Below are 57,380 nucleotides of genomic sequence, written 5' to 3' on the forward strand. Positions count from 1 at the left end.
GGATAGGGCTCGGTATGGCCGGGCATGTTCGCATTATAATGCGCGACGAAACGCTCGACGAGATCAGGAACCTCCTCTGATGTCAGCGGGTGGCCCTGAAGTCTGCAGGCGCGTTCGATCATCACACGAGCACCCTGGCCGACGAGATGGGTGAGGTCGTCATAGGTGACAGGCTCGAGGTTCAGCGCTGATATCGTATAGTTCAGGCTTTCGACCAGATCGACATGGGTGTCGAGCAGCGTGCCGTCGAGATCGAAGACGACGAGTGCCTTATTCTCGGAAGGAGCTTGGCCGGCATTTTCGGGAGCAGGGGTCACGGTAGTGCCTCTTTGCGGGGTAAGATCTTCAGGGAGTAGGCGATGAACTGACGAAAAGCAACGCCGGGACATCAGACAGAAAAGTCGCAGCCGAAACGCGTGGCTTTCAATCGCAGGACGATGATTTTGGCTTTCGTTTGCAATACGAGCCGTGTAAACAGCACATCCAACGCAACATCAGGAGCTGGCGGCGCATGGATGCCCGCGAAATGAAGATCAAGGCCGCCGAGGCCGCGCTTGTCCACGTCGAATACGGCATGCGCCTCGGAATCGGGACGGGAAGCACGGCGGAGGAATTCGTCCGTGTGCTCGCCGAGAAGGTGGCAGCCGGTTTCAAGGTCGAGGGCGTTCCGACGTCCGAGCGCACGGCGCGGCTCTGCGTCGAGCTCGGCGTTCCCCTGAAATCGCTGGACGAACTGCCGCAATTGGATCTCACCATCGACGGTGCCGATGAGGTCGATCCGGCGCTTCGGCTCATCAAGGGCGGCGGCGGTGCGCTGCTGCGAGAAAAGATCGTCGCTGCGGCCTCGACACGGATGATCGTCATTGCCGACGAAAGCAAGTTGGTCGATACGCTCGGCGCCTTCGCGCTGCCGATCGAAGTCAATCCATTCGGCCTCGTTTCGACGCGCATCGCGATCGAAAGAACCGCCTCGCGCCTTGGTCTCTCGGGCGAATTAACGCTGCGTCAGTCCGGTGACGGAGAGTTTACCACTGACGGAGGCCATCACATCATCGATGCATCTTTTGGCCGCATTCCTGATGCAGAGGCGCTTTCGAGGGAACTGAATTCCATACCCGGTGTCGTGGAGCACGGGCTTTTCATCAACATGGCGGCGCTTGCGATCATTGCCGGTCCTGCGGGTGCCCGCACGCTGCAGGCAAACAGATAACAGGAGCATAGAAACTCATGATGAATATTGCAGGTCTTGGCCGTCTTGCCGCTGCGACCATCGTTCTTTCCGGGCTTGCCTTCGGCTCTGCCGCAAGAGCGCAGGAAGCTTCCGAAGAGCAGCTCAAGGCTGCCCGTGCGGCCATGGACGCCATCGGCGCAACCACCCAGTACGACAATATCCTGCCGGGTCTGGCCGAGCGTCTGAAGGCCGGCCTCATCCAGGACTCGCCGAACTACCAGGATGTCATCACTGCGACCGTCGACAAGCAGGCGCTGGCTCTGGCACCGCGCCGCGCCGACCTCGAAAAGGAGGCAGCTCTGACCTATGCCAAGGCCTTCACGGTCGACGAGCTGAAGGCGATCGCCGATTTCTACAACTCCGACATCGGCAAGAAGCTGCTGCGCGACGGCCCGGTTGCCTCGCGCGAAACCGCCAAGGCTGCCGATATCTGGGCGCAGGGCATTTCCCGCGACCTCGAAAAGCAGAGCAATGCCGAGCTTTCCAAGATCATCAAGGCTCCGCCACCGGCAACCGAAAGCCCGGTTGCACCGGCTCCGGCAGCAGCGCCGGCTGCCCCCGCTGCTCCGGCACCTGCCAAGAAGTAAGACCATCCTTCATTTCGACAAAAGCCCGGCTTCGTCCGGGCTTTTGTTTTTGTGGCGCTGCCCTTATCTGTTCGTTCTCACGCAATTCCGGACGCAGAACCGCTGCGCACTTCTGCTGGAATTGCTCTATATGTTGAAAACCCATCCAGCGATTCCCTCCGGAGATCATCATGCCTTCCTACGACTACGACCTCTTCGTCATCGGCGGCGGTTCGGGGGGCGTGCGCGGCGCGCGCGTTGCGGCCTCGCTCGGCAAGAAGGTGGCAATCGCCGAGGAATATCGTTACGGCGGCACCTGCGTGATCCGCGGCTGCGTGCCGAAGAAGCTCTTCGTCTATGCCTCGCAGTTCCACGAACATTTCGAGGATGCGGCCGGTTTCGGCTGGACGGTCGGCGAAAGCTCGTTCGACTGGAAGAAGCTGGTGGCCGCCAAGGACAATGAGATCGCGCGGCTCGAAGGGCTCTACAAGAAGGGGCTTGCCGGCGCCAATGCCGAGATCCTTGAAACCCGCGCCGAACTTGTCGATGCCCATACGGTCAAGCTCCTGAAGACCGGCGAGACGGTGACGGCCAAAACTATCGTGATTGCGACCGGCGGCAGGCCGAACCCGCATCAGGCACTGCCCGGCCACGAACTCTGCATCTCCTCCAATGAGGCCTTCCATCTGGAAGAGCTGCCGAAATCCATCCTGATTGCCGGCGGCGGCTATATCGCCGTCGAATTCGCCAATATCTTTCACGGGCTCGGTGTCGAGACGACGCTGATTTACCGCGGCACCGAAATCCTTTCGCGCTTCGACGAAGACCTGCGTCGCGGCCTGCACGAAGCCATGGTTGCCAAGGGCATCCGCATCCTCTGCCAGGATGTAATGGAGAAGGTGACAAAAGGCGAAAATGGCCTCGTCATCGAGACGATGAAAGGCGAGACGCTCAATGCCGGTATCGTTATGCTGGCGCTCGGCCGCGATCCGAATACGAAAGGGCTGGGGCTGGAAAAGGCAGGTATTGCGGTGAACGAGCGCGGCGCCGTCATCGTCGACGATTACTCGCGCACAAATGTCGAGAACATCTATGCACTCGGAGATGTCACCGACCGGGTACAGCTGACGCCGGTCGCGATCCACGAGGCTATGTGTTTCATCGAGACCGAGTACAAGAACAATCCGACCAAACCGGATTACGACCTGATTCCGACCGCCGTCTTCTCACAGCCGGAGATCGGCACGGTCGGCCTTTCCGAGGAAGAGGCGGGCAAGCGTTACCAGGAGCTGGAAGTCTATCGTGCCCAGTTCCGGCCGCTGAAGGCCACATTGTCCGGCCGGGCGGAAAAGATGATGATGAAACTGATCGTCGATGCAGCAAGCCGCAAGGTCGTCGGCGCCCATATTCTCGGCCACGATGCCGGCGAGATGGCACAGATCCTCGGCATCACGCTGAAGGCCGGCTGCACCAAGGACGATTTCGACCGCACCATGGCGCTGCATCCGACGGCCGCCGAAGAGCTGGTGACCATGTATGCGCCGAGCTACAGGATCAAGGACGGCGCGCGAGTATAAAGCCCGCGCCGCCGATAGTCGGTCAGGTCAGCCGGTCAGGCGCGGCGCGCGGACGACCTTGAGGAAAAGGGCGTTCATCGCGTCAGTGATGCCGTCGGTCGGACTTACCTCGAAATAGAATCCGGGAGAGGCGCAGGCCGACATGCGGGTCGGGATCTTGGCCTGGAACGGCTTGATCCACCTATTATACCAGTCATTGCTCGGCAGCGGCAGGTAGGTGGTGTAAAGCACGGCGATCTTGATTCCCCGGTCCTTGAGCTTCTGGCAGAAGGTGACGTCGATCGGTTCCTGGCAGCGCTGGCCGGTAACTGGTTCGGTACAGGTCGTCGCCTTGTAGCTGTCGCCGACACCGTCGGAGACGAAGAAGACGATTTTCTGCGCGTCGGCGGAACTCGTTCCCGAGCCGACGGAGGTGATCTTGTTGTTGAGCAGGGTCAGTGCATTGTCGAAGCTCGTCTGGGTGTCGTCGTTATAGCCCTGCTTGGGGATGGTCATCAGGTCCAGGACATATTCGCTGTCGCCGGGCTGCGGGTTCAACGTCTTTTGGGAAACCTTGTTGCCCACCTTGTCGAGATCGCTCGTCAACGACACAACCTCGGTCAGTCCCGCCGTTTCCGCCGCCACGCCGAAAGTATAGACGGCCATGCGGAACTGGTTGTCCGTATCGGCCTTGGCCGTCTTGGTCAGCGCCTGCGTCGCCTGTCGCACCACGTCGATGCGCATGGTGACGTTGTTCTTCTTGGCAAGCGTATAATAGTCCTTGCCCTTGTTGGCGCCGCTTTCGTGGCAGGCGAAGGCGCATGAGGGGTTCGATTTGTTGTTCGCGGTGAGATTGACCATCTTGGTGACATCGGCGGGCGTGGCGCCGACGCCCATCGAAGGCGTGTTGTCGAGCAGGATGTAGAAGTCCATGAAGGAGGCGGTCTGGTATTCCGCCGTCGCGGTGCCGCTGATATCGACGCTGTCCTTGCCGAAGATACGCATGAACGAGGTCGGCATCGTTGCCTTGAAGGTCACCTGCGAATGCAGTTTGTTGGCGGTCTTGGTGACGTCTATGCTGGTGTCGACGTTGAGTTCGGCAAGTTCCGGGGACATCTGTCCGAAGAAGATGTCGTGCGCCTCGGTCTGGCCGACGGCAACGGTGCCGTCCTGCAGCATGCTTGTCGCGGCCGCGGCGGCGCTCGATTTCTGGGAGACGGCGCCGACCGCCGCGGCGTCGGCCGCCGCGTAAAGCTCACTGCGGAGACTCAAGGCATGGGAAAAATCGATCGCAAGGCCCGCCGCTCCGACCAGCGGCACGACCATAAGTGCCGTCATGATGCCAAAATTGCCAGATCGGTCCGACAGGAAAGCGGACGGAAGGATACCCATGCTCAACCCCTACATTATTAGGGTACGCTTTACATGGGAAATCTAAAGCAGATGGAAAATAGCATGGTATATATCGCCTTAATGCCAGTTTTGAGGCGCTACTAGGCAAGGGGAGCCGAAAGGTTTATAAGCCGCCGCATTCTTTAACGGGCAGGCATCCGGGGTAAACCGGATGGGGAAGCAGATGACTGACATGGCACAGAATTGGACCCCGAGCAGCTGGCGGAACAAGCCAATCCAGCAGGTTCCGGAATATCCGGACGCGGCCGCGCTGGCGGCAACGGAAGCCACGCTCGCCAGCTATCCGCCGCTCGTTTTTGCCGGTGAAGCCCGCCGCCTGAAGAGTGCGCTTGCCAATGTGGCCGAAGGCAATGCCTTCCTGCTGCAGGGCGGCGACTGCGCCGAAAGCTTCCTTGAGCACGGCGCCGACAATATCAGAGACTTCTTCCGCGCCTTCCTGCAGATGGCTGTCGTGCTGACCTTCGGCGCCCAGCTTCCGGTCGTCAAGGTCGGCCGCATTGCCGGTCAGTTCGCCAAGCCGCGCTCGGCGCCGATGGAAACGCAGAACGGCGTGTCGCTGCCGAGCTATCGCGGCGATATCGTCAACGGTATCGAATTTACGCCGGAAGCCCGCATTCCGAACCCGGAGCGCCAGCTCGACGCATACCGGCAGTCGGCCGCGACGCTGAACCTTTTGCGCGCCTTCGCGATGGGCGGCTATGCCAACCTCGACAACGTGCACAAGTGGATGCTCGGCTTCGTCAAGGACAGCCCGCAAGGCGAGCGCTACCGCAAGCTTGCCGACCGTATCAGCGAAACCATGGATTTCATGAAGGCGATCGGCATCACCTCGGACAACAATCCGAGCCTGCGCGAGACCGATTTCTTCACCAGCCACGAAGCGCTGCTGCTCGGCTACGAAGAGGCGATGACGCGCGTCGACTCCATATCCGGCGACTGGTACGCAACCTCGGGCCACATGCTGTGGATCGGCGACCGCACGCGCCAGCTCGACCACGCGCATGTGGAATATTTCCGCGGCATCAAGAACCCGATTGGGCTGAAGTGCGGCCCGTCGCTGCAGCCCGACAACCTGATCGAGCTGATCGACGTGCTGAACCCGGCCAACGAAGCCGGCCGCCTGACGCTGATCTGCCGCTTCGGCCATGACAAGGTGGCCGACAGCCTGCCGAAGCTCATCCGCGCCGTCGAGCGCGAGGGCAAGAAGGTCGTCTGGTCCTGCGATCCGATGCACGGCAACACGATCACGCTCAACAACTACAAGACGCGCCCCTTCGAGCGTATCCTCTCGGAAGTCGAAAGCTTCTTCCAGATCCATCGCGCCGAGGGCACGCATCCGGGCGGCATCCATATCGAGATGACCGGCAAGGACGTCACCGAATGCACCGGCGGTGCCCGCGCCGTCACCGCCGAAGACCTGCAGGACCGCTACCACACCCATTGCGACCCGCGCCTCAACGCCGACCAGGCGCTGGAACTGGCCTTCCTGCTGGCTGAGCGCATGAAGGGCGGCCGGGATGAGAAGCGGATGGCTGCGAACGCCTGAGGCGGGTGAGTAGCGAATAGTGAATAGTGGGTAGCGAATAGAGTTGAAAGCCCGGCCGCGCCGGGCTTTCTTGTGTGTAAAGGCACTCGCTCCGACCTCCCTCATCTCTGTGCTTGTCACAGAGATCCAGCCTGCCCAAGTCCTTGGGCAGAAAAGACTCTATTCATTGGGGCGAATAATTCATTCACTTCGGTCGTGCGGATGTGGAGAACGGCGTCATCCGCCTGTCGGTCGGCAGGAAGAAGCATGTCCTGTTGCAGCCGGAACTGTGATGCCGTCAGGGCGGGCTCCATCCGTCATCGCCGATGGTGTGAGGAACAGAGCCCGCTCACCGATGCTACAGGGAATGACGCTGACGGAAATGGTGCTGCAGGAAAGACTGGGCCTTGAGGAAGCTCCATGTGCGCGGGGCACCCGGCAGGAAATCGTCGTCATTCAGGATGTCGCTCAGCGGTGACGCGAAGAGTTCGGCGGCCTCGTTGCGATCTGGCGCGTGATGGGCGCCGTCCAGGATCTCGGCGGCGCTGGAGCGGCTTTCGGTCAGCAGGAAGAGTTCCGGATGGCAGAAGACCGGATCATAGGCGAGGCCAATTGCGAAGGACTCCGACCGGTCGAGATCAGTGACGGCGATTTCCTCGGCGAGCTCACGGGCGGCTTCCTCGAAGAGATCGGTCTCTTCGTCGGCCGCGGGCTCGGCATAACCGCCGACAAGATAGAGGGCGCCGGGGTTCTGCTCGGCGGTGAGGCTTCGTTTGGTGACAATCACCTGTTGGTCCGCAGTGACCAGAACGACAGTGAGCCCAAGCGGGTCGGCGCGCTCGGCCTGCGGGTGCTCCTCGACAAAGCCGGCATGGCGGGTGACCACGTAAGCGGAAAAGCATGTGCTGTTTGCGGTGATGGTCAGCCGGCCATTCTCGATGCCATAGGCAGCCATGCGCAGGAGCCGGCCGTCAAAGGCGGCGGGGTGTCTGGCAAGGAAGCGATCCCAGCCGGATTTCCGTTCTGCCTCGACTATTTCGGAAAGCTCGAATTCTCCCGCAAGTCGGCAATGAATTTGGTCGACGGGGATGCTGAATGCTTCGTCCGCTGGCATCATCAGTGCATTGCCTTTCTCAGCAATTCGATGGTCTCGGTCACGGATGGTCCCTGGACCGAGGGCGGTTCGGCCCGCTCGCAGAATTCCCGCCAGATGAAGAAGGTCAGTTCCGCGCCGTCGGTCGGAGTTTCGCCGGGGCCTTCGGCAAAGGTCTGGAGCAGACGGTAGCGCTCGTCCTGCCAGAACAGCGCCTCCACCCAGTCATAGACGGGGATGATATGAAAATGGATCGGGTAACCCGGAGCGTGACCGTATCGGCCGATATAGACGCGTCTTGCGCCGAGCACCGTGCCAAGGGCTTTCTGCGCTTTCGCCAGGAGCGGGCCGAGTTCGATCAGCGCTTCGGATGATAATTCGGAGAGGTCATTGGTAAAGCTTCGGGAACTGACCATGAGATAGCCGGGCAGGGCGGAATTGATGCGATGGTTCACGAGCCAGCCGGTCGTCTCGCATACATGGAATTGCTCGGGAATTTCCAAGGACAGCTCCTCCATCGCACGCGAGGCAGCCGCGCGGATTCGCACAGTGGCTGAAGATGACGTGCTTCGGCAAGGGCAAGGGAGGTGACATTCACCTGCTGTCGGGGCAGATTGCGGGCGTATCGAAGGGAAATGTTTTTGACTGATATTGCATGCGCCATCTTCTGGCGGGAGGGCCGCGTTCTGCTGGTCAGGCGGGCGGGCCACAAAGAGCGCTTTCCCGATTGCTGAGATCTCGTCGGCGGCCATGTCGAGCCGGGCGAAAGCGCCGAGGCAGCCATGCTGCGCGAGGCGAAAGAGGAGATCGGGCTGACGCCATTGCGATTTCGCAAAGTCGCTGAACACCCGGAGCAGGACACCGTCTTTCATCTCTTTCTGGTGAGCGAATGGCAGGGTGGAGAGCCCGTTCTGCTTGGCGACGAACATACGGCGATGCGGTGGGTTACGCCTGATGAGGCCGCGTCACTGGACGATATGGGGCACCCGCAGTGGTGCGCGATATTCAGCGAGCTTCAGGAATAATCTCTGCTTGGTGATACGCATCGACACCCAGCCATCGACCGGACACAATACATATTAATGTAACTATGTTTTAAACGCGAACCGGATACGCCCATGAACCCGGTCCGCATTTCCTTACATGCTCGTTGCGAGGTTCCAGTTATAGACGCAGCGATCGAGGCCGATGGCGATCTCCAGCACGAGGACGTCTTGTTCCACCGCCGGGTGCGGTCATGACGGGAGATGGGCGCGCTATCGGAACTCATGGCAGATTTCGCAAACGCAGGGCGGACGCTTGTCAAACGGGCCATTCGCGTTGCGTCAGGCGTCGGTCCATGTATCCTGGCAGCATGAGCGACCTGGATCTGGACCATATCCTTAGAGAACTTGCAGCCCGCGAGCCGATCTTCCACCGGCGGGAATTCGGTACGTCGCGGGCCGATCTAGAGCGGATGACCGACGACAATTTCTGGGAAATCGGTGCGAGCGGGAAGGTCTATCAGCGCGGCTATGCGATCGAAACATCGCTTGCGCGCTACGAGAACGGGCCGGAGCCGCATGAGTGGCCCTGCCGGGATTTCACCATCACGATGCTGACAGATAGGCTCTTCCTTCTTTCCTACATACTCGAAGAGCCGCAACGCGTAACGCGCCATTCGACGATCTGGCGCCGGGCAGACGATGGCTGGAAGGTCGTCTTCCATCAGGGCACGCCAACGGTGTGACCTGATACATCACGCCTTCTACTGCACCAACACCGACTGCTGGCAGCGCACGTCCGTGACCCGCACATCGGCTTCGCCGATCTTGATGCCGAGCAAGGTCAGGATGTTGAAGAGCAGTTCGTCGAGCGGCTTGGTGAGGCCGGTCAGCGTATCGGCGACGGCGCCCTGGATGATCGATTTCGGCAGGCCGATGCCGAGGCCGAGGATGGTGACCTGGACATCGGTATTGCCGAGCAGGGTGGCGACGGTCGAGGTCAGCGTGTCCCTGGTCGAGACGTTCTTGATGGTCTTGGCAGCGATATCCTGCGGCTGGAAGGTCAACCGGGTCCTGGTCTGATTGGTGACGTTGACCTCGGCGAGCGCGGAGACGCTGAGCAGCGGCGCATCGATGATCTTGGCACGGGAAACACGCGGCTTGCTGCCGAAATTGGCAAAGGCGTTGGTATCGACATCGCCGAGATCGAGTTCGGCGACACCGGGCACGACATCGATGCCGACGTTGGCGTTTTGGGCGTTAGCACCAAGGCAGGAAACACTCGCGAGCCTGGCTTCCGCATAGGCGACTTCGACATAGAGCGGCACGCGCAGCTTGATGCCTGCAATCGAGCTGATGCCGAGAACGTTCACTTCGATTGCGAGCCGCACCTGGGCGGTGCGCACGACGGCGCCCGTGGTGCCGACCCTGTTGGAGGCCATTTCCTTCGGCGGCTCGCCGATCGCAAGCGTCAGTTTCGTGGCGGCAAGGCCGGGCACCGCGGCATTCAGATTGACGGCAACCTGCTTCTGCTGGTTGGCGGCGATTGCGGCAGCCGAGAGGACATCCATCACGCTGGCATCGACGGAAAGATGCGAGCCGCTGCCGACGAGCCTTTCGCCCGTCGGGCCGAGGTTCAAAAGGTCTTCCAGCTTCAGCTTGACCTGCTTGGTGCCGAGTGCCTTCTCGATCGTGTCGAGCGACTTCGTCACCGTTGATGTCAGGCCGCTGGTCTTCTTCAGCGTGGTGAGGAGGCGGGGATAGGAGATCTCCGTCGCCAACACGTCGTCATAGCTGCCGGCGGTGAGTTTGAGATCGGTCGCCAGAGTATCCAGGAAGGAGAGCAGCTCGACGTTGGCAGCCGCAAGTGCGGTATAATCGCCGACCTTGAGGGAAAGCGTGGTGCCGAGCAGGCTTCCGAGCAATGCGTTCAGCACGCCGTCATTGAGGCTTGCAAGGCGCGAGCCGACAGAGAAGGCGACAAGCTTCGAGGCGGAGGCCGTGCCTGTTGCATTCAGGGTCGGCGCGGCAGCGAAGACAGCGGCAAACGTCAGCTCGGCCTTCTGGCTGAGCTCCACTTTCGCCGCATCGTAAGGTTGAGTTCCAGGGGAGAAACGGCTGCCAAGCGCCGTGGCTGTATCGGCGAGATAGGTGCCGGGCACGAGGTTTGCGACCGCATCGAATGTCTTGAGGTCGGCTTCCGAAAGCTGGCTTGTTCCCTGTTTCGTTTCATAGCCGTTTGCGGTTTTGACGGCGACGTTCAAACCATTCTGGCTGAAGTTGTTCACGAGGTTCTCAGCCGCATGATTGATATCGGAGGCGGCGACGATGGCGCCGAGATCGCTCAGTTCCTGAAGGCGGCGCTGCTGCAGCGTCATCATGCCGTAGTCGATGCCAAGACCGAGCGTATAGAGAATGAGTGGCGCGCAGAGGGCTGCGGTGATGGCAATATTGCCTCGCGCATCGACCGCGAAGCGGGCCAGCGTGACACGAAATTTCCGCATGTCAGATGCCTCCCATCCGGATCGTGGCGAAACGACGGATCACGTGGTCGGGCAAGGGAAATGTGTAGAGATTCCAGATGGGAAGATTGGAGGCGTCATAGGCAGCGGAGACAGTGAACTGATTGGCATTGGCCGGATCGGTGGTGACGTTGACCTGCAGCTTCGAAAGGTCGAGCAGCGGGTGGTCGATTGTCGATCGGGAGATGAAGTCGTTGACGAGCTGCGTGCGTTCCTGGCTGGTAAGGCCTGCGACAGCCGTACGCGCGGCATCCGCGGTCAGCTGCTGGACGGAGTGCGCTGCGCTGAGGTAGATGCCATAGGCGATCATCGTCAGCACGATCAGGAGGAAGAGCGGTGCGACGATCGCAAATTCAATGGCGGCGGCGCCCGTGATATTGGCGTAGAAACGACGATACGGCTGCATTTTTTACCTCGCTTGCTGCCGAGCCCTGTTCTCGAACAGTCGTTGAGATCGTAAATCAGTATTTCTTAATTTTGATTTATCTAATAAACGTATTGGCTGTATTTGTGAGAAATGATGCCGCACTCAACGTGTTGATATGAGTCGGGAAAGACATTCTTGATCTGGCCTCCGACTGATGGTGTTGCGCATCTTCCAAAGCATCAGTTTTCCTGAAGCCTTTAATCAGCGCTTTGGATTTGACTGGCGGGTGTACCGGCGTCACTCTCCTGACCGCTTCAGGGGGAACAGGAATGAGCGAAGATCATGTGGGCGGATGCCTGTGCGGCGCTGTGCGGTTTACAGCAAGCGAGAAGCCCGATGTCGTGGTCGGCTGCCATTGTTCGCAGTGCCGGCGGCAGACGGGGCTCTATTATGCTTCGGCCGACGTGCCGGTTTCGGCTGTCTCCATCACTGGTGAGGAAAACCTGCGCTGGTTTCAGTCGAGCGACGAGGTGAGGCGAGGTTTCTGCTCGCAATGCGGCTCGGCGCTGTTCTGGCAGCGGCTCGGCGGCCCTGCCATTTCCATCATGGCCGGGTCCTTCGATGAGCCGAGCGGCTTAAGCTTCGGCCATCATATCTTCTGCGCCGACAAGGGCGATTTCTATGAGATCACCGACGGGCTGCCGCAATATGCGGGACGTGCTTAAGCCTTCACGAAGCGGTAGGCGCTGTCCTTGCGTTCGGCATAACCAACGCCTGGATAGGACCAGTGATAACCGAGCAGCTTGATCTTCTCCGACGCCGCGCGGTCGAGCAGCATGCGGCGGTTTTTCAGCGCCGTCTCTGGGTCGGTGTCGAAGCCGAAATGCCAGCCCGGGTGTTCGAAGAAGATCACGTCATTGGTGCAGGCGTCGCCAGTGATAAGAAGATCGCCGTCGCCGGCGAGCTCGAAAGAGATGTGCCCAGGTGTATGGCCCGCAGTTTCGACGACGAGCATTCCAGGCAGGATTTCCTGGCCCGGCTTGACGAGGGTGAGCCGGTCTTTCACCGCGAAGAGATCGCGCTGCGCGCCGCGGGCGAAATCGTGCAGGGCGGCGGGCATATGGGCCTCATAATCCTTGTCGGTCCAGAAGTTCCATTCGGTCTCGCTGACGAAATACTCGGCATTCGGATAGTGCAGCTTGCCGTCATCAGTGGTCGTCGCGCCCGAATGATCGGGATGGGCATGGGTGAAGATGACTTTGGTGATTGCTTCGGGTTCGATGCCTGACGCCTTCAGGTTGGCGGCGAGCTTGCCGGCACTTGCCTGGAAATTCGTGCCCGAGCCGTTATCGATGAGGATCAGATCGCTGCCGTGGCGAATGAGCGGGATATTGGCCTGCACTGGCGCGCCGGCCGCATCGCCGCCGAGCCGCGCCAGGATCGGCTGGCGCTCTCTTGGGGTGGCGTCGGGCAGCAGGATTTCGGCGGGCAGGGTGATGAAACCGTCGCTGACAACCGTGATGTCGAAGGCGCCATGCGTGAAGCGATGGAAATCCGCCGCATAGGCGCCCCGAAGCAGGGCAAGGGCGGCCGCACCCGAGAGGGCGCCGGCCAGCAGTTCGCGGCGCGTGGCCGACAGGCTGAGATTATCCCGGTTGGTCATCTGCGCTTCTCCTCTCGGACATCACCACGAAGAGACAATAGCAGTACAGCGACAGGATTTCGCCAATAAAATTCAGTATTATCAATGATTTACATTGATTTTCAGATATTTACGGCTGGTATCAGCGGCCAATGCCCGACAGCCATTCCCTGACGACGGCGCGACCGGCCTCCTTCAGCGCTGGGCCGAACCTTGCGGCATCCTCACGCAGCCTAATGATATCGATCTTGGCGACCGCCAGTTCCGCGGCATGGCCGACCAGCCAGCGTTCGAAGCGCTCGTCGCATTCGGCTTCCGGGTGGAACTGGAAAGCGAGGACATGATTGCCGATCGTATAGGCCTGCTGCTCGACGATATCAGTCGTTGCAAGATTGGTGGCTCCATCAGGCAGGTCGTAAGTATCACCGTGCCAGTGGAGCACGGTGACGCCGCCGAGATGACGAAGCGGGCTCTCCATGCCGGCTGAAGTGAGCGTGATCTGCTTGAAACCGATCTCCTTCACGCCCGAGGGGAAGACGTGGCCGCCGGAGACGGCGGCAATGAGCTGCGCGCCGAGGCAGATACCGAGAACAGGCTTTTGCGCTTCGAGCCGCTCGGCAATGAAGGCCTTTTCGGCAGTGAGGAAGGGGTAGGTCTCGTCCTCGTAGACGCCGATCGGGCCGCCGAGGACGACGAGCAGATCGGGCTCCAGCGGATCGGCGGAGAGGAAATCGCTGTCGCCGACAGTGGAATAGGTAATCGTATAGCCGGCTTGTTCAAGCACCTCGCCGAAGGTTCCGAGATCCTCGAAATGCACGTGTCTGAGAACGAGGGCCTTGGCGGACATGATACGCTTTTCTCCCGTGATTGCATGGCGGCGATCTTATCCGGGCCGTCACCTCTGACACCGCATATCGGAATGAAAAAGGCGCGCCGCAAGGGCGCGCCTTCCATCGTCTTCGACAGGAGACTCAGCCCTTGATGAAGGCCAGCAGATCCGGGTTGATAACGTCCGGATGCGTCGTGCACATGCCGTGCGGCAGGCCGGCATAGGTCTTCAGCGTGCCGTTCTTCAGCAGCTTGGCGGAGAGCGGCGCGGAGTCTGCATAGGGGACGATCTGGTCGTCGTCGCCATGCATGACGAGAACGGGTACGGTGATCGTCTTGAGGTCTTCGGTGAAGTCCGTTTCCGAGAAGGCCTTGATGCAATCGTAATGGGCCTTGGCGCCGCCCATCATGCCCTGACGCCACCAGTTTTCGATGACACCCTGGCTGACCTTGGCGCCCGGACGGTTGAAGCCGTAGAAGGGGCTGGTCGGGATATCCAGGAAGAATTGGGCGCGGTTGGCGACGAGCGCTGCACGGAAACCATCGAAGACTTCGAGCGGCAGGCCGCCGGGATTCTTCTCCGACTTGACCATGACAGGCGGCACGGCGCCGATGATCACGGCCTTGGCGACGCGGCCTTCCTTGGCGCGAGCGACATAGTGGACGACTTCGCCGCCGCCGGTCGAGTGGCCGATATGGACGGCATTCTTGAGATCGAGCGCGTCCGTCAGTGCGGCAACGTCGGCCGCATAAGTGTCCATCTCGTTGCCGTCGAAGGTCTGGCTGGAGCGGCCGTGGCCACGGCGGTCATGGGCGATGACGCGGAACCCCTTGTCCAGGAAGAACATCATCTGATTGTCCCAGTCGTCCGCGCTGAGCGGCCAGCCATGATGGAAGACGATCGGCTGGGCATCCTTCGGACCCCAATCCTTGTAGAAGATTTCAGTTCCGTCCGTGGTCTTGATGAAAGGCATGGTCTGGCTCCGATTTTCTGATGATACTGGATTGGTTGCAGCGAGCGCGGCTTTCGGCACGGCCAGCGCCGCGATAACGGCGCCGCCTACCAGAAGAACGTCCCGCCGTGTGGCATCCGCCGTCAGTGCAATGCTGTGTTCGGTCATATTGCCTCCATGCGGGTTCTCCGCGCCTCTTTGACGAGGACAAGCTGACTCAGTTCCGGCAGTGACGCGAGTTAACCGTCGTAAATTGATGCAAAGCAAGAATGACGGCAATGCGCCATAAGACGTACGAACCTCATGAAGACAGTATGTTATCCGCAAGTTTTTTCTTTTCGAATTCGCGGAAGCTGCCATGCGCCAGCGGAGCGAGCGTCACCGCCAGATAGGCGAGGCCGGTCAGCAGCAGTGCGGCGGAAAGGCCCCAGGCATCGATCAACGCGCCGCCGGCAAGTCCACCGAAGGGGATGAGCACCCAGCAGAGGGCGGCATTGAGCGATGTGACGCGGCCCATCAATGGCTTTGGTATGCGCTCGAAGAGCACGGCCGAGAGGATGGGATTGAGGAAGCCGGAGGCGAAACCGCCGATGGCGAGCGTTGCGAAGATGAGGGCCAGCGGCGATTCCACCGCAAAGACCAGAAAGCGCGGAAAGCCCGTCAGCAGGAAGGCGACCGTATAGACGAGAAGGCGCGGCATCCGCTCGCCGATCATGGCGGCAATCGCCGCGCCGAGGATCGACGCGCCGGAGAAGACGGCGAACAGGGTTCCGAGCAAAGCGGGACCGTGACCTGAATCTCGAGTCCAGACAGGAATCAGGACCGAGAAGAAAGCCTGATCAAGCAGATTGGTGGTTGCTACCATCAGCACGATCGCGACCAGCACCGCATCGCGGCGCAGAAAGCGCCAGCCTTCCGACAGCTCCCGGCCATAGGCGGCTATGCCGGTCGCTTCGGCTTTCGGAGCGCGCCGCAATATGGGGATGCCGGCCGCGACGATCAGGGCGGCGCCGGCGAAGGTGAGGGCGTTGACGGCAAGCGCCTGGCTCGGCCCGATAAGGGCAATGAGAGCACCGGCGCCTGCCGCCCCCGCGGTCGATGCCAGGCGTTCGATGGCGCCGACGACGCCAGTCACACGCTCCAGCGGCACGGAGGCCAGTTCGGCGATGTCGGGGACCATGGATTGCTTGGCGGCATCCGATGGGCCGCGCAGCACGCCCATGGCGAAGACGATCGGCAGCAGGATCGGAATGGTAAGCAGGTCGAGGAGATGCAGGACCGGCACGAGGCCGACTGTTATCACCGAGACGCTGTCGCAGATGACGGCGATGCGTTTGGGGCCGAGGCGGTCGATCAGGGGGCCGCCGAGCGCCTTGGCGACGACATAAGGCAGCATCTCCACCATGGCGACGAGGCCGGTCAGCACCGGGCTGCCGGTCGTGCTCAGCACCAGCCAGGGAATGGCGACGCCCGACAGCCGCGTGCCTGAGATGGAGAGCGTTTCGGCAATAGCGAGCGCGATGAAGGGGCTGCGGCTCATGGCTCGCTCTCTTCGTCGCCGTGCGGCACGCGGCCTGGATAGGGGAAGGCGTGCAGCATGACCATGAAGGGTACGACATCGGGCGGCAGGGGCTCGCCAAGAGGCGGGGCCTCGCTCATCGCCTCCATGACGATATCGTTCAGGCGTTTCGTCAGTGCTTCGGCCTGTCCCGATGTCAGCGGAATGATGATGTCGCTTGCGGTGCTGGCCTTGCGCCATTCGAGCGGCAGCTCGGCATATTCCTCGACTGCCTTCTGCATCTGGTCGACCTGCAGGGAAAGGATCGCCTGCGTGAAGGCGACATCCATGTCGAAAGCCGCGCCATCGCTCTCGGCCGGCGGCACCGAGGTGACTTCGTGACTCGCGCGCCACCAGCGATCGCGGCGGGATGGTCCGGGCGCATCCTCGACGAAGCCGTACTGAGCGAGCTGGCGGAGATGATAGCTCGTCGCGCCGCTGTTGAGGCCGAGGCGTGTCGCAAGCTGCGTCGCCGTGGCCGGGCCGTCGATCCGGAGCATGCCGAGCATGCGCAGGCGCACCGGATGGGCGAGCGCCTTGAGGGCAGTGACATCGGGGACGACGCGGCTGACGTTGCGGGATGTCGCTGACGTTGATGTAGGGATGGGCGTTTTCATAAAAGCAGTTTACGACTGCAAATGATTCTTTGCAAATATTCCTTTGCAATTTACCGCTATATCTCCAACATGATCTTCAGTCTGTCGGCGTCAGGGCCTTGCGGCGTTCCAGCACGACTTCGAGCAGCGCATGAGCAGCGAGAAGCGGCGAAGCTTCGTTGTCGCCGAGGATCAGCGGGCCGGCGGCAGCGCCTTCGGGGGCTATGTCCAGATACCGGCCGGGGATCACGGCGACGGGTTTACCCGATCTCAGGAAGGCGCTGAGGGTGTGGCCAACGCCGTTGTCGGCCCTCCAGAGCGCACCGGAAAAGCCGATGCAGAAGGCGGCGTCGAAATCCTCTGTTACGATCTGGTCGAGGCGAAGTGTATCGGCGAGATCGTCGCGCGCCGCCCGATCGGCGAGGAAGCGGCGGGTGGACGGTTCCGGATGCGTGGTCTGACGCAGCTCATTCGTCAGGTCGGGGAAGCCGCCTAATGGTGAAGCGAGCACCACCTCCGCCGGCGCATCCTTGAAGAGGTAATAGGCCGGCGCGATGCTGATGATCCTGACCTCGCCGTCAGCCCCATTCGTGGCAAGAACGATCAGAAAACGGATGGGCAGTTGACCGTCCATTGGCATCCTCCTCTTGCTTGCGATCATGCATGGAGGCAGGGAAGCGGACGAGTTGAGAGTTGTAAATCAGTGTAAAGGGCGGCTCAGCCGGCAGCACCCGAGAGGTGGGCCGGCGGATGGCCTACAGCATCGGCCCGAAAATCGGAATCGATTTTCGGGCCGATGCGTCGATTCAAAGAGCTAGGGCTTCGAGATCGACGCGGATGCGCCGCTCCCAGCCGCCAGCGCCATCCTGCCTTGCGGCTTCGAGCGCTGCCTCAAGGATGGCTGAAGCCGCGTCCAGTGCTTCCGGGCCTTGTCTCCTTGTGGTGATATGCGCCTTGACCCGCAGCAGCTCGGGAAGGCACCAGCGTTCGCCTGACGCGTCGCAGTGAGCAAGCGCTGCATCGATGACACCATCGGCTTCCGCATGTTGGCCGAGGCCGGAAAGCGCCTGCGCCTCCACCGACTGGAAGAAGGTGCGGAAGAGGTTGAAGCCGGCATGCTGCAAAATGTCCATGGCCGGGCGCAGCTTTGCGAGGCAGGGCCTGTATTCGCCGGCCCGCAGATGCAGCTCAGCCTCGAATCCATCGGCATAAGTGTGCCAGACGTCGAGCGACAGCGCCTTGGTATGGTCGCGCAGCAGGCGGATAGCGGCGGCCGCTTCGGCGTCGTTGCCCGATAGAAGTGCGAGCGGGCAGACGGCTTCGGCCATCAGATTGCTGATCGAGTGATTGTGGCCGATGTCGCGGGCGTAACGCATGGTCTCCTCGACCTCGCAGAGGGCGGCGCCCTCGTCGCCCAGCACCCAGAGGCAGCGAGCGACGATGATGCGCGCCGTCACGCGCTGGTCGAACTGGAACCGCACGGAATGACGCGCCTGCGGCACATGCTCGTATTCCGAAAGCATCACCCAAAGCTGGTCTCGGGCCTCGGCATGGCGGCCGAGCCAGTGCAGGGTGGCGGCCTTCATGCGCTTGCCGATGATGCCATCGGTCGGATCGGAGGAGGAGGGTGCGAGCGCCGCAAAGCGCTCCGCCAGTTCCATTCCCTGGCGCGGTTCGGCCCGGTTCACCAGATCGACCCAGAGCGCCCAGATGGCGCGAAGCTGATAGTCGACATCGCCGAGCTCTTCGGCGATCCGCCAGGCGGTCGTCCAGGCGGCCACGCCTTGTTCGGATGCATTGGTGGCGCGAAGCTGCGGCCAGCCGAGCGCGGCGTAGAGCTTCATGCGGCTTTTCTCGTCCAGGCCAGGACGGGCGTCGAGAAAGGCGATGGCATGGGTGAGTGCGGCCAGGCATTCGTCGAGCAGCGACAGGTGGAAGAAGAGCGGCAAAGCGGCGACCGTCAGCCGCACGCCGAGCAGGGCATCGCCTGAAGCCCCGAAGGCCCAGTCGAGCGCGACGCGCAGACCCGGCACCTGCTGGGCGAAATCCTCGGGCCATTCCTCCGGCGGGGCGGAGTAGAGATCCTGTTCGGCACTTTCCAGCGCGGCGCAGAGATAGGCGGAGAAGCGCGCCATGACGTCGGGCAGCTCATCCGAAGCAACCAATTTCTCGCCGGCATAGAGGCGCGTGGTGTCCAGCAGGCGATAGAGCGTTTCGTCTGAAGCCATCTCGACCACGACCAGCGACTTGGCGACGAGCGCGGCCAGCAGATCCCCGGGTTCCGTGCCGGAAAGAACCGCGGCTGCGGCCTCGCCGGTGAAGCGGCCGCGGAAGGCGGAGAGTTCGCGCAGCGCCTGCTGCTCCTCCAGCGGCAGGATGAGGTAGCTCCAGTCGAGCGTGGCGCGCAGCGTCTGGTGGCGGGGCAAGGCCGTGCGCCGGCCGCGGGTCAGCACGCGGAAGCAATCCGACAGCGAGCGGGAGAGGGCGGCCACTCCCATCGCCTCCAGGCGGCCGGCGGCAAGCTCTATCGCCAGCGCGATACCGTCGAGCCTCGTGCAGATGTCGACGACATCTGCGGCATCCTCGTCCGTCAGTTCGTAACCGCCGAGGCAGGCGTCGGCGCGCTCGACGAAAAGCTGCACGGCGGGCGAGAGCAGCGCGGCCTGTGCGGTCACGGCACTATCAGGCAGATCGAGCGGCAGAAGGCGGTGCACGCGCTCGCCCTCGGCGCGCAGCGGCTCGCGGCTGGTGGCAAGGATATGCAGATCGGGCGCTTCCGCCAGCACGTCCTCGGCAAGCTTGGCGATATCGGCTACCACGTGTTCGCAGCTGTCGAGCACGAGCAGCAGATTGCGCGGCTGCAGATGGATGGCGATTTCGCGTGATATATCGTCGCTTCGCGAGAGGATGCCGAGCGCGGACGCCACGACCGTCGGCACGAGATTTCCGGTCGCGACTTCCGAAAGGTCGATCCAGACGATCTCACTGTCGAATTCGGTTTGCGCGATCACGGCGCGGGCGACGGTGGATTTGCCGATGCCGCCGGGGCCGGCAATGGTTACGAGGCGCCCCTTGGCAAGCTGGCTTGTTACCGCCGCTATCGTCTGCTCGCGGCCGAAGATGCGGGCAGGCAGGCGCTCGGGGCGGAATCTCCGGAGTGTCGGTTGAGCGGCGGGTACCACACCATTGCTGCGGCGATTGACAGGGGCGATGAACGTATAGCCGCGGCCCGGCACATTGGCGATGAATTGCGGCTCGCGCTTGACATCGCCGAGCGCCTTGCGCAGCGCCGAGACATGGACGCGCAGATTGGCCTCGTCCACGAACGTGTCCGGCCAGACCTGCTTGATAATCTCGGCATTGGTCTTCAACTCGGCGGGATGGTTCAGCAGAAACAGCAGGATATCGATGGCGCGGCTACCGAGCGGGACAGTGGCACCCTCCCGCATCAGGCTGCGCCTGGCGGGCACGATCGAAAAGGTGCCGAACTGAAGCTCTTCTTCCAAGCATGCTCCCCTGCGCGATGTCGGCAGGTTGAGCCAATTGCCGGCGCGCTGTCAAATGAAACGGTATGACGGACACGGAATTGCGACAGGATTTCAGTCGTTTAAGGCTTCGCTATTTTAGCGGCATCAAGCTTGTCCGCGCTCTGCAAGGATGGCGTTCAGCCGGGAGACATCCTCACGCAACGCTGTCAGTTCCGTCAGCACCCGCATATCGATCTTCTGATGCAGCGACAGAACCTCCAACTCGGCCTTCAGATTCACCTCATAATCCTTGGCGGCTTCGAAACGGTCGCGCTCGGCCTGGCGGTTCTGCGACATCATGATGATCGGCGCCTGGATGGCGGCAAGCATGGAGAGGATCAGGTTCAGGAAGACGAAGGGGTAGGGATCGAAGGCCCTGCTCAGCAGAATGACCGTGTTGATCAGGGTCCAGATGACGAGAAAACCCAGAAAGGCCAGGATGAAGGACCAGGAGCCGCCGACGCGCGCGATACTGTCAGCCAGCCGCTCGCCGAAGGAGGCTTCGGCGGAAAAGGCGGCATTGACGTCGGTGGAGATGATCTTGCGCTCATGGGTCCTGGCGAGCACGCGCTTTTCGATATCACCCAGCTCGTCGGCCGGCTTGCCGAAATGCAGGTGGGCGAAATTTGGAAAATTAGTCATGGCATTGTCCCGGGAATGGATCGAATTGGCGCGCAGTATTCCGTCGTTGCTGCAAATTGCAATGCGTATCGGCGTCGCGCAAGCCAAACTGAATGAGGGGCAGAGGGATAGGCTGCCCTTCATCAAATTTTCGCCGCAGATGGCTACAGCTTTTGAAGCGGCTTATTGCGGTGCACGCAGGGGCGGATTAAATGAATGACATGACACAGGAAAACGCTCTCTCCCATACGTTCAACATCGCCATCGCCCAGCTGAACCCTACGGTGGGCGATGTCGCCGGAAACCTTGCCAAGGTGCGCGAGGCGCGTGCCGATGCGGCGCGACAGGGCGCGCATATCCTCATGATGACCGAGCTTTTCATCTCCGGTTACCCACCGGAAGACCTGGTGCTGAAGCCGGCCTTCATCCAGGCTTGCTGGAGGGCGGTGGAAAGCCTTGCGGCTGATACCGCTGATGGCGGGCCGGGCATCGTCATCGGTTTTCCGCGCCAGGACGAGACGGGGCGCTACAATTCCATCGCCGTGCTCGATGGCGGCAAGGTCATTGCCATCAGAGACAAGATCGACTTGCCGAACTATGGCGAGTTCGACGAGAAGCGCGTCTTCGACCAGGGTGCCATGCCCGGACCTGTGAATTTCCGCGGCGTGCGCATCGGCATTCCGATCTGCGAAGATATCTGGGGCGACCTCGGCGTCTGCGAGACGCTTGCCGAAAGCGGCGCGGAAATCCTGCTCGTGCCGAACGGCTCGCCCTATTATCGCGGCAAGGTCGATATCCGCCATCAGGTGGTGCTGAAGCAGGTCATCGAAACCGGCCTTCCCATGGTCTATGCCGCCCAACTCGGCGGCCAGGACGAGCTCGTCTTCGACGGCGCAAGCTTTGCCTTCAATGCCGACAAGTCGCTCGCCTTCCAGCTCAGCCAGTTCGAAGCCGCGCTTGCCGTCACGACCTGGAAACGCACCGAAAATGGCTGGCGCTGCGCCGAAGGGCCGATGGCCCGCATTCCGGAAAGCGAAGAAGCCGATTACCGCGCCTGCCTGCTCGGTTTCCGCGACTATGTGAACAAGAACGGCTTCAAGAATGTCGTGCTCGGCCTATCGGGCGGCATCGATTCGGCGATCTGCGCGGCGATTGCCGTCGACGCGCTCGGCGAAGAGCGGGTGCGCACGGTCATGCTGCCGTACCACTATACGTCCGAAGACTCGCTGAAAGATGCGGCCGATTGCGCCAAGGCGCTCGGCTGCCGCTACGACATCGTGCCGATCGAGGCGCCGGTAACGGGGTTTTCCTCAGCACTGTCGAACCTCTTCGAGGGCACGAACAGCGGCATTACCGAGGAGAACCTGCAGAGCCGTGCGCGCGGCACCATCCTGATGGCGATCTCCAACAAGTTCGGCTCGATGGTGGTCACGACCGGCAACAAATCGGAAATGTCTGTCGGCTATGCGACGCTCTATGGCGACATGAACGGCGGCTTCAATCCGATCAAGGACCTCTACAAGATGCAGGTCTATGCGCTGGCCCGCTGGCGCAACGAGAATGTGCCGCCGGATGCGCTTGGCCCCTCGGGTGTGGTCATTCCGCAGAATATCATCGACAAGGCGCCCTCGGCCGAGCTTCGCCCTGACCAGAAGGATCAGGATTCGCTGCCGCCTTATCCTGTCCTCGATGATATTCTCGAATGCCTCGTCGAGCGGGAAATGGGTGTCGAGGAGATCGTGGCCCGCGGCCATGATGTCGAGACGGTCCACCGTATCGAGCATCTGCTCTATCTCGCCGAATACAAGCGCCGCCAGTCGGCGCCGGGCGTGAAGATCACCAAGAAGAATTTCGGCCGCGACCGGCGCTATCCGATCACCAACCGGTTCCGGGATCGCTGAGACGCCTCAAAAGTCTGGGAGGGATGAATGCGCAGCTCAGTTGAGATCTACAATGTGCGGCGGGGCGAAAGCCGTGTCATCTGGCAGACGGAAGCGCTGGTAGAGGCGCCGAATTTCTCACGCGACGGCGCCTATCTGCTGATCAATGGCGACGGGCTGCTCTATCGCCTGCGGCTCGACGGCAGCGATCTTGTCGAGAAGGTCGATACCGGCTTTGCCGTCCACTGCAACAACGACCACGGCATTTCGCCTGATGGCGAAGAGATCGTCATTTCCGACAAGACCGAATTCGGCAAGTCGGCAATCTATATCCTGCCGATCGAGGGCGGCAAGCCGCGGCTGATCACCAAGAACCTGCCGTCCTATTGGCATGGCTGGTCGCCTGACGGGCGCGAGCTTGCCTATTGCGGCATCCGCAACGACGTCTTCGATATTTACACGATCTCGGTCGATGGCGGCGAGGAGAAGCGGCTGACGCATGGCGAAGGCCGAAACGACGGGCCGGACTGGTCGGCGGACGGGCAGTGGATCTACTTCAATTCCAGCCGCACCGGCCTGATGCAGATCTGGCGCATCCATCCCGATGGCACCGGTCTCGAGCAGGTGACATCGGACAATTACGGCAACTGGTTCGCCCATCCATCACCCAACAATGACAAGGTGCTGATCCTCTCCTATGACCCTGACGTTTTCGACCATCCGCGTGATCTGAACGTGCGGCTGCGCGTGATGGACATGGACGGCGGCAACCTGACGGAACTGTTCAAGCTCTTTGGCGGGCAGGGCACGATCAACGTGCCGAACTGGTCGCCCGATGGCGAGGAATTCGCCTATGTCCGGTATTTTCCCGTGAGGCCTTGAGAGGGCGCACCGCCATTTAATGATGGGGTGCGGGTGGGGCAGCGCAGCGCCCCTACCGGTCATTGTTCCTCTCCGAAACCTCGATAGCATGGCCGTGCATTTCGGAGCGTACAGATGAAAAGCAATGTTGACATAGTCTGGAGCGATATAGCCCGCGACAAAATCGTGGCTCCCGGCCGTTACGTAGCGCCAGCTAAGTTTGGGGCCGATCCCGATTGGCCGCAAACTGCTTGGAGCATAGTGTTGGAGTTTAGCGAACTATCGCATGGAACGGCACGGTTTCTAGTCGACGACGCACCTCACCATCTACTGCAACGCGGCGCCACTTTCGAGATGTACGACGGCAGAAAGCTGTCGGCTAAAGTACGGGTCTTGTGAGGAATGGTGGCTGTGTAGCAAAAGGTGATCTTCGCGATTGCGGGCCGCCACCTATTCCAAAGGTAGAACTCACGGACCTGAAGGCTAAAGACGATTAACGGGAAGACGGCCAAGGCGTGAGCAGCCTGTGAATGGGCGGCGGGTGTCTGCCCGCCGCGCTTGATAGTGCCAATCAGGCCGCGACAGCAGCCTTGCGGCGGTCGCGGACGGCCTTCGCCAGATCCTCGAGCACATCCACCGACATATCCCAGCCGATGCAGCCATCGGTGATCGACTGGCCGTAGACCAGCGGCTTGCCGGGAACGAGGTCCTGGCGACCGGCGACGAGGTTGCTCTCGATCATCATGCCCTTGATGTGGTGGTTGCCGGCGACGATCTGGCCGGCGACGTCGCGGACGACCTTCGGCTGGTTCATCGGGTCCTTGCTGCTGTTGGCGTGGCTGGCATCGATGAGGATGCGCGGATCGACGCCGAGCTTGACGGCCTCAGCGATCACAGCCTGCACATCCGCCGCCTCGTAATTCGGGCGCTTGCCGCCGCGCAGGATGATGTGGCAGTCCTCGTTGCCGCGGGTGGAGGCAATCGCCGCCTGTCCGTCCTTGGTCACAGCCGGGAAGTGGTGGGGCTGGGAGGCTGCTACTATGGCATCGAGCGCGATGCGCGCGCCGCCATCCGTGCCGTTCTTGAAGCCGATCGGGCAGGAGAGACCCGAGGCGAGCTGGCGGTGGATCTGGCTTTCGGTCGTGCGCGCGCCGATGGCGCCGTAGCTGACGAGATCGGCTATGTATTGCGGCGTGATCGTATCGAGGAATTCGCAGCCGGCCGGGAGGCCCATGGCGTTGATGTCGAGTAGCAGGCGGCGGGCGAGACGCAGGCCTTCCTCGATGCGGTAGGTGCCGTCGAGATGCGGGTCGTTCATCAGGCCTTTCCAGCCGACGGTCGTGCGAGGCTTTTCGAAATAGACGCGCATGACGATTTCGAGCTCGCCGGACAGGCGTCGTCGCTGCTCGACGAGCCGTGACGCATATTCACGGGCGGCTGCCGGATCATGGATCGAGCAGGGGCCGATGACGACCAGCTGGCGGTCGTCCTGACCGGTCAGGATATTGTGGATCGTGTCGCGCGTGCTGGTCACGGTCTTGGTAATCGCGCGGTCACGCGGGATTTCCTTGATAATATCGGCAGGTTTGGTCAGCGGGGTGATCTCGACGATGCGCAGATCATCAATAGTGTCAGTCACGGCATGCTCTCCTGTTTGGTCATACCGTGCGGAACAAAAAAGCCGCCAGGTAGACTAGCGGCTGTTCGGGTTGTCGTCGCGTTAGTTTTGGTTACGCACAGACCCGCATCCGCTGGAAGCAGCGGTACGAATAAAATCGCGATGCGTAGACGGACGAGATCGACATGCAGGCTATGTAGCGATGCGGAAACCAATTGTCACGCAGAATTTTACAGGTGAGAGCCCCTTAGCGGGCAGCGGCGGAGATGCAGTTCCGTTCCAGGCCTATTCGCTGAATTGACTTGCTGCCATGCCGTTTCCACGCCATAGATCGCCCGTCAGGTGCCCGCCGTCACAAGCGGGAGAATCGGGAATCCGGTGCAAGACCGGAACGTGCCCAACGCTGTAAGGCCGACGCTTGCCGCTCACCACGCCACTGGCCTCCAGGCCGGGAAGGCTGCGGCCAAGTGGATGACGCCAAGTCAGAAGACCGGCCTGGCAAGATAGACCCAACCCGCGCGGACGGCGGGCGGTTGCGTTGTTGGGGATTTGACGATGCGACCCATTGATGATGCCGTTTGCCCGGCATCCAGCTTTTCTGCGGCCGAACGCGAGGCCGTCTATCATGCCATCACGACGCGGCGCGACGTGCGCAGCCAGTTTCTGCCTGATTCCCTGCCTGATGATCTCGTCACGCGATTGTTGACGGCAGCGCATCACGCACCTTCGGTCGGCTTCATGCAGCCGTGGAATTTCATTCTGGTGAAGAGTGCCGAGGTGAGGGCGCAGGTGCGCGATGCCTTCACGAGGGCGAATGAGGAAGCGGCCCGGATGTTTACCGGCGAGCGGCGGCAGGCCTATCGCTCGCTGAAGCTCGAAGGCATCGTCGAGGCGCCGCTCGGCATCTGCGTGACCTGCGACCCCACCCGCAGCGGCAGCGTGGTGCTCGGGCGCACGCACAATCCGCGCATGGATAGCTATTCCACCGTCTGTGCCATCCAGAACCTGTGGCTCGCAGCGCGAGCAGAAGGCGTCGGCATCGGCTGGGTCAGCATTTTTCGTGAGGGCGACCTGAAGGAAATCCTCGGCATTCCCGATCATATCGAAGTCGTGGCCTGGCTCTGCGCCGGGTTCGTCGACCGGCTCTATGACCAGCCGGAACTGGCGGTCAAAGGCTGGCGGCAACGCATGCCGCTGGAAGATCTCGTCTTCCATGACGGCTGGGGACGATCAGACCGTGAGCCGGTAACTACTGCTGTTGAGGTTGGGGGCCGGATGTCGCCGGATTAGCGAGATCGATCTTGCCCTCATCGCCGGCAAGGAATTGCGGCCCGACCTGCCGGACCTTGCTGGCAGAGGGATCATAGGGGCGATCCGCCACCTGCGGCGGGGGGGCAGGCGGGGTGCTAGCCGCCTTCGGCGCTTCCGTCTGGATCGCGGTGATCGAGCCCTTCGGCTCGGGCGTCGGCGCATAGGCGGCCTGGCTCTTTCGCATCTGCTCGTAATAGGCAGACAGATTGCAGGAGCAGGCGGATTTTTCGCCAGGTGCACGGGTCTTGTAGGCGAAGGCGTTCTTCATCGCGCTGTAGGGCGTTCCCGTTGCCGTCGAAATCATGTTCGAGGTCTCGGTACTGGAAACGTCGCGATAGAAGAGTTCCGTTTCGACGCCGGGGCACATCTTCGCGCAGGTCGCGGCATCACGGTCGAAATCGACCGAGGTGGCATTGTTGCTGATCGGGAAGAAGCCACCATCGCAGGTGCGCACGCAGATGGTACTGACGGGCGAGAGCATTTCGGCGCGCGGCAGGCCGTAGCGCTCGCCGCCGCCGAGCGGGATGAACGTGTCGCTGCGCATGGCCTGCTCTTCGATGCTCGGAGCCGGCGCGTAAGCGTTGCCTTCGGCAGGTCCGCTGAAGCTGTCGCTGTTGCAGTCATTATCTTCGAGCGCGGCCATTAGCTCCTCGCGGGCCGCATCGGGGCCGGACTGGCGCAACTCGCTGCGGCGTTCCTGAAGGAAGCCGATGTTGTCGACCATCTTGGCTTCAGCATGCTCAAGTTCGGAGCAGAAGCCGGCGTTGTCGCCGCCAACGACGACCATGCTGCCGGAGGTGCAGCCATACCGGCGCAGATCGCTGCGCACCTTACGCAATTCGAGATTCTGTTCGGCAAGCGCGCCGGCATATTGGCGCATCTCGCTGCTGCTGTTGCCGAAGGTTTGCGGCAGGTCGGCAAGGCGCCCGCGCAGATCCTCACAGATCGCATTGGTCTGCGCCGCCGCAGGAGCCGCGAATGCCAGACAGAAAACGAGATACAGGTTTCGGCGCTTCACGACGTCGTTCCGGAAAGAGAAAAGCATCTATCAGTGCGTTGCGGCTTCAATCCACCGCGCTTTGTCTTAACGTGTTTCCCTTAATAAGCTCGCAGTAATTCCTAGCGTATTTTTGCGATCTTATCCAGCAAGCCGGATGCTTCCACTTTCCTGTCTCCTGCAATCACGCGGGAGACCGTTAATATCTAGACAGTTGATATGACAGATATTTCCGACGAATCCTGCACATGCGAAACGTCCGCAGAAATACCGGATACCCAGCAGGGCCTTCACGTTTTCGTGGACGGTTGTTTTGACCCCGGCGCAGGGCACGGGGGATGGGCCTTCGTCGCCTATCGCGATGGCGTCGAGATCGCCTCCGGCTTTGGCGGTGCAAGGGATTCCTCCAATAATGCGATGGAAGTGACGGCCGTGCTTGAAGCGGCAATCTGGATCAACGGCACAGCAACAGGCGTAGCGGCAGTCATCTGGTCCGATTCCGCCTACGCCGTCGAAGGCTGCAACAGCAGGCGTGCGATCTGGAGGAACAATGGCTGGAAGAAAAGCAACCCGACCGGCAAGGCCAGAAACCGAGCGATATCAGATGCGAAAATCTGGAAAGCCGTCGATATCCAGCTATCCGAGAATTCCCTTATAAGCATCGTCTGGTGCAAGGGCCATTCCGGCACCGATGGCAACGAACGGGCCGATGCGCTGGCAGATCAGGGACGCCGATCGATACGGCGTGCCTGATTTTCCAGATGCCGACGCGCAACCGGCTTAGGCCGGCTGCGATGCCTCTACGACAGCGAGCGCCGCCATATTGACCACGCCGCGCGAGGTGACCGACGGCGCCAGGATATGCGCCGGCATCGCCGTGCCGAGCAGGATCGGGCCGACATGCAGGCCGTCGGTCATCGACTTGACGACGCCGAGCGTGATGTTGGCCGCATCGAGGTTCGGGAAGACCAGCAGGTTGGCTTCATCGTTCAGCGTGGTGTGCGGCATGACGCGGCGGCGCAGTTCCTCGGAGATGGCGCTTTCGCCATGCATTTCGCCGTCGACTTCGAGATCGGGAGCCGCTTCCCGCACGAGCTGCAGTGCGTTGCGCATCTTGGTGGCGCTTTCGGATTCGCGCGAGCCGAAATTCGAATGCGAGACGAGGGCGGCGCGCGGGGTGATGCCGAAGCGCTTGATCTCTTCGGCAGCGAGAACCGTTGCCTCGGCGATGTCTTCTGCCGTCGGATTTAAGGTCACATAGGTGTCGGCGAAGAACGTCGCGCCGCGCTGCGAGATCATCAGGCTGAGAGCCGAGAAATCGCGCACGTTCGGGCGCTTGCCGATGATCTGGCGCACATCGCGCAGGTGCTTCTCGTAACGGCCTTCGAGGCCGCAGATCAGCGCGTCGGCTTCGCCGCGCTTCAGCGCCAGCGCGCCGATGACGGTCGTGTTGGTGCGCACGATGGTGCGCGCCGCTTCCGGGATGACGCCGCGGCGTCCCACCAGCTGCAGATAGAGATCGACATATTCGCGAAAGCGCGGATCGTCCTCGGGGTTGATGACGTCGAAATCCTGCAACGGCCGGATGCGCAGGCCGTAACGCTTCAGGCGCGTTTCGATGACCTGCGGACGGCCGATAATGATCGGTTCGGCAATGCCTTCTTCGAGCAGCACCTGGGCGGCGCGCAGCACGCGTTCGTCTTCGCCTTCGGAGAAGATGACGCGCTTGCGCTCTGCTACCTTGGCGGCCGTGAAGATCGGCTTCATGATGAAGCCGGAGCGGAAGACGAAGCGGTTCAGCTGGTCGAGATAGGCGTCGAAATCGGCGATCGGACGACGCGCGACACCGCTTTCGGCAGCAGCCTTGGCGACTTCAGGGGCGATGCGCAGGATGAGGCGCGGATCGAAGGGCGAGGGGATGAGGTAGTCGGGACCGAAAACCGGGGTTTCGCCGGAATAGGCACGCGCGGCAACGTCCGAAGGCTCTTCGCGGGCGAGGGCTGCGATGGCGCGCACGGCGGCCATCTTCATTTCCTCGTTGATCGTCTCGGCACCACAGTCCAGCGCACCCCTGAAAATATAGGGAAAGCAGAGAACGTTGTTGACCTGGTTCGGGAAGTCGGAGCGACCGGTGCAGATCATCGCGTCCGGGCGGGCGGCCCGGGCGAGATCCGGCATGATCTCCGGCGTCGGGTTGGCAAGCGCCATGATCAGCGGCTTGTCGGCCATCTGCGCCAGAAGTTCCGGCTTCAACACGCCGGCGGCCGAGAGACCGAGGAAGACATCGGCGCCGCCGATATTTTCGGCGAGCGAGCGCGTGTCACTCTTCTGGGCGTAGACGGCTTTCCACTCGTCCATCAGCTCGACGCGGCCTTCATAGACGAGGCCTTCGAGATCGTGGACCCAGATGTTTTCGCGTTTGGCGCCGAGCGTCACGAGCAGGTTGAGACAGGCAAGCGCGGCGGCACCGGCGCCTGACGCGACGATCTTCACCTCGTCGATCTTCTTGCCGGCCAGTTCCAGCCCGTTGAGGATGGCAGCGGCGACGATGATCGCGGTGCCGTGCTGGTCGTCGTGGAAGACCGGGATCTTCATCTTCTCGCGCAGCTGCTTCTCGATCCGGAAGCATTCCGGCGCCTTGATGTCTTCGAGGTTGATGCCGCCGAAGGTCGGTTCCAGCGAGGCGACGGTCGAAACCATCTGGTCGACGTCCGTTGCATCCACTTCGATATCGAAAACATCGATGTTGGCGAATTTCTTGAAGAGAACGGCCTTGCCTTCCATGACCGGCTTGGAAGCGAGCGGGCCGATATTACCGAGGCCGAGCACGGCGGTACCGTTGGAGATCACGGCAACGAGGTTGGCGCGCGATGTATAGTCGGCCGCAGTTTCAGGATTGTCACGGATGGCGAGGCAGGGGGCGGCGACGCCGGGAGAATAAGCGAGCGCCAGGTCGCGCTGGTTGCCGAGCGGCTTGGTCGCCTGGATTTCCAGCTTGCCGGGGCGCGGATAGCGGTGGAAGAAAAGCGCCTGGTCGTCGAGGCTTCCCCCCGTCAGATTCTTTTCCGTTTTGGATTTTTCCTGGTGATCCATCGCCGCCTCCGGTGTGTCGTTCGAAGTCTTTTGAAGACTTCTCCATACATCAATCGGATACGGGCGACAGTATGGAAATGCGGCGTGGGGAAAGTTTTCGTGCGGGGGCGGGGCGGCCCTTGGTGCCGAGCGGTTGCCACCAGCTAATCCTTTTGGGGAAACTTGTCTGGCGAGGGCGGCAAGCGCAGAATGCCGTGCGCGACGGTGCGGGGCGCCGGTCGCATGGAGGAAATCATGGACAACTTGAACCTCACGACCTTGCAAAGGGGTCAGACGATGGTCAATGACGTGGCCATCGATGCATTTGCCGCCGGATTTCGCGGCAGTCTCCTGACCAGCAAGGATATGAATTACAACGAGGCGCGGGCGATCTGGAATGCGATGATCGACCGGCGGCCCGGCCTCATCGCGCGCTGCGCGGGCGCTGCCGATGTCGTTCGGGCGGTGCGGTTCGCGCGCGACAACAATCTTCTCGTTTCGGTGCGCGGCGGCGGGCACGGCATTGCCGGCAACGCCGTCTGCGACGGCGGCGTCGTCATCGACCTGTCGGCGATGAAATCGGTGCGGGTCGATCCGCAGACGCGGCGTGCCAGGATCGAGCCGGGCGCAACGCTTGCCGATGTCGACAAGGAAACGCTGGCCTTCGGGCTGGTGCTGCCGACCGGCATCAATTCCACGACAGGCATCGCCGGCCTGACGCTTGGCGGCGGCTTCGGCTGGCTGACCCGCAAATTCGGACTGACCCTCGACAATCTGCTCTCGGTCGACGTGGTGACGGCGGATGGCGAACTGGTCAAGGCGAGCGAGACGGATAAGCCCGATCTCTTCTGGGCGCTGCGCGGCGGCGGCGGGAATTTCGGCGTCGTGACCTCCTTCGAGTTCAAGCTCAACCCGCTCGACACCGAGGTTCTCGCCGGGCTCGTCGTGCATCCCTTCGCCGATGCGGAAAAGGTGCTGAAGGAATACCGGCAGGCGCTGGAGGCGGCGCCCGACGAACTGACCTGCTGGGTGGTGATGCGCCAGGCGCCGCCGCTGCCCTTCCTGCCGGCCGAATGGCATGGCAAGGAGATCGTGGTGCTGGCGATGTGCTATTGCGGAGATGTCGCGGCGGGTGAAAAGGCTGCGGCCAGGTTGCGCGCTATCGGAAAGCCGATTGCCGATATCGTCGGCCCGATGCCGTTCACCGGCTGGCAGCAGGCCTTCGATCCGCTGCTCACACCAGGTGCGCGCAATTACTGGAAAAGCCAGGATTTCGCTTCCCTGTCCGATGCGGCGATCGACGTGCTGCTCAAGGCGGTGCGCAGGCTGCCCGGCCCAGAATGCGAGATCTTCATCGGTCATGTCGGGGGTGCTGCCGGCCGGGTGGCCAACGAGGCCACCGCGTTTCCGCAGCGCAGCTCGCATTTCGTCATGAACGTGCATGCCCGCTGGCGGGAAACCGGGATGGATGGAAACTGCGTCGGCTGGGCGCGCGAGCTTTTCGAGGCCACCAAGCCGCATGCTGTGGGAACCGCCTATATCAACTTCATGCCTGACGACGAAACCGACCGGGTCGAAGCCGCCTATGGCGCCAACTACGCCCGCCTTGCTGAGATCAAGCGGCGTTACGATCCGAACAATCTGTTCCGGATGAACCAGAACGTGAAGCCGATGGCGACGGTGCGGACTGCCTGAGGATTGATGTTTTAGGAAAGGAATTTCGCGCCAGCGCCGGAATGTGGAGGTGTTGGCGTGAAGTCGGCCACCCAGCGCTCCACATCTAGCCTGTATGAACAGGTTGCACCGCTTTCCCACAGCCTTGTCATCTTCCTGAAACACGAGTCTGATTTTGGAAGACCAGACGAAGAACGATGGGACACGAGCGGAAAGGCTTGTGACAGACATGATGGAACCTCGGCGCTTCCGCACCCTCTTCATTTCCGATGTGCATCTCGGCTCGAAGGCCGCCAAGGCGGATTTCCTGCTGGATTTCCTTAGATATCACGAGGCAGACACGATCTACCTCGTCGGCGATATCGTCGATGGCTGGCGCCTGAAGCGCAGCTGGTATTGGCCGCAGGTCTGCAACGACGTGGTCCAGAAGCTCTTGCGCAAGGCGCGCAAGGGTACACGTGTCGTCTATATCCCGGGCAATCACGACGAATTCCTGCGCGCCTTTCCGGGCATGCATTTCGGCGGCATCGAGGTCGTCGAGCGCATCATCCATGACGGCGCCGACGGCAAGAAGTACCTGATCCTGCATGGCGACGAATTCGACGTCGTCGTGCGCAACGCCCGGCTGCTCGCATATCTCGGCGACTGGGCCTACGACACGGCGATTCGCATCAACATCGTGCTCGCAGCGGTCCGCCGCCGCCTTGGCATGCCCTACTGGTCCTTCTCGGCCTGGGCGAAGCTGCAGGTCAAACATGCCGTCAATTTCATCGGTGAGTTCCAGCGCGTGGTTGCCGAGGAAGCCCGCAAGAACGGCGCCGACGGCGTCATCTGCGGCCATATCCATCACGCCGTGATCGAGGATATGGACGGCATCCGCTACATCAATACCGGCGACTGGGTCGAAAGCTGCACGGCGATCGTCGAGCATGAGGACGGCACGTTCGAACTCATCACGTGGCGCGCATTGGCCAGCAACGTGCCGGCGCTGACCTCAATCGAATTGCTTGAAGAGGGCGATTTCGCCCCGCAGGCCGCCTGAATATTGTGGGCGTACCGCTCCGGCCTGGCCGGTGCACCAGGAATTTAGCCGTTGCCGCCTGGCGACAGGCCCTATTTATTTTTTAAATCGTTTCGACTTATCTCCGAAACGTTACAGCAGGGCTATTTCTCGCCATAGTCGTGTTTGATTGGATGTGTTAGGCAACGCAGAGTTTCCTTCAGGTCCACCATGATTCCCGCACAAAATCCCTTAACGGGTGAGGGAGCGCCGCCGCGCTTCCGGCTGTTCAGCGCGCTTTGCTACAGCGCGCCGCTGCTGGTCAACGGTATCGTCCTGCCCTTCTTCCCCGTCTGGCTTTCGACTCACCAGTTCAATGATCATCAGATCGGCACCATCCTCGCCGTGCCGATGGTGGTGCGCGTTCTCGTCGCGCCGATCGTGGCGGTCTTTGCCGACCGCATGCAGGAGCGGGCGCATGTGCTTTTATGGTCGGGCATCCTGTCGCTCCTGACGGCGATTGCGCTCTACTGGACGGCGGATTTCTGGCCGGTGCTGATCGTCTTTGCGCTGCAGGGCGCGACGTTTGCGCCCTATGTGCCGGTCGTCGAATCGATTGTGATCTCGGGTGTGCGCCGCTGGGGGCTCGATTACGGCTCCATGCGCGTCTGGGGCTCCATCGCTTTCATCATTTCAACGCTCGTCGGCGGTGAGCTGGTCGGGCGCTGGGGTGGCGAAATGGTGCTGCCCGTGATGATCTTCGGCTTCGTCTTGACCATCACGATGGCGATATTCTGTCCGCGCATCGGGCCGACGCGGCGGCGCGGTCAGCCGATCAATCTTCCGGCGACGACGGGCAGCGGGCTTCGCGAGCCGCATCTGCTCCTGTTGCTGCTCGGCGTTTCAATCCAGCAGGCGAGCCATGCGCTGCTCAACGCCTTTTCCTCGATCTACTGGCACCAGCTCGGCTTTTCCGGGACGGAGGTCGGAATCCTCTGGAGCGCAGGGGTTGCCTCCGAAGTAACGGTGTTCTTCCTGTCACGGCGCCTCAACCGCCGCTTCAATGCCTGGACGCTGATTCGTTTCGGCTGTGCCGTCAGCGTGTGCCGCTGGGTGTTCTTCCCGACGGAGACGAGTTTCATCGGCTTCTTCGCGCTGCAATGCCTGCATGGCTTTACCTATGCCTTCGTGCATACGGGCGTGCAGCGGCGCATCGTTGCCACCGTGCAGGAAACACAGGAAGCCTCGGCTCAGGGCGCCTATTTCTTCTATATCGGCATGGCTTCAGGCCTGATGACCATCGCGTCAGGCTATATCTATTCGGCGCTCGGGCTGAACAGCTATTATGTCATGGCCTGTGTCGCGGCCTTCGGGCTCGCCATCGTCATCATCGCCTATTACCTTCAGCCCCAGAGGGTGGCTTCGGGCGGGAATACGAGGGAGCCGGCATAATTCAGGCCGGGTTCGCGGTCGCGGGCAAGCAGCAGCGGGCCGTCGAGATCGACGAAATCGGCGTCCTGCGCCAGCAATACGGCCGGCGCCATGGCAAGCGAGGTGCCGACCATGCAGCCGATCATAATCGAAAAGCCTAACCGCTGCCCCTCGGCCTTCATTTCCAGCGCCTCCGTCAGGCCGCCCGTCTTGTCGAGCTTGATGTTAACAGCGTCATAGCGGTCAGCAAGGCTTGCGAGATCGCCGGTGTGATGGACGCTCTCATCGGCACAAACGAGAACATGGCGGGCGATCTCCGCCAGCATGTCGTCGCGGCCGGCCGGCAGAGGCTGTTCCACGAGGGCAATATTGGCTTCGGCAGCGATGCGCAGGTGGTGTTCCAACCTGTCTTCCGGCCAGCCTTCATTGGCGTCGAGAATGATGGCGGCATCGGGGGCCGCCGCACGCACGGCACGGATGCGGCTTTCGTCATCGCCGGTGCCGACCTTGACCTTGAGGAGGGGACGTTGCGCATGTTCGCGCGCCTGCGCTGCCATCACATCGGGCTCGCCGAGCGAGATCGTATAGGCCGTGGTCAGCGGTTTCAGCTTGCGCAGATCAAGGCGGGAGGCGACGCTCTTGCCCGAGAGTTTGGCTTCCAGATCCCAGAGCGCGCAATCGACGGCGTTGCGGGCAGCGCCCAGCGGCATGGCGTGCAGCAGTTCTTCGCGCGAAATACCTCCCTCGATCAACGGTCGAGCCGATTCGATCTGCGCCAGAACGCTTTCCATCGTCTCGCCATAGCGGCGATAGGGCACACATTCGCCGAGCCCCTTGGCTCCCGATTCCGTCAACGTGCAGGTGATCACGTCCGCAGAGGTTTTTGTCCCTCTGGAAATGGTGAAAGAGCCCGCAATCGGGAATGAATTCATCTGGATATCAAGATGGCGCGGCATATTTGCTCTCCTGCGAGCATGGAAATTGCGCGTTGCTTCTGTATATTAACGCGCCGGGCGGCGAATACCATGTTCGCGAGTCGGGACTGTCGCTGCAAGCATTGAAAGACACAAGTATTTTGAAGTCCGAGAAACGCAACGCCGCCTCGCTGCATGTGGACGACCGAGCCGGGGGCTCGGGTCAGCATGTGCATCTTGAAGGCAACTGGCGCAGCGCCAACATCCATCTCGTCCTGCAGGATTTCGAGAAGCTGTCACGCAACAACAGCGGTGACCTGACACTCGATCTTGCCAATGTCACCGATATCGACACCGCCGGCATCTGGCTTCTTTGCCGGCTAAAGAAAAAGCAGGAAGAGGCGGGGCGAACGGTTCACTTCGAGGGCACGAGCCAGCATATCGACGAGTTGATCGCCACCTTCTCCAAGGAGCCTGAAAAGCAGGAGCCCGAGCAGAAGGAGAAGCTGTCGATCGCCGAGCGCATCCTCGCACCGATCGGGCGGATGACCCTCGATGTCTGGGACAATGTCGCCGCCTCCATGTATATCCTCGGCTCGGCGGTGCGCGGCGCGCAGATGAAATTCGGCCGCGGCAGCGGCGTTTCGCCGGCCTCGATCGTCAACCAGATCGATCATATGGGCGTGCGCGCCGTTCCAATCATCCTGCTGATGTCCTTCCTGATCGGTGCGATCATCGCGCAGCAGGGAGCCTTCCAGCTTCGCTATTTCGGTGCCGAGATCTTCGTCGTCGATCTCGTCGGCATCCTGCAGCTGCGTGAGATCGGCGTGCTTCTGACCGCGATCATGATTGCCGGCCGTTCGGGCAGCGCGATCACCGCCGAAATCGGCTCCATGAAGATGCGCGAGGAAGTCGACGCGCTGAAGGTGATGGGCCTCAACCCGATCGGCGTGCTGATCTTCCCGCGGCTGGTGGCATTGACGGTTGCGCTGCCGCTCCTGACCATCATTGCCAACTTCGCCTCGTTGGCGGGTGCGGCTGCAGTCGCCTATCTGTATTCGGGCATTACCTTTGCCACCTTCCTGTCGCGCCTGCATGAGGCCGTGACGCTTTCGACCGTATTGGCCGGCATGATCAAGGCGCCCTTCATGGCGCTCGTCATCGGCATCGTTGCAGCCGTCGAGGGGCTGAAAGTCGGCGGCAGCGCCGAATCGCTCGGCCAGCATGTGACGGCTTCCGTCGTGAAGGCGATTTTCGTCGTCATCCTGATGGACGGGCTTTTTGCGATGTTCTATGCAGCGATTGACTTCTGACATGGCGGGCGGCGTGGATCAGCAACCGATCGAGACGACCAAGAACGGGAACCGGGATGTCGTGCTGTCGGCGCGCGACGTCACGGTCGGTTTCGGACCCAAAGTGGTTCTCGACAAGCTCAACCTCGATATCTACCGCGGTGAAATCCTCGGCTTCGTCGGCGCTTCGGGCACCGGCAAATCGGTGCTGATGCGCACCGTGCTTCGCCTGCTGCCGCGCCGCTCCGGCACCATCAAGATCTTGGGTCAGGATTTCGACGAGCTGGACGAGCCGGAACGCAATGCGCTCGACATGCGTCTCGGCGTCCTCTTCCAGCAGGGCGCACTCTTCTCCTCGCTGACGGTGAAGGAGAATATCCAGGTGCCGATGCGCGAATATCTCGACCTGCCAGCCTCGCTGATGGATGAGCTCGCGCATCTGAAGATCCGCATGGTGGGCCTCGCCGCTGACGCTGCCGACAAATATCCTTCCGAGCTTTCGGGCGGCATGATCAAGCGCGCAGCGCTTGCCCGCGCGCTTGCGCTCGATCCCGAGCTCGTCTTCCTCGACGAGCCGACGTCGGGCCTCGATCCGATCGGTGCGGCGGAATTCGACGAGTTGATCGCCAATCTGCGCGATAGCCTGGGGTTAACCGTCTATATGGTGACCCACGACCTCGACAGCCTGTTTTCGGTCTGCGACCGTATTGCCGTGCTTGGAAAGAAGCGGGTAATGGTGGAAGGAACGATCGACGACATGCTGGCCTACGACGATCCGTGGGTTCAGGCTTACTTCAAGGGCAAGCGCGCGCGTTCGATCGTGCCGCAGGACGACGCGCCAGCGGCCCGGGCGCGGCATGACAGCGGGAAGTGACCGGAGACGATGGAAACCAAAGCCAATTACACGATCGTCGGCTTTTTCACCGTTCTGGTGATCGCTGCCGCATTCGGCTTCGTCTACTGGATGGCCGAATATGGCCGCAGCGGGCCGATGGCCGAGCTGATCGTGCGTATTCCGGGCTCCGCCAACGGCCTGAGCGTCGGCTCGCCGGTGCGTTTCAACGGCATCCAGGTCGGTTCGGTGCTGACGCTCTCCATCGATGCCGACGACCCGCAATATTCGCTGGCCTTTACCGAAGTACGCTCGGATGCGCCGATCTATCCATCCACCAAGGCGGCCCTTGAAATCCAGGGCCTGACGGGTGCGGCCTATATCGAGCTTTCGGGCGGCCGCAAGGAAGACAAGAATATTCTTCAGCAGGCGCTGGAAAGCGGCAAGCGCGCCGTGATCGTCGCAGACCAGTCGAGCGTCACTAATCTGCTTGCGACCGCCGACAAGATCCTCGACCGCGCCAATGATGCCGTTGGCGAAGTGCAGGGCTTCGTGCGCGATGCACGCGGGCCGCTGACCAAGACATTGCAGAATGCCGAGACCTTCTCGGATGCGATCGCCAAGAATTCCGGCAATATCGACAGCTTCCTGCAGAGTGTGGGCGATCTCTCCAACACGGTGCGCAATGTCTCGGGCCGCGTCGACTCGACGCTTGCAGCCGTCGAAGATCTGGTGAAGGCGGTCGACGCGAAGAAGATCAATACGATCCTGAGCAATGCCGAGAAGGTGAGCCGTGACATAGCCGACGCCTCCGGCGATCTGAAGGGTCTCGTCGACAAGGTCGACCAGACGGTGACGACCTATAACGAATTCGGCAAGAAGGCGCAGGTCACACTCGATCGTGTCGATACGCTGGTCGCCGCCATCGACACCAACAAGGTGAAGGGTTCGGTCGACGATATCGCCCAGGCGACCAAAGATGCCCGCACCGCTGTCGCCTCGATCCGCGATGTCACCGATACCGTCAGAGACCGCAAGAAAGACATCGATCAGACGATCCAGGACGTCCAGCAGATGGCGAACAAGCTGAACTCGGCTTCGACGCGCGTCGACGGCATCCTCATCAAGGTCGATGCGCTGCTTGGCTCAGACAATACGAATTCGCTCTTCACCGAGGCGCGCGCGACACTCGCATCCTTCAAGAAGGTCGCCGACAGCGTCAATGCGCGCATCGGGCCGATCGCCGACAATCTGCAGCGCTTCTCGGGCAGCGGGCTCAGTGACGTCCAGACGCTGGTCAACGAGCTGCGCGGCACGGCGAACAATCTCAACAATGCCATCAGCAATTTCGACCAGAACCCGCAGCGGATCATTTTCGGCGGGCCGACGGTCAAGCAATATGACGGGCGCACGCGGCGCTAAGCGGCTTCAGTCAGGAATTGCGGGAAATAAGAACAGAGGTCAGGGGTAGCGTAATATGGGTCTATCGCATGTGATGTCGCGCCGTTCCTGGATCCGTGGAACGGCGATTATTTTGCCGCTGACGGCAGCACTTCTCGCAGGTTGCGGAACGGCGGCGAAGAACGACACCTACGATCTCTCTGCAGCCACGGTCGATGGCACCGGTCCGTCGGCCAAGAACAAGCAGATCCTGATTGCCGATCCGACGGCGCTGAAGGCGCTGAACAGCGACCAGATCGTCATCCGCGTTTCGCCCTCGGAAATTCAGTATCTGTCGCGCTCGCAGTGGAGCGATACGCTGCCGCGCATGGTGCAGTCGAAGCTCGTCCAGGCCTTCGAGAATTCCGGAAAGCTCGGCGGCGTCGGAAAGCCGGGGCAGGGATTGGCGATCGACTATCAGCTCGTGACCGACATCCGTTCCTTCGAGATCGACGCGGCGTCTGGCAACAAGGCTGTGGTGGAGATTTCCGCCAAGATCCTCAACGATCGAAACGGCACAGTGCGTGCCCAGCAAGTCTTCCGGGCCACCGCTCCGGCCGGTGGCGACAACGTGAGTTTCGTCAAGGGGTTAGGCCGTGCCTTTACATCGGTCACCGACCAGATTGTTGGCTGGACGTTGACGTCGATCTAAGCCCCTTCTCTTTACAAAAATAAGGCCCGAAACCGTCAGACGGTTTCGGGCCTTATTCGTTCCTGACTTGTCTGTACAGTTTACTTGGTCGGCTGGGCGTCCGTCATCGTCGGGTTGCCGCCTGTCGCCGATGCGGTCGCGGTCGAAGCCGACGGCAGATAGCTGTCGAGCAGGCCGGCCATCTTGTCGTCACGCAGGTTTGCGGTCTTTTCGCCCATGACGACGCCGACGACGCGGCGGCCGTCCTTGGAGGCCGAGGTCACGACGTTATAGCCCGACGCGTCGGTGAAGCCGGTCTTGATGCCGTCGACGCCGTTATAGCGATACATGAGATTGTTGTGGCCGCGCAGCTTCATGCCGCGGAACTGGAAGCCGCGCATGGAGAAGAGCTTGAACTCCTCCGGGAAGTCGCGCATCAGCGAAACGCCAAGTGTGGCCATATCGCGCGCGGTGGTGACCTGTTCCGGGTCCGGCAGGCCCGACGGGTTCTTGAAGACGGTGTCCTTCATGCCGAGTTCACGGGCCTTTTCCGTCATCAGCGTGCCAAAGGCCTGTTCGGAACCGCCGAGCTGTTCGGCGAGCGCTACAGCGGAATCATTGGCCGAGAGCACCACGATGCTTTCGACAGCCTCCTTGACCGTGACCTTGCGGCCGGCACCGACAGCGAGCTTGAAGGGCTCCTTGCTCTCGGCATTTTCCGACATGCTGATCTTCTGGTCCCAGGTCAGGCGTTTGTCATGCAGCGCCTGGAAGGTGAGGTAGAGCGTCATCATCTTCGTCAGTGATGCGGGATAATTCAGATCGTCCTGGTTGGAGGCTTCGAGAACCTGGCCGGTCTGCACGTCCACCAGAAAACTTGCCTGGCCGGCTTCTGCCTGAATGAACGCGCCCAGAAGAAATGCGGACGAGAAGGCGGCGGCTATCAGCCGGGAGGTCGTCTTGGTCATCAATATCTACGGTCTCTGTCGTGGCAAGCGGGTGGCTTGGTGATTGGTCTGGCCGGGGTCACCCCGTTCGACCCATGCGGATCAGGGATGTTTGTGACGGAATGAGGGAGCCGCGGCAATAAAAAAGGGCCATCCACAGATGACCCCTTTTGTCTCACCATGTCAGGTTTTGCCCGATAACTCAGTTCAACCGGCCCGCCGCATGGGCCAGCATCGTATAGACCTTGCCGGTGTCGGAGGTCAGGTAGGACTGCGTCACCGTACGGTTCGGATCGGTGCGGGCGACATCGGCGAGCAGCTTTTCGAAATCGCCGATGTAGCGGTCGACGGCGGTACGGAATTCGGGCTCGCGATCATACTTGCGCTTGATCTCGTCGAAGGTCTGCTGGCCCTTCAGCGTGTAGAGGCGACGGGTAAAGACGTCGCGCTCGCCCCGCTGGTAGCGGCGCCACAGGTCGACCGAGGCGTCATGATCGATGGCGCGGGCGATATCGACCGAGAGCGAGTTCAGCGATTCAACGACATGGCGCGGGTTGCGGCTGTCATTGGCGCGCTGGGCAGGAGCAGGGGCCGGAGCGGCCGCCTCGGCAGCCGGGCGGGCCGGAGCACGCGAAGCCTCTTCGGCCTCTTCACGCGAGGCGCCGCGCAGGAGATCGCTGATCCAGCCGCCGCCAGCGCCTTCCGTGCGCGGGGCTTCCTGGCGAACTGGAGCAGGGGCCGGCTGCGGAGCCTGGGCGACCGGGCGCTGCTGCTGAGCGGGTGCAGGAGCCGGAGCGGGCGCTGCGGCCGGGGCTGGCGAAATAGTGCCGCGCAGGCCCATGGATTCGATCGACTGGCGCGCAGTCGGTGCCGGCTGCGGGGCAGGCGCCGTCGGGATCACCGGCTGGGTAACGCGCGGAGCAGGCTCGGCCTGGGCAAGCGTGCGGGCGACCGGCTCGGAGAGTTCGAGCCGCTGGCTGGAGCGGCCGACGATCTGCGAAATATCCTGCAGGGCCTTGATCTGCTCGGCGACGGCCCGGCGCATGGCAGACGCGCTTTCCTTGGCTTCTTCCGGCAGGTCGAAGGCGCCGCGCTTCAGTTCGGCGCGGGTGGTGTCGAGTTCGCTGCGGATATCGGCTGCGGAGCGGCGGATTTCCTCAGTTGCGCCCGAGAAGCGGCTGACGGCTTCATCGATTGCATCGCGGAGCGACTCACGCAGGTTCTGCGCCGCACTGTCTGAGGCGCGGCCTGCTTCGCCGAGCATGCGCTCGACTTCCGAGAGCGAGGCCGTCAACCCGCCGCGCAGGCGGTTGGAAAGATCGCCGGAGCGGCGCTCGACATTGGCAAAGCTGCTGTCGATCGTCGCATTGGCTTCCTCGCCGGCACGGCTGATCGCCTCGCGCATGGCGGAGGCGGCATCTTCGGCGCGCTTTTCGGTATCGGCGAGCACACGGCCGATGTCGGCGAAGGAGGCCTGGACGCTCTGGCGCAGCGTGCCGGTGACCTGGTTGGAACGCTGTTCGGCGCGCTCGAAGACCGTCTCGATCATGCCGCCGAGGCCGCGCATGGTCTTTTCGATCTCGCCCGAGCGCTGGACGAGGCCGGCCGCCAGCGTCTGCAGGGCGTCTTCGCGCTCTTCCAGCGTAGAGACGAGGCCCGACTGGGCGGCGGCAAGGAGATGCGAGGCCTGGCCCAGAACCTTCGAGTGATCGTCGAAGCGACCGATGATGCTGCCAACCTGGGCGAGCGTCTGGCCTGATATATCCGACAGGCGGTCGACCTTGCCTTCGAGAAGGCGGGTGGAGGCAGACACCATTTCGGCGGCCTTGGCGGCGGAGTCCGTGAAGCGCGAGGTCGTGTCACTGAGACGTCCGTCGACGCCGGTCAGCTGGTCGGCGGCACGCGTCATCATCATGGCCATGGCGGCACTGCTTTCCGACAGTCGCTGGACGAGGCCGTTGACGTTGTTCGTCAGGCTGTTCTCGATGGCGGCGACGGCATTGGCGACGTTTTCGGCACGCGCTGCGACGGCCTGGGTGACTGCGTCACTTTCCGCACGCAGGCGCTCGGCGCTGAGGCTTGCGGCCGCGCTGATGCGGGCAGCGGCTTCCTGGCCGGCATCGGTGTAGCGGTCGATGATCGGGCGCGCCGTCTCATCGAGAATGCGCGTCAGCTCGGTGGAGCGGCCGGCCAGCATGGAATTCAATTCGCGTGTGCGCTCGTCGAGCGTTGCGCGGATCGAGCTGCCACGGGCTTCCAGCGCCTTGTCGATATCGGTGAGCGTCGTATCGATCTCGCGGGCACGCTGCTCCAGGCTGGAGCGGATGATGCTGGTGCGGGCTTCGAGCGCGCGGTCGACATCAGCCATGCTCGATGTGATCTGGCCACCGGCATCCGTCAAGGTCGAGCGGATGGCGTTGCCATGTGCTTCCAGCGTCTGGCCGGCATCGGCGAGCGCGTGATTGATGGCGTTGACCTGGTTGCTGACGATACTCTCTGCTTCCGCCACCTTGCTGACGATCACGTTGCCGGCCTCGGAGAAGGTCTGGGCAACGGCAGCAGCCTGGCCGGCGAGGCGGCTCTGTGCCTCGGCGACGCGGTTGACGATCTGCGAGGAGCGCTCTTCCATGGCTTCGGCGAACTGCTGGCCGGTCCGGCTGAGCAGTTCCGAGGACTTCGTGGCTTCGCCATCCATGCCTTCGGCAGCTTCGGCAACGGCGCTGCGCAGGCTTGCGGCGAGACCCGCGGCCTTGCCTTCGATCGTGCGGTTTACGGCATCCAGACCGACAGTCAGAGCGCGGTCCATGGTGGAGAGACGTTCTTCGATGCGCGCGTTGCCGCGCTCCATCATGTCGCTCAGTGCCGCGGTGCGGCCATCGATCGATTGCGCCATGGCCGCGCTGCTGTTGTCGAGCGTTTCGGCAAGGTTTGCCCGACGACTGTCCAGAGCCTGCGTGAGGTTTGCACTGCTGTTGTCGAGGGCCTGGGTGAGGTTGGCAGTGCCGGCATGCAGTGCTTCCGTCAGGCTGGCGGCGCGGCTATCGAGGGCCTCGGTCAGGCTGGTGCTGCGGCTGTCGAGCGCATGCGTCAGATTTGCGGCGCTGTTGCCGAGCGTTGTGGCGATGCGCTCGGCTGTGTCGTCGCCGATCGCGCCGAGGCGGGAGATACCGTGGTTCAGCACGCCGGAGAGATGATTGCCTGCCGCGTCGACCTTATCAGCCACGCCGCCGACGCCATCGGCGATGCGAGCCTCGATGGCGGCAAGTCCGGCTTCGACGCGAGCGCCGGTTTCAGTGAACCGACCGGTGAGATTGTCGACGGAATGGTCGAGATGGCCGGAGAAATCGGCGGCGGAACGCGAGATCGTGTTGGCGGCTTCCTGGAAGCGGCCGGCGATCTGGCCCGCGCTTTCGCGCATGCGGTTCTCGAGCGTCTGGGCGCTGTTGTCGATCGCCTGGCGGATCGCGGCCTCGCGATCTTCCAGCGACATTTCGAGCATGCCGATGCTCGTCGCAACCGACGTACCGATCGAGGTCGCCTGTTCGGAGAGCGTGTCGTTGATGAGGTTATGGGCCTCGGTCAGCGACAGGGTGATGGCATTGGTGCGATCGTCGAGCGTGGCGCGGATGCGGTCATGCGCGGCTTCGAGACCACCTTCGATGTTGTTTGCGGCATCGTTCGCAACGCTGCCCAGACGCTGCTGCGCATCGATGAGGCTATCCTCGATGCGGCCCGTCATGCTGCCGATGATGCCTTCCATGCGAGCGCCACCGGCATCCAGAGCTTCCGAAAGCGTAGCGCTGTGCTCGGCAAGCGCGGTTTCGAGACGCGCCTGATTGTCCGTATAGGCGGCGCGGATCGCTTCCGTGCGGTCGGCAAAGGCGCCGGCAACACGCTCTTCGGCACTGGCAACAGTGTCCATGATGGCGTTGCTGCGGTTTTCGAGCGCGGATTCGAAGCGACTCTGGCCGTCGTCGAGCGAAATGGCGAGCGCCATGGTCTTTTCGTCGAGCGTATCGGACAAGCGGTCGGCGCTGTTGGTGACGGCATGGACGATGGATTCGGCGCGACTGGCGAGCGCCTCCTCGATGCGGAGCTGGCTTTCGCCGAGCGATGCGGCGATCCGGTCATGGGTGCCGGCGGCCGCATTGACGAGAGCGTCAGCACCCGCCGTCAGCGTGTCTTCCAGGCGGTTCTGGCTCTCGTTCAGCGAGATGGCAAGCGCCATTGCCTTTTCGTCGAGCGTTTCGGCGAGGCGGTCATGTGTGCCCGATACGGCATTGATGAGCGCTTCCGAATGCGTCGACAGCGTGTCTTCGATGCGCGCCTGCGTTTCGTTCAGCGAAATGCCGAGCGCCATTGCCTTTTCGTCAAGGGTTTCGGCGAGGCGGTCATGTGTGCCCGATACGGCATTGATGAGCGCTTCCGAATGCGTCGACAGCGTGTCTTCGATGCGCGCCTGCGTTTCGTTCAGCGAAATGCCGAGCGCCATTGCCCGTTCATCCAGTGTCTCGGCGAGACGGTCATGCGTGCTGGAAACGGCGCCGAGCAGCGCCTCAGAACGGGTCGCCAGCGTGTCGTCGATGCGCGCCTGACCTTCGTTCAGCGAAATCGCAAGCGCCATCGCCTTTTCATCGAGCGTGTCGGAGAGGCGGTCATGCGTGCCGGAAACCGCATCGACGATGGCCTTCGAGTGGCTCGCAAGCGTATCGTCGATACGGGCCTGGCCCTCGTTCAGCGAGATGGCAAGCGCCATCGCCTTTTCATCGAGCGTGTCGGAGAGGCGGTCATGTGTGCCGGAAACGGCTGATATGAGCGATTCCGAATGGGTCGACAGCGTGTCTTCGATGCGCGACTGCGTCTCGTTCAGCGAAATCGCCAGCGCCATGGCCTTCTCGTCGAGGGTTTCGGCGAGACGGTCATGCGTGCCCGAGACGGTATTGATGATGGCTTCGGAACGGCTCGTGAGCGCTTCGTCGAAGCGGGCGTGGTGGTCCGCGAGTGCGTCGATCAAGGCGCCGCCGCGTTCGGCCATCACGCTGTCGAGGCCGGTATGGGCAGTCTTCAGCGCATCGGTGATTTCAGCGGCGCGGGCGGCGAGAACGCTGCTCAGCTCTTCGGCGCGACCGCCGAATGCGCCCGTGACCTTTTCGGTGCCGCTGTCGATGGCAGCGGCGAGTTCGGTCGTGGTCGACTGCAGCGTTTCGCGGAATTCGCTCGCCCGGGCGGCAAGGTTGTTCTGCAGATCGGAGGTACCGGCGGCGAGCGCCAGCGAGATTTCCGACGTAGCGTTGCCGAGGGTGGAGCTGAGCTCGCCGGTGCGGGTCGTCAGCGCCGAGGTAATCTCTTCCGCACGGCTGGCAAGCGTGCCTTCCAGCACTTCCTGGCCGGTTGCAAAGGCGGTCGCCAGCGCCAGCGACTGCTCGGTCATGGACGTGCCGAGGCGATCGATATTGGAATTGAGGATGTTATCGATGGAATCGGCGTTGCCCGACAGCGTCTCGTTGATACGAGTAAGGCTCTCGATGAGCTTGGTGTCGAGCGAACCGGCGCGCTTGTCGAAGGCGTCGGTAAATTCGGCGACGCGTTCGTCGAAGGCAGTCGAAAGATGGGCGACGGTCGTCTGCAGGCGCTCCTCGAAGAAGCCGGAGCGCACGTCGAGATCCATGACGGCATCGTCGGCCGTCGATTGCAGGCTCTGGCGGAAGCTCGAACCCTTTTCGTCGAGTGCGGCGTTCAGGCGGAAAAGCACGTCATCAAGCGTGCCGCCGATCGTGCGTTCGCCCGTCGTAAGGCTCTCATTGATCTCGCGGGTGCGCGAAATCAGGATCTCGTTGAGCTGCTGGGTGCGCTCTTGCAGCGCCGCATTCAGGCGCTCGGTGCTGGCGTCCATCGTCGAGGCGCGCGTCTCGAACTGGGTGAGCAGGCGCTCGCCATGTTCGTTGATCGTGTTGGTCAGCGCGTCCAGGCGGTTGTCGAATTCATTGCCGATCGCAAGACCCGAAGCGGTCAGCGTATGGAGCAGCGTATCGGTCTTGGCGGCCAGCAGCGTACCAAGCGACTGCATGGCGCTGTCCGACTTCTCCATGATCGCGGCAGCGCGCGTATCAATCAGCGAGGCGAAGGCTTCGCCCGAGGTCGCAAGACGGATGGCGATCTCTTCGGTGGCGAGCGACAGTTCTTCCTTGAGCTGGTCGTGGACGCCGGCGATGGAAGAGCGGATGCGATCGGCATGGTTGACGATCGCCTCGCGCTCGGAGCCGAGCTCGTGGACAAGGCCGCGAACGCGCAGTTCGTTATCTGCGTAGGAGCGCTCCAGCGCATTCACTTCGGAATGCACGAGCGTTTCGAGTTCGGAAGCACGCGCAATGGTGCGCTCGATGCCTTCGTTCATGGCCGAGACTTCGCGGCGCACGGCCTGGCCGACCGTCATGATGCGTTCAGACGCAATGGTTTCCGGCTCGGAAAGGCGCAGCGCAACCTCGGCCATGGACCGGGCGGCGTTGCGCATGTCCTGGGCACGCGAGATCATGATGGCAAAGGCATAGAACATCATGACCGGCACGACGATGCCGACGATGCCGGCGATCACGCCCGGCAGGGCGGCGAGATCGGTCAGCGAGCGGATCTGCGCGATCTGAGGCGCATAGAGCATGAACATCAGGCCGAGGCCGATGACCACCCACAGAATGGAGACGAGAGTGGCCGTGCGCAGGGCAGGGCGGCTGGAGCCGTTTTCCAGGGACTTCAGAAGCGAGGCAGGTGAATTGCGGCTGGCATCGTTGGCAGGGGCGAAGGCGGGTGCCCGCGGTGCCGACTGATCGCCTGTGCGGCCAGCGCGGCCGCGGCGGCGTTGTGCTTCTTCCTGGGCCTGATTACGGGCATTGGATGGGTCAGTCACATTAGCCTCCGGGGCGTGGGGCGCGTTACCGCGGCGGGACGGCACGTTTTCCTGGCCGAAATCGATCTGAAGCGCCTCGTCCAATGCCTTGAACGCTTTGTCCTCGATCGATTCATTGTACTTGTTATTCGCCATTCCGATACGCCTCACAATTCCCGGCAAGTCCGGCAGCGCATCCGGGCCACCGCCTTCGCCCGGAAAGAACCTTCGCCGTTCCAGCCTTCCATCCCAAGACGGACGGATAAGCATGTCATTTCAGAGTAGATAGCCGATTTTTCAAACGAAAGGTATCAAAACACTACCATTATCCACTCTGACGGCAAAGGCGCGCGGCATGAGCCCGCCTCAACAGTATCGTAGTGACACATCTGGGTGGCTTACACAATTAATGAACCCTTGCGTTTGCGCCCTTCTTAACCTGTTGTTAACACCTTTAAATTTTGGATCCCGCCCAAAAGCCGATATTTTAGCGATGTTTAAGGGACGTTAACCATACGGTTAGATTTCCACCTCTGATGTGCCGGAATTTAACGGGATCGCCATTCTCCGATCGCACAACAGATGCAACCGCAGACGATATAAGACGGGAGAATTGGCAAATGGCAGCAGTAGGCATTGCGTTCGAAGCACCCGACAATTCCAACGGGCCTTCGCCTTCCAAGGTCCGGCCGATCGACCTTGTCCATCTTGCGCGCCAGACGATGGGCGACAAGACGGTGGAAATTGAAGTCCTCCAGATGTTTGCGCGCCAGGCGCGCGCCTGCCTGCAGGACATTGCAAGCGGCGAGTCCGCCAAGGTGGGCGCAGCAGCGCACCGCCTGAAGGGTGCCGCAAGCTCCATCGGCGCCTTCCGGGTTTCGCAGTCGGCGGAAGCCGTGGAAGAGAACAATGGCGACGCGACCGCCATGGCAGCCCTCGGTGCAGCCGTCGTCGATGCCGAGAATTTCATTCTGAAACTCTGCCGCGGATAAGGCAGGACAGGCTGAGAACGACCTAGGCCCGCTGTTCCATTAGGGAACGGCGGGTCTTTTTGCGACGTTCTTCATGACGCATCGGGAATGGCGCAGCCTTTGCGTATCTGCGAGGCTCAGGGCATCCGGCAATGTTGACTGACGCGCCGAATTGTCGGAAGAAAATCCGCCCACCTACGACCAAAGACCGGAAATAGTCCTGATGCCCAAACTTACCATCGTCGCCTTCGACGGAACGCGTTTCGATCTCGATGTCGATCAAGGCTCCACCGTAATGGAGAATGCGGTCCGCAATTCCGTGCCCGGCATCGAGGCCGAATGCGGCGGCGCCTGCGCCTGTGCAACCTGTCATGTCTATGTCGACGAACAATGGACGGAAATCGTCGGTCCGCCGGAAGCGATGGAAGAGGATATGCTGGATTTCGCCTTTGACGTGCGTCCAACTTCACGCCTTTCCTGTCAGATCAGGATGAAGGCTGCCTATGACGGCCTTACCGTGCATGTGCCGGAACGGCAGGCCTGATTTCTCACTGTTTTTGAGAACCATCCTTGAGAGAATGGGGGAGCTTTCCCAAAAAGAGAGCCTCGCACGCCGGAGGCGAGCGAGGCGAGGCGGGCGCATTACCTACGGATGAGGGAGGAACACCCGCGGCTTCGGAACGCGCCAGGAGAACACAGTCACGAAAGCCAGCTACCTTACTGCACTTTCGAATATAGTCATATTACCGCTTTCCGGTTGAGTCCACCAGAATGAAAAATGACCGGTAAAAGGCTGGGAAGCGCACAAGTTTCGCACAAGTTTCATTGTGCAGCTAACGATCTCTACTCGCCTTGAGGCTGAAAAGAGCTTATCTTTCGCCGCCTTTGACCTTGAGTCTATTGTTGAGCAGTCTCAACATGCGATTCTGGAAATTGACGGCTTCGACGCGATCGAATCGGGCCTGCAGCTTGTCATGCTCCTCTATTCCGCGAGCCGACTCATTCGAGACGAGTTCCTGCATGGCCTCGCAATTACGCTGCGACGGGAGCGCTTTGAGTTCGCGCTCCATGACGCGGGCCTGGGTGCGGGCGATCTCGGCATGGCGCTCCTCGTGACGCCTGATATCGCTCGACAGCGCATCCCAGATCATCGACAGCTCGCGGCTCGTACCCTTACGATTGCCCCACCGCGGCATGATGATCTGCGTGTGGACAGTGACCTTGACGTTGCCGACGCGGCAACGTCCATTTTCCTGGATATAGGTGGCCTCGCCGCCGAAACGGATCTTGGTGGCGCCGGGATGGCGGGCGGAGGAGCCGTTCGCTGTCGGGCCACGGCGGCTCAGCTCATCGTCCAGCTCGTCGGCCGTCTTTCCTTTGATATCGAAATAGGAATAGCTTTTCGTTGCAATGACTTCGGCTGCCGCGGGGCTGCAGAGGAAAAGGGCAATCATGGAAAAGGCGATGGGAAGGCGCATATAACGCAACGCAAGCGGCATTCTGAACTGAACCTGTGTTGAAGTTTGGCGGAGCTTGGGGCATAGCCACGGTAAGCGCAATATCGGATAGCGGCTTTTTTCGTTAGTGACGGGATTAGACTGGTGAATCAGCTCGATAGCAGTTTCTGGCGTGTGGCCCATGGTCGCGAGATCGAGCTCGGCAAGCGCTCAGTGATCATGGCGATCGTCAACGTGACGCCGGATTCCTTCTCCGACGGCGGGCGTTATCAGACGGTCGACAGCGCCGTCGAGCACGCGCTGCAGGCAGTCGCGGACGGCGCCGAAATCCTCGACATCGGCGGTGAGTCGACGCGGCCGGATGCGGTTTCCGTCAGCCCGGCGGAGGAACAGGCGCGGGTACTGCCCGTCATCGAGGTGCTCAGCAGACGCACGCAAGCGTTGATTTCCATCGATACCTATCGCGCGGAAACGGCGCGGCTTGCCATTAGTGCCGGCGCCCATATCGTCAACGACGTCTTCGGCTTGCAGAAGGAGCCTGATATCGCCGCGCTGTCGGCTGAGACCGGGGCGGGGCTCTGCATCATGCATACGGGCCGCGACCGACAGAAGCTTGCCGGTATCATCGATGACCAGATCTTCTTTCTCGAGCGTTCGCTGGAGATCGCTTCGGCTGCCGGCGTCCTGCGTGACCGTATCGTGCTCGATCCCGGCTTCGGTTTTGCCAAGGAGACGCCGGCAGAAAATCTGGAACTGATGGCGCGTTTCGAAGAGCTGCACCGCTTCGGCCTGCCGCTTCTTGCCGGCACCTCGCGCAAGCGCTTCCTCGGCGCCGTCACGGGCCGGGAGCCCGCGGAGCGCGATGCGGCGACGGCCGCGACCAGCGCGCTCTTGCGAGTTCAAGGCGCGGCTGTTTTCCGGGTACACAATGTCGCAATCAACAGGGATGCGCTTGCCGTAGCCGATGCTATGCTGGCCGCCCGGAACGACACTTCTAAAGCGTGTCACGATCTGTCAGATCCGCATGCCACGCTTTAAGTCTTTGTTTTACGCATGTCGTTGTCGCAAAACCGCTACGCACTTTTGCGCGATATGCTTTAGGGGGAGGCCGTCATGAGTACCTATACGATCCTAATGCAGAACTGCGCCTTCTTCGCCCGCCACGGCGTGCATGCCGAAGAGGAATTCCTCGGCCAGCGCTTTTTCGTGGATGCCGAACTGGAGGTGGAAGCGGGCAGTGCACTGGAAAACGATTCCATCGATGAGACCGTCCACTACGGCACCGCCTTCACCATCATCGAGGAGATCGTCGTCGGCCAGCGGCGTTACCTGATCGAGGCGCTGGCGTTCGATATCGCCAAAGGGCTCTGTAAAAAATTCCCACAGATCATCAGGGCCAAGATCACGGTGCGCAAGCCGAATGCGCCGATCCCCGGCGTGCTCGACTTCGTGCAGGTGACCGTTGAGCATCGTGCCCGATAATCCATTCCATCTCGCAACGCTCGGCCTCGGCGGCAATATCGGCGATCCGGTCAAGTCCATGGCCGCGGCACTCACGCGGCTCGATGCCGACGCGGATTGCCGCGTGGCGGCCGTTTCGCGGCTTTACCGCACGCCGCCCTGGGGCAAGACCGACCAGTCCTATTTCTTCAACTCCTGCGCGGCGGTGGAAACACGGCTTGCCCCGGAAGCGCTGCTCGATCTCTGCCTGTCGATCGAGCGGGAGATGAAGCGCGAGCGTATCGAGCGCTGGGGGCCGCGCACGCTCGATATCGATGTGCTGACTTATCAGGGAGTCGAGCAGGATGCGCCGCGGCTGGAATTGCCGCATCCACGCATGACGGAGCGGGGCTTCGTGCTGATGCCGCTTGCGGATATCGCGCCCGAACTCATGGTCCGGGGCAGGGCGGTTGCCGACTGGCTGGCCGGTGCCGATATCGCGGGGATCGAGATCGCGGACGAGAGCCGCAACTGGTGGCGCAAGGCCTGAAGGGCCACCAAGAGCAGGCTGCAAGACCTAACAGCCCTCAGAATCTCCGCCATGCGGGCTTTTCCGTGCGTTCGTAACGTCTTGTCGCCTGCACCGGCTGCGCTAACTCAGAGGGGCGACTGAGCCGGAGGTATCATGAGGCAATTCAACAGCGGCCGGAAAGGCTGCTCGTTCAGGTGCTGATATGCCGAGAACGAGCAGCAGCCTTCCCGAAGGCATCGAAGATCATACTCGCTTCCAGCAGCGCGTCTGGTGTGCGCAACGCTGGGCATGGATCGGTTTTGCCGCCGTTCTCATCGCCGCGCTTTTCGGAGCGCTCGGGCGCAGCGGGCCTCTCTCCCAACAGGAATTGAAGCTCGCCGGCGGCAACATCGAGCTGCCGATCGTTACGCGGTGGAATGCGCCCGACGAGTTGCGCGTCTTTTTCTTGCCATCCTCTTCGGATCGTAGGCTCGTCCTCGATCCCGATTTTTTCACGATCTTCTCCATCGAAGGCATCGACCCGCCGCAGAGAGCGGCAGACTACGAGAATGGCCGTATCGGCTATGTCTTTCCTGCCGATGCCGCCGCGACGAGCCAGGTTATTCTGAGGCTTCATACGCAGAAGCCGGGGCTGCATTCCTTCCGCATCGGTATCGGCCAGGACGTCATCGAACGTTCGGTCCTCGTCTTGCCGTGAGGTGTCGATGGACGCAGTCGTTCGTGGCATCGCCATCTATTTCACGCTGCTGGTGATCATCAGGCTGTCGGGCCGGCGCACGCTCGCCCAGATGACACCCTTCGATCTCGTCATCGTACTGGTGATTTCGGAGACGACACAGCAGGCAATGCTGGGTGACGATTTCTCGATCACCAATTCCGTGCTCCTGATCCTGACGCTGTTTACGACTGATATCGCGCTTTCCTATCTGAAGCGCCGGTCACGATGGACGGCCAGGTTGATCGACGGCGCTCCGACCGTTCTCGTTACCAATGGCGTTTACGATGAGGCTGCCCTGACGGGTGCGAGACTTCAGAGAGACGATGTGATGCAGGCTGCAAGAACGCAGCAGGGCATCGAGAGTGTCAAAGATATCCGGTTTGCAATTCTCGAAGTGAGCGGCAACATCAGCATCATTCCGAAGGAGTGAGGGGAACGGCGGATCAGAGAGCGGAGAGGAATGCATCCGTTTCGGTAATCTCCACCTGCACCGAAAAGCGGCCGCCCAGCAATTCGAGCGTAGCGTCGTGCGTTTCGTCAGCGCTGCTGCAGACGGCGTCCTTCAACAGGATGACGCGATAGCCGAGATCGATTGCACCAAGTGCTGCCGCGAGCACGCAGATATCCGTTTCGCCGCCGGTGATGGCGATGGCCTCGACCTTTTCCTGCGCGAGCGTTTCATGCAGCCGCCCGTCGACCCAGGGAGAATAGGTTCGCTTGTCGAGGATGCGGGCGGGCGGTGCGAAAGGCTTCAGATCGGCAACGATATCCACGAGTTCCGGCAGCAAGTGTTCGCCGGTCATCATCGGCCATTTTTCGTAATAGTTCCTCCACATGCCCGGCATGGCATCAGCGGTCGGCGGCGGGACGAAGCGTGTGAAAACCGTTCGCTCCGCATACCGCCCCGAGAGTTCAACGATCTGCGGCGATACCGTCGCCATCCACGGCACATGCCATGCTGTCTGTTCTGCAAACATCCTCTGCATGTCGATGCAGAGATGGATCCAGTTGCCGGGCATCGGACCTCAAGCTTCCTGCAATCAGGGCGAATTGATGCTGGGCAGAAAATCCTCGACCTGCTTGCGATCGCTCGCAGACAGCGACTGTACCTGTTCCTGCCAGAAGCGTTCGGCCTCCGGCGGATCCTCCTCCCACTGGCGCACGGTCGTGATGTTATCGTCGATTTTGCAGCGGCGGTGTCCGCCGAGGCGCAGATATTCCTTGGCGAGCTTCAGGCTCCTGGTTTCCGTATCCACATTGGTCGCGTTCATGGCCTTGCCTCCTTGACTGCGCAGGGACCTGCCCTGCCATTCACGGAAAACGGTACATGGCGGGAAATGATCCGAGGCCATCACGAAATATTAAAATGGGGAACGGAGACAGGTCGGCACAGTTCTCCTTACCGAGGCGGCGACGAGCCGACCTCGCGATCATGAGAAAGGAGAATTGATCATGGCAAACCAAGGCGGTTCACACGAACAGCATGTCAAGGCAGGCCAGCAGAGCCACAAGAATGCCAGTCCACAACAGGCTTCGTCTGCCAACAATCAATCCAGTTCGGGTACCCGCGGCGGCACGCATGAGCAGCATGTGAAGGCCGGTCAGCAAAGCCACAAAAACACTCGCTAAAAATCTGACCGATCTGGAAAGAAGCCCGTAAAAGCGGGCTTCTTTCATGTCTTCGTTTCAGAGTCTCAGGCCTCTGTGGCGCGACTTGAGCAGCGGCTGTCTGCTCGCACGACCCGGACGAATGCTCATGGTCTCCCGCGTCCAAAAGCAAAAGCGGCGGAAAACCGCCGCTTCAGGAAAACCCGTCTACGATGAGTGGCTTACTGGATCGAACCGACTGCCATTTCGTCGACCTGGCGGGTGAGCGTCAGACCGATAACAGGGACCATCTGGCTTTCGACCTTGACCGAAACGGTGACGTTCATGGTCTTGTCGTCGCGCACACGGGCAATCATCGCACCGTTCAGCTTGGCGCGGTTGATGCCGACGACGACGGTGTCTTCCGTGACGGCGCCGGAGACGACGTCGAGACCCTTGCCTTCGGCTCCGTCAAGGAACTTGCCCTTGTAGGTGGAGCCGGACTGGGAAATCACGGCAGTCATGGGCTGCTTGAAGACGCCGACGCGGCAGGTGCCGTCAAGCTTGATACCGGCGGAGGAATCATCGGCCGGCGAACCGACGAGATTGCAGGTGAATTTCGTGCCCTTGTACTTGCCGGCGACGATCTCGCCCGGACCCTTCCAGGTGCCGGCAACGGATTCGAAGAAGGCCTTGTCGCGGGTCGCCGCAGTGGCGTTGGAAGCGACGTCTGCCACCGGAGACAATGCCGCGGCGGCCAAGCCGCATACAAAAAGAAACTTGCGCGAATACATGGATTTTCCTTGGCAAACACCACTCGGGAACTGGCAGGAAGTTTTGCCGGAGAATGGTTAATGCTTTCTTTCCGAGGCGCTGAAATGCGTGGAAATACAGGGCTTTCGCAAGGCAAGGATTCTCAGGTTGTGCCTTTAGCGCATTGAATCCGCAGGAAATTTCCACGCCCTGCGCAAGAAGGCACAAATGTGTCGAAATCCGGCGTCTTCTTCATGGATTGCCGTTGCGCGCCGTCATCGAGGGCGTCAGGTCGCCAATGAAATCGCCGATTCCCGGCCGTTTCAGTGCCCGGAAGTTCAGCGGACGGCAGAGATCCATGGCGGCAATGCCGATCCGCGCCGTCATCAGCCCGTTGATGACACCTTCGCCGAGTCGGGCGGAAAGCTTCGAGGCTAGGCCGTGGCCCAGCACTTGCTGCACGAGGCTGTCGCCGACGGCAATCGAGCCGGTCACCGCAAGATGGGCGAGCACGTCGCGCATCAATCTGATCATGCCGAGCGTGCCCGGCCGGCCGCCATAGAGTTCGGCCATGGCACGGATCAGGCGAGCGGCCTCATAGAGCACGTAGAGAAGATCGACGATGGCGCGCGGACTGACCGCCGTGACGATCGAGACGCGCTTTGAAGAGTTGACGATCAGCGCGCGCGCCTGCCGGTCCAACGGGCCGAGAAGCTCGCGCTCGGCAAGCGCAATCAGATGCGGGGGGTCGATGACCTCACCTTCGGTCGCCTTCAGCGTGGTGCGGCCCTTTGCGGTTTCCGGCTTGGCGTCGACAAGGCCAGTCAGGCGGGCGACAACCGCACGGGCTTTGGCCGGGCGGGTTTCGAGGATCGCAGCATCGGCCTCGGCCTTGATGGCCTGCACCGCTGCAAGCCGCATCATGCCCGCCGTCTCCCTGATGACGATGGCGATGACGGCGAGGATGCCGATCGCGAGCGCGGCGAGCGCGGCGTAACCCAGCCAGTCGGCGCGGCTGAAGAGATCGCGGATCAGCCGGTCGGTCCAGAGGCCGAAGGCGAGGGACAACAGAATGCCGAAGGCGCCGGCGGCGATGCCGGCAAAGGAGGTGCGGCGCTTGCGCGGGGCGGCGACCGGCAACGGGCTCAGATCTTGTTCCGGATTGAGGAAGGGATCTTCCTCGTCTGATGTCAGCACAACTTCGCCGGAGAAACTTGCCGGCTTGCGGCGCTGCGCGCGCGGGGATTCGGCCGCCGTATTCTTGTCCTCGTAGACGAAGGCGGAGGGGGCACGGCGTGGCGGATTGGGCTGGTCGATCGGCGGCTTGCTCATGCGAGGCGGTCTCCGAACAGGAACTGCATGGCGCGGTCGAGGCGGATATGCGGCACGGAGAGCTTTATGCCGCCGCCGGTTTCCTCGAGCTGCGGCGGGCGGAAGCGCACGACATTGACGTCGGGCAGTTCGACGGAGGTGTCACCGACCTCGATACGCTCGAACAAGGATTCGGGATTTTCCGGCAGGTCGCCGGGGAAGATCGCCGTCTTGCGTTCGCCGTCGAAGGTCTCATTGGCGATCTTCTCGCCTGCCATCGGCGTGCCGACGATGACGGGCAGGTCGTGGCCGTCCTGACGTACGGTGGCCTCCCGCGTGGCGCGCACGGAGGCAAGCGCCATGACATCGATGCCGGCGCCGGCCATGCCGATACGGTCGATGGCGCGGTCGACGAGGCGGCGCGTCAGACGGTCCAGCCGGTCATGGCTTTCATGATGCAGATGATCGGCCTTGGTGGCGGCGACCAGCACGCGATCGATGCGCCGACCGAGGAGCGACGACAGGATGGAATTGCTGCCGGGGCGGAAACAGGCGAGCACATCGGTCAGCGCGCGCTCCAGATCCTGCACGGCTTCCGGTCCGCGGTTCATGGCCTGCAGCGCATCGACCAGCACGATCTGGCGGTCGAGGCGAGCGAAATGCTCACGGAAGAAGGGTTTGACGACGACGGATTTGTAGGCCTCGTAGCGGCGATCCATCATCGCCCAGAGCGAGCCACGCTCCGGCCGGCCCTCGGGGGGCAAGGCAAGCGGCGCGAAGGTCAATGCAGGGGAACCGTCGAGATCGCCGGGCAGCAGGAAGCGGCCGGGCGGCAGGGTGGAGAGCGAGC

At 61.7% G+C, this 57,380-nt stretch carries 51 protein-coding genes, 1 pseudogene and 1 riboswitch (2 of these 53 only partly in view); of the genes and pseudogenes, 25 read left to right on the plus strand and 27 right to left on the minus strand.

The features are described from left to right. On the minus strand, window positions 1-317 hold the beginning of the coding sequence (locus tag FHT87_RS20210; RefSeq protein WP_348647649.1) for an HAD family hydrolase. The gene continues 418 nt to the left of window position 1, outside the view; 317 of the gene's 735 nt are visible here — the first part of the coding sequence; the start codon lies at window positions 315-317; its stop codon lies off the left edge, out of view. 194 nt (window positions 318-511) lie between these two features. On the opposite strand from FHT87_RS20210, the gene rpiA reads away from it, so the two are divergent. The 3 genes from rpiA to gor all read left to right on the plus strand — a co-directional run bounded on the left by rpiA (window position 512) and on the right by gor (window position 3,374). Further along, on the plus strand, window positions 512-1,210 hold the full coding sequence (gene rpiA / locus FHT87_RS20215) for a ribose-5-phosphate isomerase RpiA (RefSeq protein ID WP_183804574.1): 699 nt from the start codon (window positions 512-514) through the stop codon (window positions 1,208-1,210). 17 nt (window positions 1,211-1,227) lie between these two features. Beyond that, window positions 1,228-1,818, plus strand: coding sequence for a DUF2059 domain-containing protein (locus FHT87_RS20220; protein WP_183734867.1), 591 nt, complete (start codon window positions 1,228-1,230; stop codon window positions 1,816-1,818). A gap of 170 nt (window positions 1,819-1,988) precedes the next feature. After that, entirely contained in the window at window positions 1,989-3,374 is a 1,386-nt protein-coding gene (gor, locus tag FHT87_RS20225; RefSeq protein WP_183804575.1) for a glutathione-disulfide reductase, read from the plus strand. A 27-nt stretch (window positions 3,375-3,401) separates the two neighbouring features. On the opposite strand, the gene FHT87_RS20230 is transcribed toward gor, so the two are convergent. Next, the gene (locus FHT87_RS20230) at window positions 3,402-4,745 is read right to left on the minus strand and encodes a pilus assembly protein TadG-related protein (protein ID WP_183804576.1); all 1,344 of its coding nucleotides are present in this window, start codon (window positions 4,743-4,745) and stop codon (window positions 3,402-3,404) included. A gap of 193 nt (window positions 4,746-4,938) precedes the next feature. Here FHT87_RS20230 and FHT87_RS20235 point away from each other — a divergent pair, with 193 nt between their 5' ends. Beyond that, the gene (locus tag FHT87_RS20235; RefSeq protein WP_183805056.1) at window positions 4,939-6,312 is read left to right on the plus strand and encodes a 3-deoxy-7-phosphoheptulonate synthase class II; all 1,374 of its coding nucleotides are present in this window, start codon (window positions 4,939-4,941) and stop codon (window positions 6,310-6,312) included. A 337-nt stretch (window positions 6,313-6,649) separates the two neighbouring features. Here FHT87_RS20235 and FHT87_RS20240 read toward each other — a convergent pair whose 3' ends face one another. Together FHT87_RS20240 and FHT87_RS20245 are read right to left on the minus strand one after the other, a co-directional pair. Beyond that, window positions 6,650-7,408, minus strand: a complete 759-nt coding sequence (locus tag FHT87_RS20240; RefSeq protein ID WP_246699649.1) for an NUDIX domain-containing protein — start codon at window positions 7,406-7,408, stop codon at window positions 6,650-6,652. Continuing rightward, window positions 7,408-7,887, minus strand: a complete 480-nt coding sequence (locus tag FHT87_RS20245) for an HIT family protein (RefSeq protein ID WP_183805060.1) — start codon at window positions 7,885-7,887, stop codon at window positions 7,408-7,410. Before FHT87_RS20245 ends, FHT87_RS20240 begins: the two co-directional genes overlap by 1 nt. An 836-nt stretch (window positions 7,888-8,723) precedes the next feature. On the opposite strand from FHT87_RS20245, the gene FHT87_RS20255 reads away from it, so the two are divergent. Beyond that, window positions 8,724-9,113, plus strand: coding sequence for a DUF4440 domain-containing protein (locus FHT87_RS20255; protein ID WP_246699650.1), 390 nt, complete (start codon window positions 8,724-8,726; stop codon window positions 9,111-9,113). An 18-nt stretch (window positions 9,114-9,131) separates the two neighbouring features. On the opposite strand, the gene FHT87_RS20260 is transcribed toward FHT87_RS20255, so the two are convergent. Beyond that, the gene (locus FHT87_RS20260) at window positions 9,132-10,871 is read right to left on the minus strand and encodes a pilus assembly protein TadG-related protein (RefSeq protein ID WP_183804577.1); all 1,740 of its coding nucleotides are present in this window, start codon (window positions 10,869-10,871) and stop codon (window positions 9,132-9,134) included. Between the two features lies 1 nt (window position 10,872). After that, window positions 10,873-11,295, minus strand: coding sequence for a TadE/TadG family type IV pilus assembly protein (locus FHT87_RS20265; RefSeq protein ID WP_183804578.1), 423 nt, complete (start codon window positions 11,293-11,295; stop codon window positions 10,873-10,875). A gap of 290 nt (window positions 11,296-11,585) precedes the next feature. Between FHT87_RS20265 and FHT87_RS20270 the strand changes: the two genes are divergently transcribed. After that, window positions 11,586-11,981: a GFA family protein gene (locus FHT87_RS20270; protein ID WP_183804580.1), complete on the plus strand. Its 396-nt coding sequence runs from the start codon at window positions 11,586-11,588 to the stop codon at window positions 11,979-11,981. Here FHT87_RS20270 and FHT87_RS20275 read toward each other — a convergent pair. The 8 genes from FHT87_RS20275 to FHT87_RS20310 form a co-directional block, all read right to left on the minus strand. Further along, complete coding sequence (locus FHT87_RS20275) at window positions 11,978-12,919, minus strand: MBL fold metallo-hydrolase (RefSeq protein WP_183804582.1); 942 nt, start codon at window positions 12,917-12,919, stop codon at window positions 11,978-11,980. The two genes, FHT87_RS20270 and FHT87_RS20275, sit on opposite strands and share 4 nt — an antisense overlap. Before the next feature lie 121 nt (window positions 12,920-13,040). Beyond that, entirely contained in the window at window positions 13,041-13,745 is a 705-nt protein-coding gene (locus tag FHT87_RS20280) for a glutamine amidotransferase (RefSeq protein ID WP_183734879.1), read from the minus strand. Between the two features lie 124 nt (window positions 13,746-13,869). Continuing rightward, the gene (locus tag FHT87_RS20285) at window positions 13,870-14,700 is read right to left on the minus strand and encodes an alpha/beta hydrolase (RefSeq protein WP_183805066.1); all 831 of its coding nucleotides are present in this window, start codon (window positions 14,698-14,700) and stop codon (window positions 13,870-13,872) included. A 280-nt stretch (window positions 14,701-14,980) separates the two neighbouring features. Next, the gene (locus tag FHT87_RS20290; RefSeq protein ID WP_183804584.1) at window positions 14,981-16,219 is read right to left on the minus strand and encodes an MFS transporter; all 1,239 of its coding nucleotides are present in this window, start codon (window positions 16,217-16,219) and stop codon (window positions 14,981-14,983) included. Continuing rightward, window positions 16,216-16,854 carry a helix-turn-helix domain-containing protein gene (locus FHT87_RS20295; protein WP_183804586.1) on the minus strand — a complete coding sequence of 213 codons (639 nt, stop codon included), beginning with the start codon at window positions 16,852-16,854 and terminating at the stop codon, window positions 16,216-16,218. The genes FHT87_RS20290 and FHT87_RS20295 overlap by 4 nt, the downstream gene beginning before the upstream one ends. Before the next feature lie 76 nt (window positions 16,855-16,930). Continuing rightward, entirely contained in the window at window positions 16,931-17,467 is a 537-nt protein-coding gene (locus FHT87_RS20300; RefSeq protein ID WP_183734882.1) for a transporter, read from the minus strand. A gap of 172 nt (window positions 17,468-17,639) precedes the next feature. After that, window positions 17,640-20,339 (minus strand): winged helix-turn-helix domain-containing protein, encoded by a 2,700-nt coding sequence (locus FHT87_RS20305; protein ID WP_183804588.1) that lies wholly within the window; start codon window positions 20,337-20,339, stop codon window positions 17,640-17,642. 126 nt (window positions 20,340-20,465) lie between these two features. Then, on the minus strand, window positions 20,466-21,002 hold the full coding sequence (locus tag FHT87_RS20310; protein WP_183734884.1) for a DUF1003 domain-containing protein: 537 nt from the start codon (window positions 21,000-21,002) through the stop codon (window positions 20,466-20,468). On the opposite strand from FHT87_RS20310, the gene FHT87_RS20315 reads away from it, so the two are divergent. Genes FHT87_RS20315 through FHT87_RS20325 form a run of 3 tightly spaced genes read left to right on the plus strand, consistent with a single transcriptional unit; the run spans window position 21,001 to window position 23,743 of the window. Continuing rightward, entirely contained in the window at window positions 21,001-21,201 is a 201-nt protein-coding gene (locus FHT87_RS20315) for a hypothetical protein (RefSeq protein WP_183804590.1), read from the plus strand. The genes FHT87_RS20310 and FHT87_RS20315 overlap by 2 nt on opposite strands. A gap of 1 nt (window position 21,202) precedes the next feature. After that, complete coding sequence (locus FHT87_RS20320) at window positions 21,203-22,882, plus strand: NAD+ synthase (protein WP_183805068.1); 1,680 nt, start codon at window positions 21,203-21,205, stop codon at window positions 22,880-22,882. A 27-nt stretch (window positions 22,883-22,909) separates the two neighbouring features. Further along, entirely contained in the window at window positions 22,910-23,743 is an 834-nt protein-coding gene (locus tag FHT87_RS20325; RefSeq protein WP_183804592.1) for a PD40 domain-containing protein, read from the plus strand. Window positions 23,744-24,293: 550 nt separating this feature from the next. Here FHT87_RS20325 and FHT87_RS20330 read toward each other — a convergent pair. Beyond that, window positions 24,294-25,361 carry a 3-deoxy-7-phosphoheptulonate synthase gene (locus FHT87_RS20330; RefSeq protein WP_183804594.1) on the minus strand — a complete coding sequence of 356 codons (1,068 nt, stop codon included), beginning with the start codon at window positions 25,359-25,361 and terminating at the stop codon, window positions 24,294-24,296. Between the two features lie 302 nt (window positions 25,362-25,663). Further along, window positions 25,664-25,854, plus strand: a riboswitch (cobalamin riboswitch). A gap of 41 nt (window positions 25,855-25,895) precedes the next feature. Here FHT87_RS20330 and bluB point away from each other — a divergent pair. Beyond that, window positions 25,896-26,630: a 5,6-dimethylbenzimidazole synthase gene (bluB, locus tag FHT87_RS20335; protein WP_183804596.1), complete on the plus strand. Its 735-nt coding sequence runs from the start codon at window positions 25,896-25,898 to the stop codon at window positions 26,628-26,630. Here bluB and FHT87_RS20340 read toward each other — a convergent pair. Next, window positions 26,590-27,669, minus strand: a complete 1,080-nt coding sequence (locus tag FHT87_RS20340) for a DUF2865 domain-containing protein (protein ID WP_183804598.1) — start codon at window positions 27,667-27,669, stop codon at window positions 26,590-26,592. The two genes, bluB and FHT87_RS20340, sit on opposite strands and share 41 nt — an antisense overlap. Before the next feature lie 198 nt (window positions 27,670-27,867). On the opposite strand from FHT87_RS20340, the gene FHT87_RS20345 reads away from it, so the two are divergent. After that, on the plus strand, window positions 27,868-28,401 hold the full coding sequence (locus tag FHT87_RS20345; RefSeq protein WP_183734891.1) for a ribonuclease H: 534 nt from the start codon (window positions 27,868-27,870) through the stop codon (window positions 28,399-28,401). Between the two features lie 27 nt (window positions 28,402-28,428). Here FHT87_RS20345 and FHT87_RS20350 read toward each other — a convergent pair whose 3' ends face one another. Then, window positions 28,429-30,741, minus strand: coding sequence for an NADP-dependent malic enzyme (locus tag FHT87_RS20350; protein WP_183804600.1), 2,313 nt, complete (start codon window positions 30,739-30,741; stop codon window positions 28,429-28,431). Window positions 30,742-30,975: 234 nt separating this feature from the next. Between FHT87_RS20350 and FHT87_RS20355 the strand changes: the two genes are divergently transcribed. The 3 genes from FHT87_RS20355 (at window position 30,976) to FHT87_RS20365 (ending at window position 34,846) form a co-directional block, all read left to right on the plus strand. Then, window positions 30,976-32,415 (plus strand): FAD-binding oxidoreductase, encoded by a 1,440-nt coding sequence (locus FHT87_RS20355; RefSeq protein WP_183804602.1) that lies wholly within the window; start codon window positions 30,976-30,978, stop codon window positions 32,413-32,415. Window positions 32,416-32,623: 208 nt separating this feature from the next. Beyond that, on the plus strand, window positions 32,624-33,436 hold the full coding sequence (locus FHT87_RS20360) for a UDP-2,3-diacylglucosamine diphosphatase (protein WP_183735099.1): 813 nt from the start codon (window positions 32,624-32,626) through the stop codon (window positions 33,434-33,436). Between the two features lie 189 nt (window positions 33,437-33,625). Next, window positions 33,626-34,846, plus strand: coding sequence for an MFS transporter (locus FHT87_RS20365; RefSeq protein ID WP_183804604.1), 1,221 nt, complete (start codon window positions 33,626-33,628; stop codon window positions 34,844-34,846). Here FHT87_RS20365 and dgcA read toward each other — a convergent pair. Then, a complete protein-coding gene (dgcA, locus tag FHT87_RS20370; protein WP_183804606.1) occupies window positions 34,798-35,781 on the minus strand; it encodes an N-acetyl-D-Glu racemase DgcA in 984 nt (327 codons plus the stop codon). The two genes, FHT87_RS20365 and dgcA, sit on opposite strands and share 49 nt — an antisense overlap. 101 nt (window positions 35,782-35,882) lie before the next feature. Between dgcA and FHT87_RS20375 the strand changes: the two genes are divergently transcribed. From FHT87_RS20375 to FHT87_RS20390, 4 genes are read left to right on the plus strand one after another with little or no spacing between them, the layout of a single operon-like run. Beyond that, the gene (locus tag FHT87_RS20375) at window positions 35,883-37,052 is read left to right on the plus strand and encodes an MlaE family lipid ABC transporter permease subunit (protein ID WP_183735100.1); all 1,170 of its coding nucleotides are present in this window, start codon (window positions 35,883-35,885) and stop codon (window positions 37,050-37,052) included. Between the two features lies 1 nt (window position 37,053). Beyond that, entirely contained in the window at window positions 37,054-37,905 is an 852-nt protein-coding gene (locus FHT87_RS20380; protein WP_183805071.1) for an ABC transporter ATP-binding protein, read from the plus strand. 9 nt (window positions 37,906-37,914) lie between these two features. After that, window positions 37,915-39,285: an MlaD family protein gene (locus FHT87_RS20385; protein ID WP_183734897.1), complete on the plus strand. Its 1,371-nt coding sequence runs from the start codon at window positions 37,915-37,917 to the stop codon at window positions 39,283-39,285. 55 nt (window positions 39,286-39,340) lie between these two features. After that, window positions 39,341-39,955, plus strand: coding sequence for an ABC-type transport auxiliary lipoprotein family protein (locus FHT87_RS20390; RefSeq protein WP_183804608.1), 615 nt, complete (start codon window positions 39,341-39,343; stop codon window positions 39,953-39,955). Window positions 39,956-40,035: 80 nt separating this feature from the next. On the opposite strand, the gene FHT87_RS20395 is transcribed toward FHT87_RS20390, so the two are convergent. Continuing rightward, a complete protein-coding gene (locus FHT87_RS20395) occupies window positions 40,036-40,902 on the minus strand; it encodes a D-alanyl-D-alanine carboxypeptidase family protein (RefSeq protein WP_183804610.1) in 867 nt (288 codons plus the stop codon). Between the two features lie 181 nt (window positions 40,903-41,083). After that, entirely contained in the window at window positions 41,084-47,917 is a 6,834-nt protein-coding gene (locus FHT87_RS20400) for a hypothetical protein (protein WP_183804612.1), read from the minus strand. A gap of 464 nt (window positions 47,918-48,381) precedes the next feature. Here FHT87_RS20400 and FHT87_RS20405 point away from each other — a divergent pair, with 464 nt between their 5' ends. Both FHT87_RS20405 and FHT87_RS20410 read left to right on the plus strand, forming a co-directional pair. Next, window positions 48,382-48,753, plus strand: coding sequence for an Hpt domain-containing protein (locus FHT87_RS20405; protein ID WP_183804614.1), 372 nt, complete (start codon window positions 48,382-48,384; stop codon window positions 48,751-48,753). Window positions 48,754-48,955: 202 nt separating this feature from the next. Then, window positions 48,956-49,276 carry a 2Fe-2S iron-sulfur cluster-binding protein gene (locus FHT87_RS20410; RefSeq protein ID WP_183734902.1) on the plus strand — a complete coding sequence of 107 codons (321 nt, stop codon included), beginning with the start codon at window positions 48,956-48,958 and terminating at the stop codon, window positions 49,274-49,276. Window positions 49,277-49,601: 325 nt separating this feature from the next. Here FHT87_RS20410 and FHT87_RS20415 read toward each other — a convergent pair whose 3' ends face one another. Beyond that, entirely contained in the window at window positions 49,602-50,231 is a 630-nt protein-coding gene (locus FHT87_RS20415; protein ID WP_183804615.1) for a DUF922 domain-containing protein, read from the minus strand. Between the two features lie 102 nt (window positions 50,232-50,333). Here FHT87_RS20415 and folP point away from each other — a divergent pair, with 102 nt between their 5' ends. The 5 genes from folP (at window position 50,334) to FHT87_RS20440 (ending at window position 53,309) form a co-directional block, all read left to right on the plus strand. Continuing rightward, window positions 50,334-51,227 (plus strand): dihydropteroate synthase, encoded by an 894-nt coding sequence (folP, locus tag FHT87_RS20420; protein WP_183804617.1) that lies wholly within the window; start codon window positions 50,334-50,336, stop codon window positions 51,225-51,227. A 75-nt stretch (window positions 51,228-51,302) separates the two neighbouring features. Then, entirely contained in the window at window positions 51,303-51,671 is a 369-nt protein-coding gene (folB, locus tag FHT87_RS20425; RefSeq protein WP_112547776.1) for a dihydroneopterin aldolase, read from the plus strand. Next, a complete protein-coding gene (folK, locus tag FHT87_RS20430; protein WP_183735101.1) occupies window positions 51,661-52,179 on the plus strand; it encodes a 2-amino-4-hydroxy-6-hydroxymethyldihydropteridine diphosphokinase in 519 nt (172 codons plus the stop codon). Before folB ends, folK begins: the two co-directional genes overlap by 11 nt. A 184-nt stretch (window positions 52,180-52,363) precedes the next feature. Next, a complete protein-coding gene (locus FHT87_RS20435; RefSeq protein WP_183734905.1) occupies window positions 52,364-52,858 on the plus strand; it encodes a hypothetical protein in 495 nt (164 codons plus the stop codon). Between the two features lie 7 nt (window positions 52,859-52,865). Further along, window positions 52,866-53,309, plus strand: a complete 444-nt coding sequence (locus FHT87_RS20440) for a YetF domain-containing protein (RefSeq protein WP_183734906.1) — start codon at window positions 52,866-52,868, stop codon at window positions 53,307-53,309. A 13-nt stretch (window positions 53,310-53,322) separates the two neighbouring features. Here FHT87_RS20440 and FHT87_RS20445 read toward each other — a convergent pair whose 3' ends face one another. From FHT87_RS20445 to FHT87_RS20470, 6 genes and pseudogenes are all read right to left on the minus strand, one after another. Further along, the gene (locus FHT87_RS20445; protein WP_183734907.1) at window positions 53,323-53,898 is read right to left on the minus strand and encodes an isochorismatase family cysteine hydrolase; all 576 of its coding nucleotides are present in this window, start codon (window positions 53,896-53,898) and stop codon (window positions 53,323-53,325) included. Window positions 53,899-53,919: 21 nt separating this feature from the next. Then, window positions 53,920-54,132: pseudogene (locus FHT87_RS20450) on the minus strand (hypothetical protein); the annotation flags it as partial. A gap of 217 nt (window positions 54,133-54,349) precedes the next feature. Beyond that, window positions 54,350-54,556, minus strand: a complete 207-nt coding sequence (locus FHT87_RS20455) for a hypothetical protein (protein WP_183804619.1) — start codon at window positions 54,554-54,556, stop codon at window positions 54,350-54,352. A gap of 152 nt (window positions 54,557-54,708) precedes the next feature. Beyond that, window positions 54,709-55,260: a hypothetical protein gene (locus FHT87_RS20460; RefSeq protein WP_183734910.1), complete on the minus strand. Its 552-nt coding sequence runs from the start codon at window positions 55,258-55,260 to the stop codon at window positions 54,709-54,711. A 211-nt stretch (window positions 55,261-55,471) separates the two neighbouring features. Next, window positions 55,472-56,551 (minus strand): TIGR01620 family protein, encoded by a 1,080-nt coding sequence (locus FHT87_RS20465; protein WP_183804621.1) that lies wholly within the window; start codon window positions 56,549-56,551, stop codon window positions 55,472-55,474. Further along, window positions 56,548-57,380 carry the 3' portion of a YcjX family protein gene (locus FHT87_RS20470; protein ID WP_183804623.1) on the minus strand. 643 nt of this gene lie beyond the right edge of the window, so 833 of the gene's 1,476 nt are visible here — the last part of the coding sequence; its start codon lies off the right edge, out of view; its stop codon occupies window positions 56,548-56,550. Before FHT87_RS20470 ends, FHT87_RS20465 begins: the two co-directional genes overlap by 4 nt.

The organism is Rhizobium sp. BK316 (assembly GCF_014193695.1).
Lineage (GTDB): Bacteria > Pseudomonadota > Alphaproteobacteria > Rhizobiales > Rhizobiaceae > Rhizobium.

Coding starts and splice junctions, on each gene's coding strand:
- FHT87_RS20345 (WP_183734891.1), top strand. CDS start 27,868: ATGACAGATATTTCCGACGAATCCTGCACATGCGAAACGTCCGCAGAA.
- FHT87_RS20320 (WP_183805068.1), top strand. CDS start 21,203: ATGACACAGGAAAACGCTCTCTCCCATACGTTCAACATCGCCATCGCC.
- FHT87_RS20380 (WP_183805071.1), top strand. CDS start 37,054: ATGGCGGGCGGCGTGGATCAGCAACCGATCGAGACGACCAAGAACGGG.
- FHT87_RS20285 (WP_183805066.1), bottom strand. CDS start 14,700: ATGCCTTTCATCAAGACCACGGACGGAACTGAAATCTTCTACAAGGAT.
- FHT87_RS20265 (WP_183804578.1), bottom strand. CDS start 11,295: ATGCAGCCGTATCGTCGTTTCTACGCCAATATCACGGGCGCCGCCGCC.
- FHT87_RS20445 (WP_183734907.1), bottom strand. CDS start 53,898: ATGCCCGGCAACTGGATCCATCTCTGCATCGACATGCAGAGGATGTTT.
- FHT87_RS20300 (WP_183734882.1), bottom strand. CDS start 17,467: ATGGACGGTCAACTGCCCATCCGTTTTCTGATCGTTCTTGCCACGAAT.
- FHT87_RS20390 (WP_183804608.1), top strand. CDS start 39,341: ATGGGTCTATCGCATGTGATGTCGCGCCGTTCCTGGATCCGTGGAACG.
- FHT87_RS20260 (WP_183804577.1), bottom strand. CDS start 10,871: ATGCGGAAATTTCGTGTCACGCTGGCCCGCTTCGCGGTCGATGCGCGA.
- FHT87_RS20230 (WP_183804576.1), bottom strand. CDS start 4,745: ATGGGTATCCTTCCGTCCGCTTTCCTGTCGGACCGATCTGGCAATTTT.
- FHT87_RS20255 (WP_246699650.1), top strand. CDS start 8,724: ATGTATCCTGGCAGCATGAGCGACCTGGATCTGGACCATATCCTTAGA.
- FHT87_RS20455 (WP_183804619.1), bottom strand. CDS start 54,556: ATGAAAGAAGCCCGCTTTTACGGGCTTCTTTCCAGATCGGTCAGATTT.
- FHT87_RS20460 (WP_183734910.1), bottom strand. CDS start 55,260: ATGTATTCGCGCAAGTTTCTTTTTGTATGCGGCTTGGCCGCCGCGGCA.
- FHT87_RS20240 (WP_246699649.1), bottom strand. CDS start 7,408: ATGATGCCAGCGGACGAAGCATTCAGCATCCCCGTCGACCAAATTCAT.
- FHT87_RS20270 (WP_183804580.1), top strand. CDS start 11,586: ATGAGCGAAGATCATGTGGGCGGATGCCTGTGCGGCGCTGTGCGGTTT.
- FHT87_RS20280 (WP_183734879.1), bottom strand. CDS start 13,745: ATGTCCGCCAAGGCCCTCGTTCTCAGACACGTGCATTTCGAGGATCTC.
- FHT87_RS20295 (WP_183804586.1), bottom strand. CDS start 16,854: ATGAAAACGCCCATCCCTACATCAACGTCAGCGACATCCCGCAACGTC.
- FHT87_RS20435 (WP_183734905.1), top strand. CDS start 52,364: ATGCCGAGAACGAGCAGCAGCCTTCCCGAAGGCATCGAAGATCATACT.
- FHT87_RS20290 (WP_183804584.1), bottom strand. CDS start 16,219: ATGAGCCGCAGCCCCTTCATCGCGCTCGCTATTGCCGAAACGCTCTCC.
- FHT87_RS20400 (WP_183804612.1), bottom strand. CDS start 47,917: ATGGCGAATAACAAGTACAATGAATCGATCGAGGACAAAGCGTTCAAG.
- FHT87_RS20465 (WP_183804621.1), bottom strand. CDS start 56,551: ATGAGCAAGCCGCCGATCGACCAGCCCAATCCGCCACGCCGTGCCCCC.
- dgcA (WP_183804606.1), bottom strand. CDS start 35,781: ATGCCGCGCCATCTTGATATCCAGATGAATTCATTCCCGATTGCGGGC.
- bluB (WP_183804596.1), top strand. CDS start 25,896: ATGCGACCCATTGATGATGCCGTTTGCCCGGCATCCAGCTTTTCTGCG.
- FHT87_RS20395 (WP_183804610.1), bottom strand. CDS start 40,902: ATGACCAAGACGACCTCCCGGCTGATAGCCGCCGCCTTCTCGTCCGCA.
- gor (WP_183804575.1), top strand. CDS start 1,989: ATGCCTTCCTACGACTACGACCTCTTCGTCATCGGCGGCGGTTCGGGG.
- FHT87_RS20325 (WP_183804592.1), top strand. CDS start 22,910: ATGCGCAGCTCAGTTGAGATCTACAATGTGCGGCGGGGCGAAAGCCGT.
- FHT87_RS20350 (WP_183804600.1), bottom strand. CDS start 30,741: ATGGATCACCAGGAAAAATCCAAAACGGAAAAGAATCTGACGGGGGGA.
- rpiA (WP_183804574.1), top strand. CDS start 512: ATGGATGCCCGCGAAATGAAGATCAAGGCCGCCGAGGCCGCGCTTGTC.
- FHT87_RS20220 (WP_183734867.1), top strand. CDS start 1,228: ATGATGAATATTGCAGGTCTTGGCCGTCTTGCCGCTGCGACCATCGTT.
- FHT87_RS20365 (WP_183804604.1), top strand. CDS start 33,626: ATGATTCCCGCACAAAATCCCTTAACGGGTGAGGGAGCGCCGCCGCGC.
- FHT87_RS20410 (WP_183734902.1), top strand. CDS start 48,956: ATGCCCAAACTTACCATCGTCGCCTTCGACGGAACGCGTTTCGATCTC.
- FHT87_RS20385 (WP_183734897.1), top strand. CDS start 37,915: ATGGAAACCAAAGCCAATTACACGATCGTCGGCTTTTTCACCGTTCTG.
- folB (WP_112547776.1), top strand. CDS start 51,303: ATGAGTACCTATACGATCCTAATGCAGAACTGCGCCTTCTTCGCCCGC.
- FHT87_RS20235 (WP_183805056.1), top strand. CDS start 4,939: ATGGCACAGAATTGGACCCCGAGCAGCTGGCGGAACAAGCCAATCCAG.
- FHT87_RS20405 (WP_183804614.1), top strand. CDS start 48,382: ATGGCAGCAGTAGGCATTGCGTTCGAAGCACCCGACAATTCCAACGGG.
- FHT87_RS20440 (WP_183734906.1), top strand. CDS start 52,866: ATGGACGCAGTCGTTCGTGGCATCGCCATCTATTTCACGCTGCTGGTG.
- FHT87_RS20360 (WP_183735099.1), top strand. CDS start 32,624: ATGATGGAACCTCGGCGCTTCCGCACCCTCTTCATTTCCGATGTGCAT.
- FHT87_RS20315 (WP_183804590.1), top strand. CDS start 21,001: ATGGCATTGTCCCGGGAATGGATCGAATTGGCGCGCAGTATTCCGTCG.
- FHT87_RS20310 (WP_183734884.1), bottom strand. CDS start 21,002: ATGACTAATTTTCCAAATTTCGCCCACCTGCATTTCGGCAAGCCGGCC.
- FHT87_RS20415 (WP_183804615.1), bottom strand. CDS start 50,231: ATGCCGCTTGCGTTGCGTTATATGCGCCTTCCCATCGCCTTTTCCATG.
- FHT87_RS20355 (WP_183804602.1), top strand. CDS start 30,976: ATGGACAACTTGAACCTCACGACCTTGCAAAGGGGTCAGACGATGGTC.
- FHT87_RS20275 (WP_183804582.1), bottom strand. CDS start 12,919: ATGACCAACCGGGATAATCTCAGCCTGTCGGCCACGCGCCGCGAACTG.